This is a genomic window from Streptomyces sp. NPDC005784 (assembly GCF_042871525.1).
GTDB lineage: Bacteria > Actinomycetota > Actinomycetes > Streptomycetales > Streptomycetaceae > Streptomyces.
In genome coordinates this window covers 1-57,671 of record NZ_JBIAIQ010000020.1, presented here as the reverse complement: position 1 = coordinate 57,671, position 57,671 = coordinate 1, and the positions used below count along the sequence as shown (strand labels likewise).

The 57,671-nt window shown below is 71.4% G+C and carries 43 protein-coding genes (1 of these 43 running past the window's edge); 18 read left to right on the top strand and 25 right to left on the bottom strand.

From position 1 onward, the window contains the following. The 4 genes from iolD to iolC all read right to left on the bottom strand — a co-directional run. Positions 1 to 74, bottom strand: the 5' portion of a protein-coding gene (gene iolD / locus ACFYR3_RS27720) for a 3D-(3,5/4)-trihydroxycyclohexane-1,2-dione acylhydrolase (decyclizing) (RefSeq protein WP_355849681.1). 1,810 nt of this gene lie to the left of the window's left edge; the window shows 74 of its 1,884 coding nt (coding positions 1-74); its start codon is at positions 72 to 74; its stop codon lies beyond the left edge, outside the window. Next, positions 71 to 913 (bottom strand): 5-deoxy-glucuronate isomerase, encoded by an 843-nt coding sequence (gene iolB, locus ACFYR3_RS27715; protein ID WP_355849678.1) that lies wholly within the window; start codon positions 911 to 913, stop codon positions 71 to 73. The genes iolD and iolB overlap by 4 nt, the downstream gene beginning before the upstream one ends. 7 nt (positions 914 to 920) lie before the next feature. Continuing rightward, positions 921 to 1,817: a deoxyribose-phosphate aldolase gene (locus ACFYR3_RS27710; protein ID WP_355849814.1), complete on the bottom strand. Its 897-nt coding sequence runs from the start codon at positions 1,815 to 1,817 to the stop codon at positions 921 to 923. A gap of 248 nt (positions 1,818 to 2,065) precedes the next feature. Then, positions 2,066 to 3,073 (bottom strand): 5-dehydro-2-deoxygluconokinase, encoded by a 1,008-nt coding sequence (gene iolC, locus ACFYR3_RS27705; RefSeq protein WP_355849675.1) that lies wholly within the window; start codon positions 3,071 to 3,073, stop codon positions 2,066 to 2,068. Between the two features lie 129 nt (positions 3,074 to 3,202). Between iolC and ACFYR3_RS27700 the strand changes: the two genes are divergently transcribed. Together ACFYR3_RS27700 and ACFYR3_RS27695 are read left to right on the top strand one after the other, a co-directional pair. Beyond that, positions 3,203 to 4,180 (top strand): sugar phosphate isomerase/epimerase, encoded by a 978-nt coding sequence (locus ACFYR3_RS27700; RefSeq protein WP_355849672.1) that lies wholly within the window; start codon positions 3,203 to 3,205, stop codon positions 4,178 to 4,180. 460 nt (positions 4,181 to 4,640) lie between these two features. Continuing rightward, positions 4,641 to 4,841 (top strand): MerR family DNA-binding transcriptional regulator, encoded by a 201-nt coding sequence (locus ACFYR3_RS27695; protein ID WP_355849669.1) that lies wholly within the window; start codon positions 4,641 to 4,643, stop codon positions 4,839 to 4,841. Positions 4,842 to 4,989: 148 nt separating this feature from the next. Here ACFYR3_RS27695 and ACFYR3_RS27690 read toward each other — a convergent pair whose 3' ends face one another. After that, entirely contained in the window at positions 4,990 to 6,033 is a 1,044-nt protein-coding gene (locus tag ACFYR3_RS27690; RefSeq protein ID WP_389284937.1) for a zinc-dependent alcohol dehydrogenase family protein, read from the bottom strand. A 43-nt stretch (positions 6,034 to 6,076) separates the two neighbouring features. Further along, entirely contained in the window at positions 6,077 to 8,494 is a 2,418-nt protein-coding gene (locus ACFYR3_RS27685) for an MMPL family transporter (protein WP_389284936.1), read from the bottom strand. A 165-nt stretch (positions 8,495 to 8,659) separates the two neighbouring features. Between ACFYR3_RS27685 and ACFYR3_RS27680 the strand changes: the two genes are divergently transcribed. From ACFYR3_RS27680 to ACFYR3_RS27665, 4 genes are all read left to right on the top strand, one after another. Then, the gene (locus ACFYR3_RS27680; RefSeq protein WP_355849661.1) at positions 8,660 to 9,334 is read left to right on the top strand and encodes a TetR family transcriptional regulator; all 675 of its coding nucleotides are present in this window, start codon (positions 8,660 to 8,662) and stop codon (positions 9,332 to 9,334) included. A gap of 204 nt (positions 9,335 to 9,538) precedes the next feature. Further along, positions 9,539 to 10,489 (top strand): PrsW family intramembrane metalloprotease, encoded by a 951-nt coding sequence (locus ACFYR3_RS27675; RefSeq protein ID WP_389284935.1) that lies wholly within the window; start codon positions 9,539 to 9,541, stop codon positions 10,487 to 10,489. Between the two features lie 94 nt (positions 10,490 to 10,583). Beyond that, the gene (locus ACFYR3_RS27670) at positions 10,584 to 10,823 is read left to right on the top strand and encodes a heavy-metal-associated domain-containing protein (protein ID WP_355849655.1); all 240 of its coding nucleotides are present in this window, start codon (positions 10,584 to 10,586) and stop codon (positions 10,821 to 10,823) included. A gap of 93 nt (positions 10,824 to 10,916) precedes the next feature. After that, positions 10,917 to 13,160 carry a heavy metal translocating P-type ATPase gene (locus tag ACFYR3_RS27665; protein WP_355849652.1) on the top strand — a complete coding sequence of 748 codons (2,244 nt, stop codon included), beginning with the start codon at positions 10,917 to 10,919 and terminating at the stop codon, positions 13,158 to 13,160. Positions 13,161 to 13,745: 585 nt separating this feature from the next. On the opposite strand, the gene ACFYR3_RS27660 is transcribed toward ACFYR3_RS27665, so the two are convergent. The 5 genes from ACFYR3_RS27660 to ACFYR3_RS27640 form a co-directional block, all read right to left on the bottom strand. After that, the gene (locus tag ACFYR3_RS27660) at positions 13,746 to 15,035 is read right to left on the bottom strand and encodes a citrate synthase (RefSeq protein WP_266758971.1); all 1,290 of its coding nucleotides are present in this window, start codon (positions 15,033 to 15,035) and stop codon (positions 13,746 to 13,748) included. A 285-nt stretch (positions 15,036 to 15,320) separates the two neighbouring features. Further along, positions 15,321 to 17,576 (bottom strand): ATP-dependent RecD-like DNA helicase, encoded by a 2,256-nt coding sequence (locus ACFYR3_RS27655; protein ID WP_355849647.1) that lies wholly within the window; start codon positions 17,574 to 17,576, stop codon positions 15,321 to 15,323. Positions 17,577 to 17,825: 249 nt separating this feature from the next. Then, a complete protein-coding gene (locus ACFYR3_RS27650; protein WP_355849644.1) occupies positions 17,826 to 18,686 on the bottom strand; it encodes a sugar phosphate isomerase/epimerase family protein in 861 nt (286 codons plus the stop codon). After that, positions 18,683 to 19,840, bottom strand: coding sequence for a dihydrodipicolinate synthase family protein (locus tag ACFYR3_RS27645; protein WP_389284934.1), 1,158 nt, complete (start codon positions 19,838 to 19,840; stop codon positions 18,683 to 18,685). Before ACFYR3_RS27645 ends, ACFYR3_RS27650 begins: the two co-directional genes overlap by 4 nt. Then, positions 19,837 to 20,988, bottom strand: coding sequence for a Gfo/Idh/MocA family oxidoreductase (locus ACFYR3_RS27640; protein WP_355849638.1), 1,152 nt, complete (start codon positions 20,986 to 20,988; stop codon positions 19,837 to 19,839). Before ACFYR3_RS27640 ends, ACFYR3_RS27645 begins: the two co-directional genes overlap by 4 nt. A gap of 308 nt (positions 20,989 to 21,296) precedes the next feature. Here ACFYR3_RS27640 and ACFYR3_RS27635 point away from each other — a divergent pair, with 308 nt between their 5' ends. From ACFYR3_RS27635 to ACFYR3_RS27625, 3 genes are all read left to right on the top strand, one after another. Further along, entirely contained in the window at positions 21,297 to 22,346 is a 1,050-nt protein-coding gene (locus ACFYR3_RS27635) for a LacI family DNA-binding transcriptional regulator (RefSeq protein WP_356783499.1), read from the top strand. Between the two features lie 559 nt (positions 22,347 to 22,905). After that, positions 22,906 to 23,841 carry a GNAT family N-acetyltransferase gene (locus tag ACFYR3_RS27630; protein WP_389284933.1) on the top strand — a complete coding sequence of 312 codons (936 nt, stop codon included), beginning with the start codon at positions 22,906 to 22,908 and terminating at the stop codon, positions 23,839 to 23,841. Positions 23,842 to 24,054: 213 nt separating this feature from the next. Continuing rightward, positions 24,055 to 24,948: an MHYT domain-containing protein gene (locus tag ACFYR3_RS27625; RefSeq protein ID WP_355849629.1), complete on the top strand. Its 894-nt coding sequence runs from the start codon at positions 24,055 to 24,057 to the stop codon at positions 24,946 to 24,948. A gap of 123 nt (positions 24,949 to 25,071) precedes the next feature. Here the strand turns inward: ACFYR3_RS27625 and ACFYR3_RS27620 are convergent, their stop codons facing one another. Both ACFYR3_RS27620 and ACFYR3_RS27615 read right to left on the bottom strand, forming a co-directional pair. Then, the gene (locus tag ACFYR3_RS27620; protein ID WP_389284987.1) at positions 25,072 to 25,704 is read right to left on the bottom strand and encodes a GNAT family N-acetyltransferase; all 633 of its coding nucleotides are present in this window, start codon (positions 25,702 to 25,704) and stop codon (positions 25,072 to 25,074) included. Positions 25,705 to 25,790: 86 nt separating this feature from the next. Beyond that, entirely contained in the window at positions 25,791 to 27,050 is a 1,260-nt protein-coding gene (locus ACFYR3_RS27615; protein WP_389284932.1) for a Gfo/Idh/MocA family protein, read from the bottom strand. A gap of 522 nt (positions 27,051 to 27,572) precedes the next feature. Between ACFYR3_RS27615 and ACFYR3_RS27610 the strand changes: the two genes are divergently transcribed. Both ACFYR3_RS27610 and ACFYR3_RS27605 read left to right on the top strand, forming a co-directional pair. Next, positions 27,573 to 29,441, top strand: a complete 1,869-nt coding sequence (locus tag ACFYR3_RS27610) for a glycoside hydrolase family 3 protein (protein ID WP_389284931.1) — start codon at positions 27,573 to 27,575, stop codon at positions 29,439 to 29,441. A 110-nt stretch (positions 29,442 to 29,551) separates the two neighbouring features. Further along, positions 29,552 to 30,184, top strand: a complete 633-nt coding sequence (locus ACFYR3_RS27605) for a hypothetical protein (protein WP_355849620.1) — start codon at positions 29,552 to 29,554, stop codon at positions 30,182 to 30,184. Between the two features lie 28 nt (positions 30,185 to 30,212). On the opposite strand, the gene ACFYR3_RS27600 is transcribed toward ACFYR3_RS27605, so the two are convergent. Then, positions 30,213 to 31,730: a S28 family serine protease gene (locus tag ACFYR3_RS27600; RefSeq protein ID WP_356783506.1), complete on the bottom strand. Its 1,518-nt coding sequence runs from the start codon at positions 31,728 to 31,730 to the stop codon at positions 30,213 to 30,215. Positions 31,731 to 31,817: 87 nt separating this feature from the next. Further along, positions 31,818 to 32,207: a hypothetical protein gene (locus tag ACFYR3_RS27595; protein ID WP_355849614.1), complete on the bottom strand. Its 390-nt coding sequence runs from the start codon at positions 32,205 to 32,207 to the stop codon at positions 31,818 to 31,820. Between the two features lie 184 nt (positions 32,208 to 32,391). On the opposite strand from ACFYR3_RS27595, the gene ACFYR3_RS27590 reads away from it, so the two are divergent. Next, positions 32,392 to 32,868 carry a hypothetical protein gene (locus ACFYR3_RS27590; protein ID WP_355849611.1) on the top strand — a complete coding sequence of 159 codons (477 nt, stop codon included), beginning with the start codon at positions 32,392 to 32,394 and terminating at the stop codon, positions 32,866 to 32,868. 21 nt (positions 32,869 to 32,889) lie between these two features. Here the strand turns inward: ACFYR3_RS27590 and ACFYR3_RS27585 are convergent, their stop codons facing one another. Together ACFYR3_RS27585 and ACFYR3_RS27580 are read right to left on the bottom strand one after the other, a co-directional pair. Next, positions 32,890 to 36,618: an ABC transporter ATP-binding protein gene (locus ACFYR3_RS27585; RefSeq protein ID WP_355849608.1), complete on the bottom strand. Its 3,729-nt coding sequence runs from the start codon at positions 36,616 to 36,618 to the stop codon at positions 32,890 to 32,892. Positions 36,619 to 36,795: 177 nt separating this feature from the next. Further along, on the bottom strand, positions 36,796 to 37,719 hold the full coding sequence (locus ACFYR3_RS27580) for a serine hydrolase (RefSeq protein WP_355849605.1): 924 nt from the start codon (positions 37,717 to 37,719) through the stop codon (positions 36,796 to 36,798). A gap of 656 nt (positions 37,720 to 38,375) precedes the next feature. Between ACFYR3_RS27580 and ACFYR3_RS27575 the strand changes: the two genes are divergently transcribed. Next, positions 38,376 to 40,610, top strand: a complete 2,235-nt coding sequence (locus ACFYR3_RS27575; protein ID WP_389284930.1) for a glycosyltransferase family 39 protein — start codon at positions 38,376 to 38,378, stop codon at positions 40,608 to 40,610. A gap of 224 nt (positions 40,611 to 40,834) precedes the next feature. Then, on the top strand, positions 40,835 to 41,638 hold the full coding sequence (locus ACFYR3_RS27570; protein ID WP_355849599.1) for an endonuclease: 804 nt from the start codon (positions 40,835 to 40,837) through the stop codon (positions 41,636 to 41,638). Between the two features lie 74 nt (positions 41,639 to 41,712). Here the strand turns inward: ACFYR3_RS27570 and ACFYR3_RS27565 are convergent, their stop codons facing one another. From ACFYR3_RS27565 to ACFYR3_RS27555, 3 genes are all read right to left on the bottom strand, one after another. Continuing rightward, positions 41,713 to 43,398, bottom strand: a complete 1,686-nt coding sequence (locus ACFYR3_RS27565) for a thiamine pyrophosphate-binding protein (RefSeq protein ID WP_355849596.1) — start codon at positions 43,396 to 43,398, stop codon at positions 41,713 to 41,715. After that, positions 43,395 to 44,363 (bottom strand): agmatinase, encoded by a 969-nt coding sequence (gene speB, locus ACFYR3_RS27560; protein ID WP_355849593.1) that lies wholly within the window; start codon positions 44,361 to 44,363, stop codon positions 43,395 to 43,397. Before speB ends, ACFYR3_RS27565 begins: the two co-directional genes overlap by 4 nt. A gap of 63 nt (positions 44,364 to 44,426) precedes the next feature. Then, positions 44,427 to 45,902, bottom strand: coding sequence for a sodium:solute symporter (locus ACFYR3_RS27555; RefSeq protein ID WP_355849590.1), 1,476 nt, complete (start codon positions 45,900 to 45,902; stop codon positions 44,427 to 44,429). Between the two features lie 167 nt (positions 45,903 to 46,069). Here ACFYR3_RS27555 and ACFYR3_RS27550 point away from each other — a divergent pair, with 167 nt between their 5' ends. Together ACFYR3_RS27550 and ACFYR3_RS27545 are read left to right on the top strand one after the other, a co-directional pair. Continuing rightward, positions 46,070 to 48,310: a helix-turn-helix domain-containing protein gene (locus tag ACFYR3_RS27550; RefSeq protein WP_389284929.1), complete on the top strand. Its 2,241-nt coding sequence runs from the start codon at positions 46,070 to 46,072 to the stop codon at positions 48,308 to 48,310. 108 nt (positions 48,311 to 48,418) lie between these two features. Continuing rightward, positions 48,419 to 49,207, top strand: coding sequence for a phosphatase (locus tag ACFYR3_RS27545; RefSeq protein WP_355849585.1), 789 nt, complete (start codon positions 48,419 to 48,421; stop codon positions 49,205 to 49,207). Positions 49,208 to 49,326: 119 nt separating this feature from the next. Here the strand turns inward: ACFYR3_RS27545 and ACFYR3_RS27540 are convergent, their stop codons facing one another. The 5 genes from ACFYR3_RS27540 to ACFYR3_RS27520 form a co-directional block, all read right to left on the bottom strand. After that, positions 49,327 to 50,004, bottom strand: coding sequence for a maleylpyruvate isomerase N-terminal domain-containing protein (locus tag ACFYR3_RS27540; RefSeq protein WP_355849582.1), 678 nt, complete (start codon positions 50,002 to 50,004; stop codon positions 49,327 to 49,329). A gap of 44 nt (positions 50,005 to 50,048) precedes the next feature. Next, positions 50,049 to 51,047 (bottom strand): cation diffusion facilitator family transporter, encoded by a 999-nt coding sequence (locus ACFYR3_RS27535; RefSeq protein WP_389284928.1) that lies wholly within the window; start codon positions 51,045 to 51,047, stop codon positions 50,049 to 50,051. 45 nt (positions 51,048 to 51,092) lie between these two features. Beyond that, a complete protein-coding gene (gene tesB / locus ACFYR3_RS27530) occupies positions 51,093 to 51,965 on the bottom strand; it encodes an acyl-CoA thioesterase II (RefSeq protein WP_355849576.1) in 873 nt (290 codons plus the stop codon). Positions 51,966 to 51,999: 34 nt separating this feature from the next. After that, positions 52,000 to 53,157: an acyl-CoA dehydrogenase family protein gene (locus tag ACFYR3_RS27525; protein ID WP_261703562.1), complete on the bottom strand. Its 1,158-nt coding sequence runs from the start codon at positions 53,155 to 53,157 to the stop codon at positions 52,000 to 52,002. A gap of 108 nt (positions 53,158 to 53,265) precedes the next feature. Next, entirely contained in the window at positions 53,266 to 53,925 is a 660-nt protein-coding gene (locus tag ACFYR3_RS27520; protein WP_355849573.1) for a TetR/AcrR family transcriptional regulator, read from the bottom strand. Positions 53,926 to 54,022: 97 nt separating this feature from the next. Here ACFYR3_RS27520 and ACFYR3_RS27515 point away from each other — a divergent pair, with 97 nt between their 5' ends. Both ACFYR3_RS27515 and ACFYR3_RS27510 read left to right on the top strand, forming a co-directional pair. Next, positions 54,023 to 55,639 carry a carboxyl transferase domain-containing protein gene (locus tag ACFYR3_RS27515; protein ID WP_389284927.1) on the top strand — a complete coding sequence of 539 codons (1,617 nt, stop codon included), beginning with the start codon at positions 54,023 to 54,025 and terminating at the stop codon, positions 55,637 to 55,639. 8 nt (positions 55,640 to 55,647) lie between these two features. Then, complete coding sequence (locus ACFYR3_RS27510) at positions 55,648 to 57,582, top strand: acetyl-CoA carboxylase biotin carboxylase subunit (RefSeq protein ID WP_355849567.1); 1,935 nt, start codon at positions 55,648 to 55,650, stop codon at positions 57,580 to 57,582. Positions 57,583 to 57,671 lie beyond the last annotated feature (89 nt).

Here is a 57,671-nt window from a genome sequence, read left to right as displayed (position 1 = left end):
TCCCGTTCCGTGTACTGCGCGGCCAGGAACCGCACCAGTGCCTGTGCGACCGTCAGCCTCGTCGTCGAGGTCATCGGTATCCCCCTGTGCTCTCTGCGTGTCCCGGGTGGAAGCGGATCCGCCACTCCCTGTCCCCGCCCGGCCCCGCCATGACGTTCAGGTAGTACATGGCGTGACCGGGCTGGGCGATCGACGGGCCGTGCCATCCGTCGGGGACGAGGACGGCATCGCCGGTGCGGACCTCGGCGAGGACGTCCGAACCGCCCTCACGGGAAGGGAATACGCGCTGATAGCCGAAACCGTTCGGGCCGTCGATCTCGAAGTAGTAGATCTCCTCCAGCCGGGACTCGACGCCGGGCAGGTGTTCGTCGTGCTTGTGGGGCGGATACGAGGACCAGTTGCCGCCGGGGGTGATCACCTCGACGGCGATGAGCCGGTCGCAGTCGAAGACGTCCGCGGCGGCGAAATTGCGCACCTGGCGCGCGCAGTTGCCGCTGCCGCGGTCTTCGACGGGAACCTCCGGCGCGGGGCCGTAGCGGGCGGGGAGTCGGCGCTCGCACTTCGCTCCTGCCAGGGCGAAGCGGCCTCCCGCGCCGGAGGCGATCTGGGCCCGGGCCTCACGGGGAACGTACGCGAAGTCGGAGACTCCGTCGAACACACTCCGTCTGCCCAGGAGTTGGAACTCTTCCTCGTCCATGCCGTCTTTGGTGCGCACCGTGCAGCCGCCGCCGAGCGGGAGCACGATCCACTCACTGTCCCCGGTGGTGAAGGTGTGGGTGCCACCGGGTGCCAGTTCCACGATCCGCAGGCTGCTGTGGGTCCAGCCGGCCCGTACGGGGTCGATGTCGAGGGCGTAGTGGGCGTCGGCGGTGCTGCCCTTGGGCACGTACAGCTCGTTGCTCGGACGACTCATGCGGCCCTCACAGAAGTCCTACGGCGGTGTCCACGGCCGCGGCGACATCGCCGTCCGCCGGGTACAGCAGCGAACGGCCCACCACCAGGCCCTGCACGGTGGGGAGTTGGAGCGCCCCGCGCCATTTCTCGTACGCACCCTCCTGGTCCTCGCCGACATCGCCGCCGAGCAGCACGGCGGGCAGCGTGGAGGTCTCCATGACGCGGGCCATGTCGTCGGGGTTCTCGGTGACGGGGACCTTCAGCCAGGTGTACGCCGAACTGCCGCCCAGGCCGCCGGCGATGGCGATGGACTTGGTGACGGCCTCGGCGCTCAGATCGTTGCGCAGGGTGCCGTCGTCCCGGCGACGGCAGAGGAACGGTTCGACGAAGACCGGGAGTTGCCGTTCGGCCATGTCGTCGATCACCCGGGCGGTGGACTCCAGGGTGCGCAGCGAGCCCGGGTCGTCGTAGTCGATGCGCAGCAGCAGTTTGCCCGCGTCGAAGCCGAGCCGCTCGATGTCCTTGGGGCGGTACCCGGTGAAGCGGTCGTCCAGTTCGAAGGCGGCGCCCGCGAGTCCGCCGCGGTTCATCGACCCGATGACCACCTTGCCGTCGAGCGCGCCGAGCAGCAGCAGGTCGTCGAGTATGTCGGCGGTGGCGAGCACGCCGTCGACCCCGGGGCGGGAGAGCGCGAGACACAGCCGCTCCAGCAGATCGGCGCGCCCCGCCATGGCCAGCCTCCGGTCGCCGACGGCCAGCATGCCGCGCGCCGGGTGGTCCGCGGCGACGATCATCAGCCGCCCCGAGCCGTCGACGAGCGGCCGCCGCACCCGCCGCGCGGCTGCCTCCGCGATCGCCTCGGGGTGCCGGGCCCGGACCTGGACGAGGGCGAGGACGTCGACGCGGGGGGACGGGGGGCGCAGACGGTCGTAGGTGGCGGGGGTGACGGGGGTGGCGGTGAGCGGTTCGGTGGGCACTTCGGTGGGCACTTCGGTGGGCGGGGTGCCGGCGGCGACCCGCCGCACGGGGGTGGCGGGTGAAGGGCTGTGCGCGGGGGTGCTGGAAGGCTCTTCGTCCGCAGGAGTCGTCGTGCGGGCCGAATCGGCCGTCTCGGCGGACGGAGGTGTGTCGCCGCCCTGTTCGTGGCGGGCTCCCCCGACGTGGCCCGCCCTCATCGCACCGCTCCGGCGGTGAGGGCCTGTTCGACCTCGTGCGGGGTGGGCATCGCGGAGGAGCACTCCAGGCGGGAGGCGACGATGGCGCCCGCCGCGTTCGCGTGGCGCATGATCCGTTCCAGGTCCCAGCCGGCGAGCAGTCCGTGGCAGAGGGAGCCGCCGAACGCGTCGCCCGCACCGAGGCCGTTGAGGACCTCGACCGGGAGGGGCGGGACCTCGGCGGTGGTGCCGTCGCGATGGACGGCGAGGACGCCCTTGGGTCCCTGTTTCACCACGGCGAGTTCGACACCGGCTTCGAGGAGGGCGGCGGCAGCGGCGTGCGGTTCACGCTCTCCGGTGGCGATCTCGACCTCGTCGACATTGCCGACGGCGACGGTGGCGTGGCGCAGGGCCTCGGCGTAGAAGGGCCGCGCGACCTCGGGATCGCCCCAGGCCGCGCCCGGGGCCGGATCGTTCGAGGTCGTGCGATCCCCGGCCGCGTCGTTCCAGAACATGGGGCGCCAGTCGAGGTCGAAGACTGTCGTACCGGACCGCGCCCGGTGAGCCAGGGCGGCGAGCGTGGCCGTGCGGCTGGGCTCCGCGCAGAGTCCCGTGCCTGTCATCCAGAAGACGCGGGCGTCACGCACGGCGTCGAGGTCGAGTTCGTGGGCCTCGATCTCCAGGTCGGGGGCCTTGGGCTGCCGGTAGAAGTAGAGCGGGAAGTCGTCCGGCGGGAAGATCTCGCAGAAGGTGACGGGGGTCGGCAGCCCGGGGACCGCGGTGACCCAGCGGTCGTCGACGCCGAAGTCGCGCAGCGCCTCGTGCAGATAGGTTCCGAAGGGATCCGCACCCGTTCGGGTGATGACGGCCGTACGGCGTCCGAGCCGCGCGGCGGCCACCGCGACATTGGTCGCCGAGCCGCCGAGGAACTTGCCGAAGGAGGTCACCCGGGACAGCGGGACCCCCGTCTGCAACGGGTAGAGGTCCACACCGATCCGCCCCATGGTGATCAGCTCGTACGCCATCGAGTTCCCTTCCCTGCGGTCTCTACGGCTGCCCCCAGGTCTAGTGCCGCACGCGAAGCCTGTCAACGTTTTGTCCAGACATTCGGACGACGCTTGACACCTCTCCGGAGCCGCCCGAAGCTGACGCCCATGACGTCGTCGCCACCTCAGTCATCGCCGCGGTCACAGCCCGAGCCCTCGTCGGAGTCGTCACCGAGGTCGTCGCCTCCGTCCTCACTGTCGCGCATCCGGATCGGTTCGGCTCCCGACTCCTGGGGCGTCTGGTTCCCCGACGATCCGCGGCAGGTCCCCTGGCAGCGTTTCCTCGACGAGGTCTCCGGATCGGGCTACGAGTGGATCGAGCTCGGCCCGTACGGCTATCTGCCGACCGATCCGGACGTCCTCAGGGAGGAGACCGCCCGGCGCGGGCTCAGCGTCTCGGCGGGCACGGTCTTCACCGGGCTGCACCGGGGTCCCGACGTGTGGGAGTCCACCTGGGCGCACGTCTCGGACATCGCGGCGCTCGCCCAGGCGACGGGCGCGGGGCATCTCGTCGTCATCCCGGCCTTCTGGCGGGACGACAAGACCGGCGCGGTGCTGGAGGACAGCAGGCTGACGCCGACCCAGTGGCGCCATCTGACCGCCCAGACCGAGCGGCTCGCCCATGAGGTGCGCGAGCGCTACGGGCTGAGGATCGTCGTCCACCCGCACGCCGACACGCACATCGACAGCGAGGAGAACGTCACGCGCTTCCTCGACGCGACCGACTCCTCGCTGGTGTCGCTGTGCCTGGACACGGGCCACTACGCCTACTGCGGCGGCGACAGCGTCAAGCTCATCGAGACGTACGGCGAACGCATCGGCTACCTCCACCTCAAGCAGGTGGACCCGCTGGTCCTGGCCGGCGTACGGGCCGAGGAGCTGCCGTTCGGGCCCGCCGTCGCGCGCGGTGTGATGTGCGAACCGCCGTCCGGCGTACCGGCACTGGAGCCCGTCCTCGCCGCCGCGCAGCAGCTCGGTGTCGAGCTCTTCGCGATCGTCGAGCAGGACATGTACCCGTGCCCGCCGGACAAGCCACTCCCGATCGCCCGGCGCACCCGGGCGTTCCTGAGGTCCTGCGGGGCGTGAGAGCCGCACCCCGACGACCCGCCGAGCACTCGGGCCCCGGCGGGTCGCCCGCTCCTCCCGCGCGCCTCTGCCGCACCCCCCTGGCGGCCGCCTCCGCCGCGCGCCGGCCGGAGAGGCGAACAACGTCGGACATCGCCCCGCGACGAGCGCCGGAAACCTCCTCGCGGGCGAGTACGGAGACCGTTGCGCGGACAGCAGCAGAAACCGTCCTGCGGAGAACCGCACCGGCAACTCTCCGCCCCTCAGGGGCCAATGCGTCACTCGTGTCACAAAAAACACCCCCGTGTCACACATGTCCCGTATACGCGGGTCTTACGTCACACCCGGTCAACAGCCACAGCCCAGCCCTCACGCCGCGTCGTTCACGGGGCACACGCTTTGTGATCACCAGCGCAGCGCCCGGCTCCCCCGACGACCGCCCCCAGGCCGCCGCCGCGACGCGCGCAGGGAGGTGCCACTCATGACCGACCGCAGGCTCTGGTCGTACAAGGAGATCGCCGCACACATCAAGGTGCAGCCGGACACCGTCCGGTCCTATCGCAAGCACGGACTTCTGCCACCACCCGACCGTGTCGAGTCCGGAAAGCCCTACTGGTACGCCGACACCGTCCGCTCCTGGGCCGCCTCCCGCCCAGGAAACCGGGGCCGCAGAGGCGCCTGACCGGATACCGACGAACCGGTGCCCCACCCAGGGTGGGGCACCGCCCAACTGGATTGCCCTCACGCCGACTTGATTCCCGGCACCCTCACGGCTCGACGACCGTCACCTCCACGGCTCGACGACCGTCACCTCCACGGCTCGACGACCGTCACGCCCACGGCTCGATGACGGTCACCCCCGCACCCGGGGCCGATCCCATGGCGGCCAGGGCGGAGGGGGTCGCGTCCAGGGTGATGGTGGACGTCACGAGGAGGTCGGGGCGCAGTACGCCGGCCCGGACCAGCTCCAGCATCGCCGGGTAGGCGTGGGCCGCCATTCCGTGGCTGCCGAGGAGTTCGAGTTCGAGGGCGATCACCCGGGCCATCGGGACCGGGGTGGCGCCGGTCGGTGAGGGCAGCAGGCCGACCTGGACGTGCCGGCCGCGACGGCGCAGACCGTTGACCGAGGCCGCGCAGGTGGCGGGCGACCCGAGGGCGTCCAGCGACACATGCGCGCCACCGCCGGTCAGTTCGCGGACCGCCTGTGCCGGGTCCGCGACGGCCGAGGCGTCCACACACTCCGCTGCCCCGAATTTCCGTGCCAGGTCGAGCGCCGCGGGTGACACGTCGACTGCCACCACCCGCGCACCGGACGCCGCCGCGATCATCACCGCCGAGAGGCCGACGCCGCCGCAGCCGTGGACCGCGACCCACTCCCCCGCCGTCACCCTCCCCTGCGCGACCACCGCGCGGAACGCCGTGGCGAACCGGCAGCCCAGCGAGGCCGCCGTCGCGAAGGACAACTCCGGCGGCACCGCGATCAGGTTCACCTCGGCGTGGTCGAGCGCGACGTACTGGGCGAAGGAGCCCCAGTGCGTGAATCCCGGCTGGGTCTGCCGCTCGCACACCTGCTGGTCGCCCGCCGCGCACGCGGGACAGCTTCCGCAGGCGCAGACGAACGGGACGGTGACCCGGTCGCCGGGGTGCCGGCCCGTCACCCGGGCGCCCACCGCCTCGATCACCCCGGCGAGTTCGTGGCCCGGCACATGCGGCAGCGCGATGTCCGGGTCGTGGCCCATCCAGCCGTGCCAGTCGCTCCGGCACAGCCCGGTGGCCTCGACCCGCACCACGACCCCGTGCTCCGCGGGCGCCGGGTCCGGCACGTCCCGTACCTCGGCCGGCTCCCCGTACCGCTCGAACACCACTGCCCGCATCGGCTCCCGCCCTCTGCTCGGAGATCAGCTTCCGCGGGGAACGCTATCCGCGCGCCTCGGCCTTGTCCCGGCCCGGCGCCGACTCCGCGTCCGGGTCGGCGTTCGGGTCGGCGTTCGGGTCCGTCGCCGATACCGCGTCCGGGTCGGCGTTCGGGTCGGCGTTCGGGTCCGTCGCCGATACCGCGTCCGGGGCCGGTTCCTGTGCCGACCCCTCGCTGAGTCCGAAACGGTCGTGGAAGCGCCGGAGCGGTCCGGGCGCCCACCAGGTGGCCCTGCCGGTCAGACGCATGACCGCCGGGACCAGCAGGCTGCGGACGACCATCGCGTCCATCAGCACGGCGAGCGCGACGCCCAGTCCGAGCATCTTGGTGTTGGCCACCCGGGAGGTGCCGATGGCGACCATCACCACCGCGAGGATGACCGCGGCGGCGGTGATCAGGCCGCCGGTGCGCTGGAGCCCGAAACGGACCGCCTCCCGGTGATCACCGGTGTGGTCGTACTCCTCCTTGATGCGGGAGAGAAGGAAGACGCCGTAGTCCATGGAGAGGCCGAAGGCGACGCAGAACATCAGGACCGGGAGGGTCGTCTCGATCGAACCGGAACCGGTGAAGTCGAGGAGGCCGGAGAGGTGGCCGTCCTGGAAGACCCAGACCACCGCACCGAACATCGCGGTCAGGCTGAGCGCGTTCAACAGGACCGCCTGGACCGGGATCAGCAAGCTGCCGGTCAGCAGGAACACCAGGAACAGCGTGACGATCGCAATGAACGCGGCCGCCCACGGGAGCCGGTCGGCTATCGCGTGCTTGGAGTCGACCAGGACGGCCGCCGTGCCGGTCACGGAGGTGTCGAACGGAGCGTCCGTCGCCCGGAGTTCGCCCACCAGCCGCTGGGCCCCCTCGTCCACGGCCTCCCCCTTCGGCAGTACCGAGAAGTACGCGGCGTCGCCCTTCACCAGGGGCCCGTCCACGCGCAGCACCTCGGGCAGCGCGGCGATCCGCTCCCTGTACCGGGCGTACTGGGTGCCGGTGGCCGGGCCCTCGGCCAGGACCTCCAGAGCGCCGCCGGGGCTTCCCGGGAAGCCGTCGCGGATGTGCTGCTGGACGATGTGCGACTCCGCGCCCGAGGGCAGCTGCCGGTCGTCGGCGGTGCCGAACTTCACGCCCAGGAAGGGCAGTCCGAGGACGATGAGGCCGGCCGTGGTGGCCACCGCGAAGAGCGGTGCCCTGCGCATCACGAGGGAGGCCATGCGTCCCCAGAGGGCCCCGGCGCCGGCCGGATCCGGCCTTCCGCGCCGGAACAGGCGCCGCAGGTCCAGGGAGTTCACCCGGTCGCCGAGGAGCATCAGCGCGGCGGGGAGCAGGATCAGGGCGGCGGCCGCGGCCAGCAGCACGACGGCGATGCCCGCATAGGCGAACGAGCGCAAGAAGTACTGCGGGAAGACCAGCATCGCTGCCAGCGACACGGCGACCGTGAGGGAGGAGAAGAGCACCGTGCGGCCCGCGGTGCGCAGGGTGGTGCCGACCGCGGTGCGCGGTGGGGCGCCGGTGGCCAGCTCCTCGCGGAACCTGCGGACGATGAACAGGGCGTAGTCGATGGCGAGACCGAGGCCGAGGGCCGTCGTGAGGTTCATCGCGAAGACCGAGACGTCCGTGACCTCGGTGAGTCCGCGCAGCACGGCGTTGGTGCCGAGGATCGCGATGATCCCGACCCCCAGCGGGAGCAGGGCCGCGACGGCGCTGCCGAAAACCATGACCAGCAGCAGGAGGGTCACCGGAAGGGCGATCATCTCGGCCCGGGTCAGGTCCTCCTTGATGGTCGTCTGCATCTCGTGCCGTACGGCGACCGGTCCGCCGATCTTGACCTCGACAGGGCCGCTCCTCCCCCGGTAGGAGGGTGCGAGACGGTCCAGGGTGTCGGCCGCGGCCGTCTCGTCGCCGGTGATCCGGGCGGCGATCAGCGCCTCGTGGCCGTCGCGTGCCTTCAGCGCGGGTGAACCGGACTGCCAGTAGGAGCCGACGCCGGTGACGCCGTGCTCGGCGGCCAGGCGCGCAGCGATCCGCTTGGCCTCGGCGGCGACCGAGGGGTCGTCGACCGAGGCTCCGCCCGCGTCGAGCAGGAGCAGCAGATTGGGCTGCGAGGCGGGGAACTCCCGCTCCAGCGCCTTGGTCGCGTAGGTCGACTCCGCGGTCGGGTCCTCCCAGCCGCCGCTGCCGAGCCGGTCCGCGACCCCGCTGCCGGCGACCACCGCGAGCGCGGTCAGCAGGAGGGCGACGAGCAGGGAGAGCCGTGGCCGCGCGGTCACGAACCGGGTCCATCCGCCGAGCCGCGCACCCTCGCCCGTACCTCCACCCGAGCCCCCGCCCGAGCCTCCACCCGAGCCCCCGCCCGTACCCCCGCCTGGGCCCTCGCCCTCGTCGGGCCTCGCCCCGGGCCCGTCATCCGCGCCGTTGACTTCGGACATGATGCGGTGTCCCCTTCACCGTGATCCGATGACCCGCATCCTTGCAGGCGTCACGGATCGCCCATTGCCATAGAATGGCAAACACGAGTCGTCGCTCGCGTTTTTCAAGAATGCGAGCGACCACTCGCGTTTGTCAATCGCGTCCCGAGAAGCTGGGGATAACCCGTGCCCGAGAAGCAGCAGACCGAGGAGTCGCCGACACGGCAGCAGCGCGCCGAGGAAAAGCCGCGCCGCCGTCAGGCCCGCGGCGAGCGCCGCATCGCCCAGCTGCTGGAAGCGGCGGCCTCGGTGTTCTGCCAGTCCGGCTACACGGCGGCGAGCACCAACGCCATCGCCCGCGAGGCAGGCGTCTCACCCGGCACGCTCTACCAGTTCTTCCCGAACAAGGAAGCCATCGCGGTCGGCCTCAGCGACCAGTTGCTGGAGCACTGGACACAGTCGCACGGACAGGCGCTCGCCCCGGAGAACATCGGCCTCCCACTGGACCGGATGCTCGACGCGATCCTCGACCCGCTGATCGCCTTCAACGTCGAGAACCCGGCCTTCGCCGTCCTGATGCACGGCCCCGACGTCCCGGGAGCGATCATCGAGGAGATCGGCACCGTGCACTGCACCCTCCTCGCCCGCGTCGAGGAGATGATCGCGACCCGGCTGCCGGACATGCCGTCCGACCGGCGCACCCGCACGGCGAACATGGCGCTCCACCTCTTCAAGGCCGGCCTCACCCTGATCATGTCCCACGAGGGCACCGAACGGGACGCCTACATCGCGGAGCTGAAGACGGTCATGCACCGCTATCTGGAGCCGCTCCTCGAAGGCGGCCCGCCCGCCGGCCGCTGAGCCCCGCCGGACGGGCCCGCGCCGACATTCCGGCCTGCGACATCAGGGATATGTGCCATAAGGTTCGGACAAATCGATCAGTGATCCGCGATCGATCCGTCCACGCGCCCCTGTGTCACGCATCCATGGGGTACCCCGACGCGTCGGAACGCGGGTCCCCCGTCCGAGCCCGCGGGTCCGCCCCCGAGGGACAAAGGGATGGCCGTGACCCAGAATCAGCCACCGGGCGCACCACGGGCCCGCATTCCCGGACCGCAGCAGCCCCCGCCGTCGTACCCCCGGATCCGCGTCGGCCTCTGGAAGCACTTCCTGGGCATCGGGCTGACCCTCTGGACGCTGACCGCGATCATCACGTACGCCACGAAGAGCGCCACGCCGGTACCGACCCTGATCCTGCTCGGCAGCTTTCTGGTGCCCGTCGTCTTCGCGCTCTGGGCGTACGAGCGGCACGGCCGCGACCTGGGCGTGAACCTGATCCTCGGCTGCTTCCTGACCGGCGGCACCCTGGGGGTGGTCGGCGCGTCCGTGATGGAGTACCAACTGCCGCGCCCCTCACTGTGGATGTACGCCGGTACCGGACTGATCGAGGAGGCGGTGAAGCTCGGCGCGCTGATGTACGTGCTGCGCCGGCACACCCGGATCCGCGGGCCGCGGGCCGGCCTGGTGCTCGGCGCGACGCTCGGGTTCGGCTTCGCGGCCCTGGAGAGCGCGGGCAACGCCTTCGACGCGGCCGTGTCCCTGCAGGGCGTCGATCTGCGCACGCTCCTGGAGACCGAGATCCTGCGCGGGGTGCTCACCCCCTTCGGGCACGGCCTGTGGACCGCGGTCACGGGTGCGGCGCTGCTGGCGTACCGCCGCCCGGACGGGCACTTCCGGTTCACCGCTCCGGTGCTCGGCACCTGTCTCGGCGTGTCCCTGCTGCACGCGCTGCGGGACTCCACGCACGGGATCGCGCTGTGGCTGGTGGCCCGGCTTGGCCGTGCGGGACTCGACCGGACGGCGTTCGGTCCCGGCCGGCCGGGACACCCCAGCGGCGGACAGGACCACCTCTTCGCGCTGTTCTGGGTGGGCGGCCTGTTCCTCGTCGCGCTCGCGGGGGTGGCCTGGGCGCGCTCGCTGGCCCGCCGCGACCCCACTTGGAGAAATACCCCCTAGGGGTATAGTGTGGTGAACATCGAGGGAAACCCTGGGTTCCCAGGGATCCCTCCCGCACACGCACGCACCGGACGCCTCGACGAGGAGTAACGCCATGACCGCCCAGACCGGCACCCCGGGTTCCGTCACCACCGTCTACCAGGTGAGCGGCATGAGCTGCGGACACTGCGAAGGCTCCATCAGCGGCGAGATCTCCGGGATCCCCGGCGTGAGCTCGGTGAAGGCCGTCGCCTCGACCGGCGAGGTCACCGTCGTCTCCGAGACCGCGCTCGACGAGAGCGCCGTCCGCGCCGCGGTGGACGAGGCGGGCTTCGAGCTCGTCGGCCCGGCCTGAGCGGGCCCCAGCAGCTCTCTCTCCTCCGCACCGGGCCGTGCCGACCGGCTGATACCGGCTCCGCGCGGTCCGGCTCATTCCTGGAGCCGGACCATGACCACCGCAGCACCCGAGACGCCCATAGGCACGACCTCGGACATCGAACTCTCCATCGGCGGGATGACCTGCGCCTCCTGCGCGGCCCGCGTCGAGAAGAAGCTCAACCGGATGGACGGCGTCACCGCCACCGTCAACTTCGCGACGGAGAAGGCCAAGGTCTCCTACCCCGAGGGGGTACGGGTCGCCGATCTGATCGCCACGGTCGTGAAGACGGGCTACACCGCCGAGGAGCCCCCGCCGCCCGCGGCGCCCCAGGAGGCGGAACCGCCCGCCGACGACGACCCCGAAACGGCCGCCCTGCGCCAACGGCTGACCGTCTCCGCGCTGCTCGCCCTGCCCGTCGTCCTCATGTCGATGATCCCGGCCCTCCAGTTCGACAACTGGCAGTGGCTCTCGCTGACGCTCGCCGCGCCCGTCGTGGTCTGGGGCGGGCTGCCCTTCCACCGGGCCGCCCTGACGAACGCGCGGCACGGCGCGGCCACCATGGACACCCTGGTCTCGGTCGGCACCCTCGCCGCGTTCGGCTGGTCCCTGTGGGCGCTGTTCTTCGGCGACGCGGGTATGCCGGGCATGCGGCACGGCTTCGAGTTCACCGTCTCCCGTACGGACGGGGCGTCCACGCTCTACCTCGAGGTCGCCGCGGGCGTCATCGCGTTCATCCTGCTCGGCCGCTTCCTGGAGGCCCGCTCCAAGCGGCGCGCGGGGGCGGCGCTGCGGGCGCTGATGGAGCTCGGCGCCAAGGACGTCCGGGTCCTGCGGGACGGCCGTGAGGTCCGCCTCCCCGTGGCACAGCTGACGGTCGGCGACCGCTTCGTCGTACGGCCCGGCGAGAAGATCGCCACCGACGGGACCGTCGTCGAGGGCGCGTCGGCCGTGGACGCGTCCATGCTGACCGGCGAGTCGGTACCGGTGGACGTGAGCGTCGGCGACACGGTCACGGGTGCGACCGTGAACGCCGGGGGCCGGCTCGTCGTCGAGGCCACCCGGATCGGCGCGGACACCCAGCTCGCGCGGATGGCCCGGCTCGTCGAGGACGCGCAGAACGGCAAGGCCGAGGTGCAGCGTCTCGCCGACCGGATCTCCGGGGTCTTCGTACCCGTCGTGCTGATCGTCGCGCTCGGCACCTTCGCGGCCTGGATCGCGGTCACCGGCGACACGGTCGCGGCCTTCACCGCCGCCGTCGCGGTGCTGATCATCGCCTGCCCGTGCGCGCTCGGCCTGGCCACCCCGACCGCCCTGATGGTCGGCACGGGCCGCGGCGCCCAGCTCGGCATCCTCATCAAGGGACCCGAGGTCCTGGAGTCCACGCGCCGCGTCGACACCGTCCTGCTGGACAAGACCGGCACGGTGACGACGGGACGCATGAGCCTGCACGAGGTGTACGTCGTCGACGGCACCGCCGAGAAGGACGTCCTGCGGGTCGCCGGAGCCCTGGAACACGCCTCCGAGCATCCGATTGCCCGAGCGATCGCGGCAGGCGCTCAGGAGCGCGCAGGCGGCCTTCCCGCGCCGGAACACTTCGAGAACGTGCCGGGCCGCGGCGTACGCGGGCGGGTGGAGGGCCACGACGTCACCGTCGGCCGGTTCCCGGGCGTGCTCCCCGAAGCGCTTGCGGACGCGAAGAGCGCAGCCGAGGCGGCGGGCCGCACGGCCGTCGTCGTCGCCCTTGACGACGCGCCGGTGGGTGTCGTGACCGTCGCCGACACGGTCAAGGAGACCAGCGCCGAGGCCGTCCGCGAACTGCGCGCCCTCGGGCTCACACCGATGCTGCTGACCGGGGACAACCGGGCGGTCGCCGAGGCCGTGGCACGGGCGGTCGGCATCGGCTCCGCCGACGTGATCGCCGAGGTGCTGCCCGAGGACAAGGTCGCCGTGGTCCAGCGGCTGCAGCGCGAGGGGCGGACCGTCGCGATGGTCGGCGACGGGGTGAACGACGCGGCGGCGCTCGCGACCGCGGATCTGGGCCTAGCGATGGGCACGGGAACGGACGCGGCGATCGAAGCGAGCGATCTGACACTCGTCCGCGGGGACCTTCGGGTCGCCGCGGACGCGATCCGGCTGGCGCGCAGCACTCTGTCGACGATCAAGGGAAACCTGGTCTGGGCCTTCGGCTACAACGTGGCGGCGCTTCCGCTGGCCGCCGCAGGCCTGCTGAACCCCATGATCGCGGGAGCGGCGATGGCCTTCTCGTCGGTCTTCGTGGTCACGAACAGCCTTCGACTGAGAGCATTCGCGTGACGACGGACCATGAGTCCCCCTAGAGTCCAACGCGAGCCTCACATAAGCTCTTCACAAGGCTCGCGCATCTTCCTTACGCTTGGTCCTCGATTCCCATACCGGGTCTCTTGCCTATCTTCAGGACATACGCAAGAGACTCAGATCACAGTGATGTGAACGTAACCACCGAAGGGGTTCGTCAGTCTAAGTTGGCGATGTCAGAAGCGTCTTGGGGGGCGTGACTGGCATCTGGGGATGTCTTGGGGGACGTTCCCGGAAATTGCGTCGCCGGGGCACGTACAGCGGGGAGCTTTGAGCGGCCCTCCCGATCCGTACGCGTCCCGGCAGATCGCACCGCACCACCGCAGTACGGCGAGTTCCGCTCGCTCGGCTACACCGCCGGCCCCGTGCCGGCACACAGCGATTCAGGCGCTGTCCCACAGACGCCCGGCCGGATCCCGTGGGGGGAATCCGCACCGGGACAAGGAAAGCGCCCTGACTGCCGGCCCGTGGGGGGACCAGTAGCAGGGCGCTTTCCGTTTTTTTGCCTTGATACGAGGCTTCACCGGGCCCCTCGCACGGAGCCCGGTGGTCGTGTACGAGCCTCTAGCGGGCCTCGACCGGCACGAAGTCGCGCTCGACGACACCCGTGTAGATCTGCCGCGGGCGGCCGATGCGGGAGCCGGGCTCCTTGATCATCTCGTGCCACTGGGCGATCCAGCCCGGCAGCCGGCCGAGAGCGAACAGGACCGTGAACATCTCGGTCGGGAAGCCCATGGCGCGGTAGATCAGGCCGGTGTAGAAGTCGACGTTCGGGTAGAGGTTGCGCGAGACGAAGTAGTCGTCGGAGAGCGCGTGCTCCTCCAGCTTGAGGGCGATGTCCAGCAGCTCGTCGGACTTGCCGAGAGCGGACAGGACGTCGTGCGCGGCGGCCTTGATGATCTTCGCGCGCGGGTCGAAGGACTTGTACACCCGGTGGCCGAAGCCCATCAGGCGGACGCCGTCCTCCTTGTTCTTCACCTTGCGGATGAAGGAGTCGACGTCGCCGCCGTTGGCCTTGATGCCCTCGAGCATCTCCAGGACGGACTGGTTGGCGCCACCGTGCAGCGGGCCCCACAGCGCGGAGATGCCGGCGGAGATCGAGGCGAACATGTTCGCCTGCGAGGAGCCGACCAGACGCACGGTGGAGGTCGAACAGTTCTGCTCGTGGTCCGCGTGCAGGATCAGCAGCTTGTCCAGCGCGGAGACGACCACCGGGTCGAGCTCGTACTCCTGCGCGGGGACCGAGAAGGTCATGCGCAGGAAGTTCTCGACGTACCCGAGGTCGTTGCGCGGGTAGACGAAGGGGTGGCCGATCGACTTCTTGTACGCGTACGCCGCGATCGTCGGAAGCTTGGCGAGCAGCCGGATCGTGGAGAGGTTGCGCTGCTTCTCGTCGAACGGGTTGTGACTGTCCTGGTAGAAGGTCGACAGCGCCGAGACGACCGACGACAGCATCGCCATCGGGTGGGCGTCGCGCGGGAAGCCCCTGTAGAAGTTCTTGACGTCCTCGTGCAGCAGGGTGTGCTGCGTGATTTCGTTCTTGAAGGTGGAGAGCTCGTCGACGTTCGGGAGCTCGCCGTTGATCAGCAGGTAGGCCACCTCCAGGAAGGTGGACCGCTCGGCCAGCTGCTCGATCGGGTAACCGCGGTAGCGGAGGATGCCCTGCTCACCGTCGAGATAGGTGATCGCGGATTTGTAGGCGGCCGTATTGCCGTACCCACTGTCCAGCGTCACCAGACCGGTCTGGGCGCGGAGCTTACCGATGTCGAAGCCCTTGTCGCCGACGGTGCTGTCGATCACCGGGTAGGTGTACTCGCCATCGCCGTACCGCAGTACTACAGAGTTGTCGCTCACGTCATCCCTCACCGACGTTGTGCCTCTTCTTCGAGGTGCCCTGACTGTCTCTACCATCCCCCATTTGGCCCTGGAGAGTGCACTCGGGGTCGACCATTGGGCCTATCGGCGGCACTCAGTGCCGCCAACCTGCTCATCCTGCCCCGTTCGTGGCGCGACTGGAAGTGCTCTGTGACCTTCATGACTCGTTTGATCGATCATTTTTTGTGATGGACCGCTTCTCGCGCCCGAAAGGCCCCGTTCAGTGCTCGAACGGGCCGGTTCGCCTCGCGAGGAGTCGGTGGTTCACGAGCCGGACAGCCGGAAGTCCAGGGCCGTGCACCGGCGTCCCGCTGACACCGTACGCACCGCCTGGCCTATCGCCTTGCGCGAACCGACGAGGACGACCAGCTTCTTGGCCCGGGTGACCGCGGTGTAGAGCAGATTGCGCTGAAGCATCATCCAGGCGCCCGTGGTCACCGGGATCACCACCGCCGGGTACTCGCTGCCCTGGGAGCGGTGGATGGTCACCGCGTAGGCGTGGGCCAGCTCGTCGAGTTCGTCGAACTCGTACGGCACCTCCTCGTCCTCGTCCGTGCGCACCGTCAGGCGCTGTTCGACCGGATCGAGGGAGGTGACGACGCCCACGGTGCCGTTGAAGACGCCGTTCTCGCCCTTGTCGTAGTTGTTGCGGATCTGGGTGACCTTGTCGCCGACCCGGAAGACACGGCCGCCGAGCCGCTTCTCGGCGAGGTCCGGACGGCCGGGGGTGATGGCCTGCTGGAGCAGTCCGTTCAGATGACCCGCGCCGGCCGGGCCCCGGTGCATGGGCGCGAGGACCTGGATGTCCCGGCGGGGGTCGAGGCCGAATTTGGCCGGAATGCGCCGGGCCGCCACGTCGACGGTGAGCCGCCCGGCCTCCTCGGTGTCGTCCTCGACGAACAGGAAGAAGTCCTTCATGCCGTCGGTGAGCGGGTGCTGCCCGGAGTTGATCCGGTGCGCGTTGGTCACCACCCCGGACTGCTGGGCCTGGCGGAAGACCTTGGTGAGGCGCACCGCGGGGACCGGACCGCGGTCGGCGAGCAGATCGCGCAGCACCTCGCCCGCGCCGACGCTCGGCAGTTGGTCGACGTCGCCGACGAAGAGCAGGTGGGCGCCCGGGGGCACCGCCTTGACCAGCTTGTTGGCGAGCAGCAGGTCGAGCATGGAGGCCTCGTCCACGACGACCAGGTCGGCGTCCAGCGGCCGGTCCCTGTCGTAGGCCGCGTCGCCGCCCGGCTTGAGCTCCAGGAGCCGGTGCACGGTGGAGGCCTCGGCTCCGGTGAGTTCGGCGAGACGCTTGGCGGCCCGGCCGGTGGGCGCGGCGAGGACCACCTTGGCCCCCTTGGCGCGGGCCAGCTCCACGATCGAGCGGACCGTGAACGACTTGCCGCAGCCCGGGCCTCCGGTGAGCACGGCGACCTTCTCGGTGAGCGCGAGCCGGACCGCCGCCGCCTGCTCGGGGGCCAGCTCCGCGCCCGTACGCCCCTGCAGCCAGGCCAGTGCCTTGTCCCAGACCACGTCGTGGAAGCCGGGCATCCGGTCCCGGTCGGTGCGCAGCAGGCGCAGCAGCTGTGCGGAGAGCGAGAGTTCGGCGCGGTGGAAGGGCACCAGGTAGACGGCCGTCACCGGGTCGCCGCCTTCCGGGCCCGGAACCCTCTCCCGTACGACACCGGGGTCCTCGCCCTCCTCCGCGGGCGCCGCCAGCTCCGCCAGGCACTCGATGACCAGGCCCGTGTCGACCTGGAGCAGCTTCACGGCGTCCGCGATCAGCCGCTCCTCCGGGAGGTAGCAGTGACCCTGGTCGGTGGACTGCGACAGGGCGTACTGAAGGCCGGCCTTGACGCGCTCCGGGCTGTCGTGCGGGATGCCGACGGACTGGGCGATCTTGTCGGCGGTGAGGAAGCCGATGCCCCAGACGTCGGACGCCAGACGGTAGGGCTGGTTCTTCACGACCGAGATCGACGCGTCGCCGTACTTCTTGTAGATACGGACCGCGATGGAGGTGGACACCTCGACGGTCTGGAGGAAGAGCATGACCTCCTTGATCGCCTTCTGTTCCTCCCAGGCGTCGGCGATCCTCCCCGTGCGCTTGGGGCCGAGTCCCGGGACCTCGATGAGCCGCTTGGGCTCCTCCTCGATGATCCGCAGGGTGTCCAGTCCGAAGTGCTGGGTGATGCGGTCGGCGAAGACCGGGCCGATGCCCTTGACCAGGCCGGATCCGAGATAGCGGCGGATGCCCTGGACGGTCGCAGGGAGCAGCGTCGTGTAGTTCTCCACGGTGAACTGCTTGCCGAACTGCGGGTGGGAGCCCCAGCGGCCCTCCATGCGCAGGGACTCGCCGACCTGGGCGCCGAGAAGCGAGCCGACGACGGTGAGCAGATCGCCGGCGCCGCGGCCGGTGTCGACCCGGGCGACCGTGTATCCGTTCTCCTCGTTGGCGTACGTGATGCGTTCGAGCACGCCTTCCAGCGTGGCCAGTCGCCGCTCGCTCGCCTGGGCGGCCCCCGCCTGATCGGTCATGATCCGAAGGTACCGCCCGCCTCCGACAGTGCTCCGGCGCTGTGGACAACTCGTCCGAACGGGGCCCGCGAAAACTTCGAGGGGCCCGGTCCGTCGACCGGGCCCCTCGGCTTTCCCCTCCGTATCAGAACCCCCGCGATCCCCCCGGATCCCCCTCCAAAGGTCCTGATGCCACATACGACCCGCGAGGTCGGGGAAGGGTTGCACGGACTTCGGAAGATTTTTTCGGCCGACCGCGGCGGTACGGAATCACTGCTGGTCCGACGGCATTTCGGGGCACTGCCCGGCGTGCTCCAGGAACCGTGCCGCCGTCTCGGCCAGCACCTCGCGCCCGTCCCGGGCCCACAGCGCGTCGTTGAAGAGTTCGACCTCGATGGGTCCGGTGTAGCCCGCCGCCTCGACGAGCCCCCGCCACGCGCGAAGGTCGATCGAGCCGTCGCCGAGCTGGCCGCGGCCGTTGAGGACGCCCTCGGGAAGCGGGGTGGTCCAGTCGGCGAGCTGGAAGGTGTGGATGCGGCCCCCGGCCCCCGCGCGGGCGATCTGGGCGGGGGCCGTGTCGTCCCACCAGAGGTGGTACGTGTCGACGGTGACGCCCACCTGGTCCGCGGGAAAGCGTTCCGCGAGGTCCAGTGCCTGGGCGAGCGTGGAGACCACACAGCGGTCGGCCGCGTACATCGGGTGGAGTGGTTCGACGGCCAGCCGTACGCCGTGGGAAGCGGCGTACGGACCCAGTTCGCCGAGCGCGTCGGCGATGCGCTCACGGGCGCCGTGCAGGTCCTTCGAGCCGGGCGGCAGGCCGCCGGAGACCAGGACGAGGGTGTCGGTGCCGAGGGTCGCGGCCTCGTCGACGGCCGCGCGGTTGTCGTCCAGGGCTCGCTGCCGCTCCCCCGGTTCGATCGCGGTGAGGAAGCCGCCCCGGCAGAGGGTGGTGACGGCCAGGCCCGCGTCGTGGACGAGTTTCGCGGTGGCGCCGAGGCCGTACGACCGCACGGGCTCGCGCCAGAGGCCGACGCCGGGGATGCCCATCTCCAGGCAGGCTTCGACGAGTTCGGGTATCGACAGCTGTTTGACCGTCATCTGGTTGACGGAGAAGCGGGCGAGGCTGCTCATGGGGTCACTCCGTACAGGGCGAGCAGGGTCTTCATCCGGGTTTCGGCGCGTTCGGGGTCCGGGAACAGGCCCAGTCCGTCGGCCAGTTCGTAGGCGCGCGCGAGGTGCGGCAGCGAGCGCGCCGACTGGAGGCCGCCCACCATCGCGAAGTGCTCCTGGTGGCCGGCGAGCCAGGCCAGCAGGACGACGCCGGTCTTGTAGAAGCGGGTCGGGCGCTGGAAGAGGTGGCGGGACAACTCGACGGTGGGGTCGAGGAGTTCGCGGAAGCCCTTGACGTCCCCGGTGTCCAGGACGCGTACGGCCCGCGCGGCGAGGGGGCCGAGCGGATCGAAGATGCCGAGCAGCGCGTGGCTGAAGCCCCGTTCGTCGCCCGCGATCAGCTCGGGGTAGTTGAAGTCGTCGCCGGTGTAGCAGCGGACGCCGTCCGGGAGGCGGCGGCGCAGTTCGATCTCGCGGCGGGCGTCCAGCAGGGAGACCTTGACGCCGTCCACCTTGTCCGGGTGGGCGGCGATCACCTCCAGGAACACCTCCGTCGCCGCGTCCAGGTCACCGGAGCCCCAATAGCCCTCCAGGGCCGGGTCGAACATCGGGCCCAGCCAGTGCAGGATCACCGGGTCGGCGGCCTGGCGCAGGAGTTGGCCGTAGACGTCGAGGTAGTCCTCGGGTCCTGCGGCGGTCGCGGCGAGCCCGCGGGAGGCCATCAGGATCGCCTGCGCGCCCGACTCCTCGACGAAGGCGAGCTGTTCCTCGTACGCGGCCCGCACCTCGTGGAGTGTGGCGGGGGCCGTGAGCTGGTCGGTGCCGACGCCGCAGGCGATCATGCCGCCGACGGCCCTGGCCTCGGCGGAGGACCGGCGCACGAGTTCGGCCGCCCCGGGCCAGTCCAGGCCCATCCCACGCTGGGCGGTGTCCATCGCCTCGGCGACGCCGAGGCCGTGCGACCACAGATGGCGCCGGAAGGCGAGCGTGGCGTCCCAGTCGACGGCGGCGGGCGAGTCGGGCGAGACGTCCGCGTACGGGTCGGCGACGACATGCGCGGCCGAGAAGACCGTGCGGGAGGCCAGGGGCTCGCCGTCGGGGAGGACGGCGAGGGGGTCGGTGCGCGGCTCGTAGATCCGCAACCGGCCGTCGGCGCCCGGGAGTCGGATGGTCACAGGGCGATCTCCGGTACGTCGAGGCGGCGGCCCTCGGCCGAGGATTTCAGGCCCAGCTCGGCGAGTTGGACGCCGCGGGCGCCGGCGAGGAGGTCCCAGCGGTAGGGGGCGTCGGCGTAGACGTGCCGCAGGAACAGCTCCCACTGGGCCTTGAACCCGTTGTCGAACTCGGCGTTGTCGGGAACCTCCTGCCACTGGTCGCGGAAGGAGTAGGTGGCCGGGATGTCCGGGTTCCAGACCGGCTTGGGGGTGGAACTGCGGTGCTGGACACGGCAGTTGCGCAGTCCGGCGACCGCCGAACCCTCCGTGCCGTCGACCTGGAACTCGACCAGTTCGTCGCGGTTGACGCGCACGGCCCAGGAGGAGTTGATCTGGGCGACCGCGCCGCCCTCCAGCTCGAAGATGCCGTAGGCGGCGTCGTCGGCCGTGGCGTCGTAGGGCTTGTCCCGCTCGTCCCAGCGCTGCGGGATGTGGGTGGCGGTGAGCGCCTGCACGGAGGTGACGCGACCGAACAGCTCGTGCAGGACGTACTCCCAGTGCGGGAACATGTCGACGACGATGCCGCCGCCGTCCTCGGCGCGGTAGTTCCAGGAGGGCCGCTGGGCCTGCTGCCAGTCGCCCTCGAAGACCCAGTAGCCGAACTCTCCGCGGACGGACAGGATCCGCCCGAAGAATCCGCCGTCGACGAGCCGCTTCAGCTTGAGCAGGCCGGGGAGGAAGAGCTTGTCCTGCACGACGCCGTGCTTGATGCCGGCGGCGTGCGCGAGGCGGGCCAGTTCGAGTGCCCCGTCGAGGCCCGTGGCGGTGGGCTTCTCGGTGTAGATGTGCTTGCCCGCGGCGACGGCCTTCCGGAGTGCCTCCTCGCGGGCGGAGGTCACCTGGGCGTCGAAGTAGAGGTCGACGGACGGATCGGCGAGCACCGCGTCCAGGTCCGTCGACCAGTGGTCGAGGCCGTGCCGCTCGGCGAGCGCCTTCACGGCTTGCTCACGGCGGCCGACGAGGACGGGTTCGGGCCACAGCACGGTGCCGTCGCCGAGGTCGAGACCGCCCTGGTCGCGCAGGGCGAGGATCGAGCGGACCAGGTGCTGGCGGTAGCCCATGCGTCCCGTCACGCCGTTCATGGCGATCCGCACCGTCTTGCGTGTCACGTCATTCCCTTCGTACGCGTCAGGCGCCGAGCACGCTCACAGGTGAGCGCGGCAGCAAGCGCTTTCTATCCCTGAGAAGCTAGCCTCTGTGCAGCGGTCCGGACAAGACCACCGCGAAGTCGAGTTGTTCGAGGGGGCGAACAACGGGGGCCGTTGGCCGTATGGTCTGCACGGACCCTGCCCACAGGAAGCGGCGCACTCGGCCTTCGACTCCGTGTTCGACGCCGTACGACGAGGTATGACCAGGCACGACGACGTACGAGACGTACGAAGTGGTACGACGAGACGCGCGACCGGAGGACGACGAGATGACGGTGACCCTGGCGGACGTGGCGGCCCGCGCGCAGGTCTCTCCCGCGACGGTGTCGCGCGTACTGAACGGGAACTATCCCGTGGCCTCCTCCACACGTGAGCGGGTGCTGCGCGCGGTGGACGAGCTGGACTACGTGCTGAACGGGCCCGCGAGCTCGCTGGCCGCGGCGACCTCCGACCTCGTCGGGATCCTGGTCAACGACATCGCCGACCCCTTCTTCGGGATCATGGCGGCCGCGATCCAGTCGGAGATCGGCGGTCCCGGGGGGCGCGCGGGCGGGGAGCGGCTCGGCGTCGTGTGCAACACCGGCGGCTCCCCGGAGCGCGAGCTCACCTATCTCACGCTCCTTCAGCGCCAACGCGCCGCCGCGGTCGTGCTCACCGGCGGCGCCATAGAGGACACCGCCCACGCCGGCGCCGTGGCCGCGAAGCTGCGCAGGCTGGCGGAGGCGGGCACCCGGGTCGTGCTGTGCGGACGGCCGCCCGCGCCGGACGCGCCCGAGGCGATCGCGCTGACCTTCGACAACCGCGGCGGCGGCAAACAGCTCACCGAGCATCTGATCGGCCTCGGCCACCGGCGGCTCGGCTACATCGCGGGCCCCGAGGAACGCACGACGACCCGCCACCGCCTGGAGGGCCACCGCGCCGCGCTCGACGCACACGGCATCGAGGACGACCCGCGGCGCACCGTGCACGGCCGCTACGACCGCCGGTCCGGTTACGAGGCGACGCTCGAACTCCTGCGCCGTGAACCGTCGTTGACGGCCGTCGTCGCCGCGAACGACACCGTGGCACTGGGCGCCTGCGCGGCCCTGCGCGACTCCGGGCTGCGCATCCCGGACGACGTGTCCGTCGTGGGCTTCGACGATCTGCCGTTCAGCATCGACGCCGTGCCCGCGCTCACGACCGTACGGCTGCCGCTCTCCGAGGCGGGCGCCCGCGCCGGGCGGATCGCCATGGGCCGCGAGGAGCCGCCGCCGGGCGGGATCGCTACGGTGCGGGGGGAACTGATGGTTCGGGGTTCCACCGGGGCACCCCGGGACTGACCTCTCCTTCCCGGACTCCCCTGGGCCTGGACCCACTGCCGCGAGGGGTCTCCCGGGGGGCCGGGTTCTCGGGGTTCCCAGGGGATCAGCCTTTTCTTCGCCCTCCGCCCCTACCCTCCCCCAAGGTCTCGGCTTCGCTCGACCAGGGGGGGACCCCCATCGCACCTGGGGCTCCGCCCCGGACCCCGCTCGTCAAACGCCGGAGGGGCTGAATTTCCCCGGCCCGGGAAAATGGTGGGCCACCACGACGCACCCGCAGCCGGGGACGCGCGGGAGGGGACGTGCCGGTACATCGAATGCCCGCAGGCCGGACGGATCACGACCCGCCCGCATCTCGAAACGCCGCTGGGATCCGTTCGGATGCGGGCGGATGTACCGGCGCGGCCCCGACCCACCCACCGGCCGGACCGGAACCCGAAAACCGCCGAGGCCACCGCACCGCAGGGTAGGCCCCAGAGGCCCGGCGGTTCTATGCTCGGGTTGGCGATTATCTCTGACTGGGTCAGGTACCCAGGAGGACAGCAGGCCGACCGTGTACAGCCAACACTCGGGGCCGATCATGACCATCCAGGACATCCGCTCCTTCAACCGCTTCTACACGAACGTCATCGGCGCGCTCGACTACGGCCGTCATCTCTACGCGCCGTACACGCTGACCGAGTCCCGCGTCCTCTACGAACTGGCGCACACGTCCCAGGTGGACGCCGCCGATCTCCGGGCCGAACTCTCCCTGGACTCCGGTTACTTGAGCAGGATTCTGAACAAGTTCGAGCAGGACGGGCTGGTCGAGCGCGCCGCGTCCGAGAAGGACCCGCGGCGTCGGAGGATCACGCTCACCGCGCGCGGCCGGGAGGCCGCCGGTCTGCTCGACGAGCGGGCGCGCCAGACCGTGGGTTCCCTGCTGGAGACCGTGGCCCCCGCCGACCGGCTGCGGCTCGCGGAGGCGATGCGCACGGTGCGGACGCTCCTGGGCGACGGGCGGGCCGCGCCCCGCCGCGAGGATGTCGTCCTGCGCGAACCGGGCCCCGGCGACCTCGGCTGGATCGTGCAGCGCAACGCGGCGCTGTACGCGGCCGAGTACGGCTGGAACACCGACTACGAGGGCCTGGTCGCGAGGATCGTCGCCGACTTCGCCGAGGATCACGACCCCCACCTGGAGCGGGTGTGGATCGCCGAGCTCGACGGGCGGCCCGTCGGATGCGTGATGTGCGTACGGGACGACGCTCCCGGCACGGCCCGTCTGCGTCTGCTGCTGGTCGAGCCGGAGACGCGGGGTCTCGGCATCGGCGACCGTCTCGTCGGAGCCGTCACCGAGTTCGCGCGCGACGTCGGCTATCACGAGCTCGTCCTGTGGACCAACGACGTCCTGGCCGCCGCCCGCCGCATCTACCGGCGCCACGGCTTCGTTCTGGTCGCCGAGAAACCGCACCGGTCCTTCGGCGCGGATCTGGTGGGCCAGGACTGGCGGCTGGACCTGCGCGTCGACCCGGAGTGACCCGGCCCGGACGCCGCCAAGGGGCGCGGGCAGGCGTCCGGTACGGCGCGGGGAGACGTCCGTCGATCCCAAGATGTGAACAACTCGTCCGCCCGCTGAGCGAAGCCGCATCACAGAGTTAACTCAAAGACCTACCGTACGTGACCGCTCACGCAACCTGAGTGCGAGACCGTACTCCCCCAAGTAACCCGTTCTCAGGGGGAGTTGGCATATATGCAAGGCACCGTGGACGGCTTCGGATACGGGCTGGTGACTCCGGTGGTCTCCTACCTCGTCGCCTGTCTGGGCAGCGCTCTGGGGCTGCGCTGCGTCGTCCGTTCTCTGTACAACCGGCAGTCGTGGAAGCCGGGTTGGCTGGTGCTCGGGGCGGCGACCATCGGCTGCGGCATCTGGACCATGCACTTCGTCGCGATGGTCGGCTTCCGGATCCAGGGGATCCAGATCGACTACGACGCCCGTCTGACGGGGCTCAGTCTCGTCGTGGCGATCACGGTGGTCGGCGTCGGTGTCTTCGCCGTGGGATATCGCGGAGCCACCACCGCCACCCTGACCGCCGCCGGGATCTTCACCGGGCTCGGCGTGGCCGCCATGCACTACCTGGGCATGGCGGCGCTCCAGTTGAACGGGTCCCTCGAGTACGACTCGCTCACGGTCGGGGCCTCCGTGCTGATCGCGGTCGCCGCCGCGACCGCCGCCCTGTGGGCCGCCGCCTCCTACCGGGGCTTCCCGGCCGCCCTCGGCGCGAGTCTCCTCATGGGCATCGCCCTGACCGGCATGCACTACACCGGCATGGCCGCCCTCGGAGTGCACCTGCGCGGCGCGACCGACGCGTCGTACATCACCGGGATGAACGGCAACGCGTCGCCCACCTCGATCCTGCTGCCCATGCTCATCGGACCGGTCGTCTTCCTGATCCTGGCCGGAGTGGTGGTCATGTTCGACCCCCAGCTCGTCCTCGGCGACGGGGACTGGAGCCGGGCCACCCCGCGTCGGCGCCGCGGCACGGCCGCCGTTCCCGAGCGCCCCGCGCACCCGCCGCGCACCGAGTCCCTCTTCGACCCCCGGGACCAGCGGGCGGGCCGGCGCGCCGCCCAGCGCGGGCGGTGAGCTCCGCCGTCCCGTCGGGACACCGGTCGGTCTTTCGTGGTGGAGCGGGTGAGCGGGACCGCGCGCCACGGCAGCCCACTTGGCCCGGTGAGCGCTGCGGCGGTGTGTGCCCCTGACGGACCCCTAGCGGACGGTATCCGTGGCCGCGAGGGTCGCTCTGCGTACCCTCGCGGCCAGCCGGTCCCGGCACTCGGGCCATTCCGCGGCCGTCACCGAATAGATCGCGGAGTCGCGCAGCAGACCGTCCTCGCCCGGCGCCCAGGAGCGGGACCAGTTGCGCAGGACGCCTTCGAGGCGGGCGCCGGTGCGCTCGATCGCGGCGCGGGAGCGGGAGTTGCGGGCATCGGTCTTCAGGTCCACGCGGGAGACGCCCCACTCCTCGAAGGCGTGCCGGAAGAGCAGGAACTTCGACTCCGCGTTCAGGCCCGTGCCCTGCGCGGAGGAGGCGAGCCAGGTGAACCCGACCTCGACGGCGTCGAGCCGGTCGTCCGTGCGCCAGGAACGCGGCTCCCAGTAGGACGTGGCGCCGACCGCCCGTCCGGAGGCCAGGGACACCTGGGCGTAGGGGGCGAGCATGCCCGTCGCGGCGCGGGCGAGCTGCGCGTCGACGTAGTCCCCGACCTCGTCGGCCCGGGGCACCCAGGTGAACGCGTAGGAGTCCCGGTGTTCCTCGGCGGCTTCGGCGAGGTCGGTCGTGTGCCGGTGGCCGAGCGGCTCCAGCCGTACCAGCCCGCCTTCGAGAACCGGCCCCTTCATCTGGAAAGCCAACGCCCCGCACCCTTCGCCGCCCGGTATCTGTCCGCTGCGATTCCTATGCGGTCGGGGCGACGCGTGTCCAGTGGTTATACGGCCTCGACGGTACCGGCGTGCCGGGCGCGTTCGGCGGCCAGGACGGTGAGATGGCTGGTGAGGGACTCCCGCGGGCCCGACTTCACCAGGCCGGGGTTCCCGGTGGCGACGGCGGCGACGAACGCGTCCATGAGACCGGCGTCGCCACCGCCGTGGCCGCCCGCCGCGTCCATACCGCCCGCGGCGGCGAGGTCGACGGCCTCCTCGGTCCGGGTCAGGAAGTCGTAGACGCTCAGACTCTCGCCGTCGCCGCGCAGTTCGCCGCGGGTCCCGAAGATCCGGGTCCGGCGGTCGGCCTGTTCGGTGAAGGCGGTCATGGTGAAGGTGGCGGTGGCCCCGGAGGCGAACTCCATCGACACCACCTGGTGGTCGACCACGTCGTTGTCGCAGGCGTACACGCATCGCCCGTACGGGCCCTCGCGCAGGGCGGTGTCCAGCGCCTCGGGGGTGAAGTCGTCGACCAGCACGCTCAGCGGCCAGTGGTGTTCGCCCCGGGCGAGCCGGTCGCCGTACTCGCGCCGGGCGGAGTACGGGCAGGTGTTCTCCACCGCGCAGTCCAGGCAGCGGTCGGCGGCGCCCTCGGGCCTGTTCTCGGGCCGGAAGTGCGAGAGGCGTCCGAAACTGGATACGCGGACCGGGGGTTGCCCGAGGATGTGCTGCAACCAGTCGATGTCGTGGCAGGACTTGGCCATCAGCATGGACGTCGCCCGGTCCGTACGGCTCCAGTTGCCGCGGACGAAGGAGTGGGCCTGGTGCCAGAAGCCGACGGGTTCCAGGTGCTGGACATTGACGATCTCCCCGATCCGGCCGGAGTCCACGACCTCCTTCACGGCGCGGGTGTACCGGGTGTAGCGCAGGACGTGCCCGACCGCGAGGGTCACCCCGGCCTTCTCCACCGCGTCGACGATCCGCCGGCACTCGTCCTCGGTCAGGGCCATCGGCTTCTCCAGCAGGATGTGGTAGCCGAGGGCCGCGAACTCCAGTACCGGCTCCAGGTGTTCGCGGTCCATGGTGCAGATCAGCACGGCGTCCGCGATCCGGCCGCGGGCGGCCAGCACCCGCCAGTCGTCCACCGCGGCGTCCGGCTCCAGGGCGTGGGCGGCGGCGAACCGGCGCCGCCGGGTCTCCCGGGGTTCGGCCACGGCCACCACCTCGGCCCGGTCGGGATGGTCCAGGGCCCAGCGTGCGTGGCCGGTCCCCCGGTCCCCGGCACCGACGACGGCGAGTGTGACAACGGAGGCGACGGAGTGCATCTGTGGACCGCTTTCCCAGTCGGGTCGCAGGCGCGGTTGGCGCCGTCCGTCGGGAAGCTAGCCGCCCGGGATCTCCGCGACAAGACGCCCGCGGCACTCACCGGTCCGGCTCGGCCGTCCTCCCCGGCGGCTCCGGCGGCAGCCCACGTCACGAACACCTCGTGGAAGGCCGGGAACGTCCTGCGCACGCGCGGTTGAGATGGCCCGGCCGACTCATCCACCCCACCTGCACCGACTTCCGGCGTTCCCTCGGATCCCGGGAACCCGGGCCCCTCGCGCTTCGTCACATCCGCATGCTGCCGGACGAGTCTCCGCAGTGCGGTGTCGGCTTCGCTGCTGGCTGCGATCGCTGACCAACCCTCTCCGCCGCCTGCGGCCGGCAGCACGCCGTCACCGGCGCGCCCCCCTCCAACTGCGCCGGTGGCGGCCCCTTCCCCGATACTGTGCACACCCTTGACTGGAAGAAACTTCCCGGATATTCGTGATTCCTCGGAAGTTTCCTTCACGAGGGAAGGAGCGCTCGTGCGCGACTCCAGCACGGGAAGCACCGCAAGACCGTCCGGGCGGACCGAGCCGGACAGACCGTCAAGGCCCTCCCGGCGTACGGTTCTCGCCGCCACGGCGGGCATGACCGCCGCGCTGGCCGCCGGACCCCGCGCCCACGCGGCCGACGCCCGCCCCCACGGGGACAAGGCACTGCGCGCCCTGATCTCCCGCATGACCCTGGAGGAGAAGGTCGGCCAGCTCTTCGTCATGCGGGTGTACGGCCATTCGGCCACCGCGCCCGACCAGGCCGACATCGACGCCAACCTCAAGGAGATCGGCGTCCGGACGGCCGCCGAGCTGATCGCCAAGTACCGCGTCGGCGGCATCATCTACTTCGCCTGGGCGCACAACACCCGGGATCCGCATCAGATCGCCGACCTGTCGAACGGGATCCAGCGGGCCTCGCTGGAGCAGCCGCGCGGGCTGCCGCTGCTGATCTCCACCGACCAGGAACACGGGATAGTGGCTCGGGTGGGCAAGCCCGCGACACTGTTCCCGGGCGCCATGGCGCTGGGAGCGGGCGGCTCGCGGGCGGACGCCCGGACGGTGGGCCGCATCGGCGGCGCCGAACTGCGCGCGATCGGCATCAGCCAGGACTACTCCCCCGACGCCGACGTGAACGTCAACCCGGCCAACCCGGTGATCGGCGTCCGCTCCTTCGGCGCCGACCCCGACGCGGTGGCGGGCATGGTGGCAGCCGAGGTGAAGGGGTACCAGAGCTCCGGCGTCGCGGCCACGGCCAAGCACTTCCCCGGCCACGGCGACACCGCCGTGGACAGCCACTTCGGCTTCCCCGTCATCACCCACAGCCGCGAACTGTGGTCGGCCCTCGACGCGGTGCCCTTCCGGGCGGCGATCCGCGCCGGCATCGACTCGATCATGACCGCGCACATCATGGTCCCGGCGCTCGACCCGGCCGGCGATCCCGCCACCCTCTCCCACCCGATCCTCACCGGCATCCTGCGCGGCGAACTGGGCTACGACGGCGTCGTGGTGACGGACTCGCTGGGCATGGAGGGCGTCCGGACGAAGTACGGCGACGACCGCGTCCCCGTCCTCGCCCTCAAGGCCGGTGTCGACCAGCTCCTCAACCCGCCCGACCTGAGTGTCGCGTGGAACGCGGTGCTGAACGCCGTACGCGGCGGCGAGCTGACCGAGGCCCGCCTCGACGAATCGATCCTGCGCATCCTGCGGCTCAAGTCGAAGCACGGAGTTCTGAGCGACCCGTACGTGCGTGAAGGGGGCGTCGACCGGGTGGTCGGCATCCCGGCACATCTCAGGGCGGCCGACCGGATCGCCGAGCGCACCACCACGCTGCTGGTCAACAAGGAGGGGCTGCTCCCGCTGTCCCGGCGGTGTACCCCGAGGGTGCTGGTGGTGGGCGCCGATCCCGCCTCGCCGTCACTGTCCGACGGGCCGCCCACCACTGTCCTCGCCGGCGCGCTGACCGAGCTGGGCTTCACGGCCACGGCCCTGTCCACGGGTACGGCACCGTCGGCGACGACGATCGCCAAGGCCGTCGCCGCGGCGGCCGACGCGGACGCGGTGGTCGTCGGGACGTACAACGTGACGGCGACCGGGTCCCAGAAGACCCTGGTCGAGCGTCTGCTCGCCACGGGTGTCCCGGTGATCGCCGTCGCCATCCGCAACCCGTACGACATCGCCCTGCTCCCAGGGGTCGGCGCCTGCCTGGCCTCGTACTCCTGGACCGATGTCGAAGTGCGCGCCGCCGCCCGGGTGATCGCCGGCCGGGTGGATCCCCGGGGCAAGCTGCCGGTGGCGGTGCAGCGGGCGGACGACCCGGCACAGGTGCTGTATCCGATCGGGTACGGGTTGACGTACTAGCCCTACGCAGCCCACCCGGCGCGCCACCCCCAAGTGGGCCAAAGGGCCCCGCACGTCTGGCGTGTGCCCGCTTCCGCGGGTCACGCTGGGCGGGGGTCGGGGGGTAAGCCATGCGAGCCAGCGCGGTGTGTCGGCGTTCCGCGGGAACGGTGTGCGCCCTGCTGCTGGCCGGGGCCGCCCTCTCGGGCTGCGACCGCTGGTCCGGCTCCGGAGCCGCCGCCCCCGACCCGGCAGCGGCCTCGACGCGCCCCTCCGGCTACGGATCGGTCTTCCTCGGCCGTGGCGAGTGCAGTTCCTTCGGCACGACCAGTTTCACCGAGGTGCCCTGCGGCAGCGAACGGGCCGCCGCCCGGGTGATCGCCCGCTACGACGGAAACGTCGAGGACGGCCCGTCCTGCCCGGCGACCACGGACTTCGTCCTGCACATCAGCGAGACCGAGCCCTCCTCCGATAGGAGCGGCGACGCCGCCGTCCCCCAGGGCTACGCCTGCATGCGCAAACTCGAACCCCCGCACCCCGGCGACCCGGGCGGCGGCGGAGGCCCCCGGACCGTCGTCGGCGACTGCGTCTACGGATCGGGCCGCGGGCAGGTCCGCGAGACGGCGTGCGACGGCACGGGCGGAAAGCGCCCGGAGTACAGGGTGACGTCGGCGGTGACGGCCCGCTCCAAGTGCCCGTCCGGCACGGAGCTCTACGTCGATCTCGGCGGCACCAGGCCGGTGGGCTGCGCCCGCCCGGTGTGAACCGGGGGCGGGCACAGCCGGGATCCGGTTACGGGCGGAGCGTCATCTCGCGTTCGACGTCACGCCGGTCCAGCCTCGCGTCGAACCTCGCGAGCGGCCGGGCCGCCGACGGGTTCGCCCGGACCGTCGCGGAGGCGACGCCCGCCCAGTCGAGGATGCGGGCGGTGGCGAGCGCCTTCTGGTCGGCGACGAGTCCCGCGACATTGGCGCCGTGGTTCAGGCCCGGCGCCGTGAAGACGTAGGCGTCGCGTGCCCCGGAACCGAGGCGGAACCGCTCGGCGCCCCAGGGGTCGTTCTCGCCGTAGACGAACAGCATGTGGTGCGCGTGGTGGCGGACCCAGCCGTCCACGTCACGCATCGCCGACGGCTGGAACCTCATCGGGATGGCGCGCGGCACGTAGTTGCGCGGGGGCTGGTAGCCGTAGCGGATGTACTTCTTCTCGATGTACGGGAAGTGGATGGTGGGCGCGCCCAGTTGGGTGCCCGCCTGGTAGTAGTACGGCGTGTACGGCTCCAGGCCCTGGTCGGTGTAGAACGAGAAGCCGGAGATGGTGTCGACGGAGTTCCAGATGTCGTCGTCGCTCGCGTGCGCGGAGTCCGCCGGGATCGTGTCGCAGTCCTTCAGCAGGCTGTACTGCCAGAAGCCCCACACGTAGTCGAGCACGACCGCCTCGTACGCCTTGTCCAGGCTGCCGACGGTGGTGAAGGTGTAGCCGTTGTCGGCGGCGTAGGCCGCGTACTTCTTCTCCAGCGGCTCGCGGCGCACGAGGGCCTCGCGCTGCACGGCGTCCAGCTTGTCGCGGCACTCCTTGGTGCCGACCGACGTGAAGAAACGGTCGTACGCCGAGTCCTCGTCGTTCACGGCGTCGTTGGGCGCGACGTAGGCGACGACGCCGTCCATGTCGTGCGGGTAGAAGCGCTCGTAGTACGTGGCGGTCATGCCGCCCTTCGAGCCGCCGGTGGAGATCCACTTCTGGCCGTAGACCGACTTGAGGGCCTCGAAGACGCGGTGCTGGTCGCTGGCCGCCTGCCAGATGTCGAGCTTGGACCAGTCGGCGGGGTCGGGCCGGGACGGCGTGAAGAAGCGGTACTCCATCGAGACCTGGTTGCCGTCCACGATCTGGGTCGGCTCGCGGCGGCTCGGGGTGGTCGAGACGTTGTAGCCGCCGGTGTAGAAGACCGTCGGGCGCGCGGTGTCCTTGTGCAGCACGGTGATGCGCTGCTGGAACGTGCCCCTGGACGGGTGCCGGTGGTCGACCGGCTGGGTGTAATTCAGGACGAAGAACCGGTAGCCGGTGTAGGGCTTCTCCTGGATCAGGCTCATGCCCGGGATCGCGAGAAGCCGGTCGAGGATGTCTCCGTCCACAGCACTGTCAGCCGTACTGGTGGTGCCGGTGGTTCGTGTCGTGCCGTGGGCCTCCGGCGATGGGGGTCCCCCCTGCTCGAGCGAAGCCGAGAGCTTGGGGGCCGCGGTGGCCGCCCCCGCCGTGCTCAGCGTGCCTATGAGCACCGTGAGCGCGAGCAGCCATCTGAGCGCCTTGCGCATGCACTCTCCCCTGGGAATAGGCAGATGTCCGCCGGAACCTAACGGAGCAACTCCCGTGACACCAGGGGTTCTTGGGCCATGTACGACTCAGCAGAGGATCCAGCCGGAACTCACCGATCCCGAACCGACCGAGCCCTTGACCCGGACACAGCGATGGCCCGCGTACAGGGTGACCGGACCCGCGTGATGCGCGAAGTGCCCGGAGTCCATCACCGGCCGGCCACCGCGCGCCTGCACGCTGACGGACATCCGCTTGCGCGAGCCCCGCGCCCCGGGGAAGGTCACGGCGCAGACGTAACCGCTGCGTTTGTACACCTGTACGGAGCCGGTCGTGAAGGGCAACGTGCGGACCTTGCGGCCCGAACAGGAGGACGGGGCGGCCAGGGCACTGCCCGGACTCATGAACGCGAGCAGTCCGGCCGCGGTCAGCACGGCCAGCCCCAGCGCCAGCCGTCGGCGTATCGCACCACTGTCCACTGTCGTCCCTCCCGCAGCAATCAGCGTACTGGTGTACGGACGCAGGACGTACGGCGGATGGTTGCGTACCGCTACGACATCGCTGTCGGTCCCGCCTCACTCGCGAGAGGTTTTTCCCTTTTTCAGGGCAACCGTGCCCGTTTACCCGGGGTCCAACTGATCAGAAAACGAAAGGTGGTAGTTCATGTCCGGCATCAAGTCATCCCGCACGACCAACCGCGCACTCGTGGCCGCGGCCCTTCTGATCACCGCCGGCGCCTCGGTGCCGGCCGTCGCGAGTTCCACCGCTCCGCCGCCCGCCCGCAGCGGGAGCAACGGTCCCGTCTACGACCGCGTGGCCGACTTCTACGGCGCCTACATCGACGCCGTGACCGACACGGGCTCCGGCCGTCTCAGCACCCAACTGCGGTCCTTCTACCTGACCCCGGGGTTCCGCACCCGGCTGGCCGGGTGGGAGAACCGCCAGCACGCCGACGGCGTGCTGCGCGCCCAGGACGTGCCCAGCGCGTGGAAGGTGACGCCGGGCGACAGCGGCGCCGGGCACACCTGGTCGACGGTCCGGCTGACCTGGGGCTCCGTCCAGCACCCGACGTACACGTACCTGACGGTGCAGTCGGATCTGGCGACGAAGAGGATCTCCGACATCAAGCCGAGGAGCTGACATCGGGCCCGGGAACTGACATCAAGCCGAGGAGCTGACGGGCTCCTCGGGCTCCGGGGAACCCACGAAGGTCCGCCACAGCGCGGCGTAACGGCCGTCGAGGCGGAGCAGTTCGTCGTGGGTGCCGTCCTCGGTGACGCGGCCGTGGTCCATCACCACGACCCGGTCCGCGCGGGCGGCCGTCGTCAGCCGGTGGGCGACCACCAGAGTCGTGCGGCGGCCCGCCAGCCGGTCGGTGGCCTGGTTGACCAGGGCCTCCGTCCCCAGGTCCAGCGAGGCCGTCGCCTCGTCGAGGAGCAGCACGTCCGGATCGACCAGCTCCGCGCGGGCCAGCGCGATCAACTGGCGCTGTCCCGCGGAGAGGTTGCGGCCGCGCTCGGCGACCTCGTGGAGATAGCCGCGGTCCAGCGTGGCGATCATGTCGTGCGCGCCGACCGCGCGGGCGGCGGCCTCCACCTCGGCGTCGGTGGCGCCGGGACGGCCGTAGGCGATGGCGTCGCGGACGGTGCCCTGGAAGAGGTAGGCCTCCTGGGGGACGACGCCGAGCCGGTGCCGGTAGGCGGTGATGTCGAGGTCGCGCAGATCCCTGCCGTCGACCGTCACCCGCCCGCCCGTCGGGTCGTAGAACCGCGCGACCAGCTTCACGAGCGTCGACTTGCCCGCGCCGGTCTCGCCGACGAAGGCGACGGTCTGCCCGGCGGGGATGCGCAACGACACCGCGCTGAGCGCCTCTTCGGCCTCGCCCGTGGGGCCGTACGCGAAGTCGACGTCCTCGAACGCGATCTCGCCCCGCAGTGACGGCACCTCCAGCGGTTCGGCGGCGGCCTTGGTCGAGGTCGGCTCGCGGAGCAGTTCCTGGATGCGGCCCAGCGAGACGGTGGCCTGCTGATAGCCGTCGAAGACCTGCGAGAGCTGCTGCACGGGTGCGAAGAACAGGTCGATGTACAGGAGGTAGGCGACCAGCGCGCCGGTCGTGAGCGTGCCGGAGTCGATCCGCTGGGCGCCGACGATCAGCACGGCCGCCGCGGCTCCCGAGGCCAGCAGCTGGACGAACGGGAAGTAGACGGAGATCAGCCACTGGCCGCGGATCCGGGCCCTGCGGTAGCTGTCGCTGCCCTCGGCGAACCGCCGCGCGCTCGCGTCCTCGCGCCGGAAGGCCTGGAGGATCCGCAGCCCGGACACCGACTCCTGGAGATCGGCGTTGACCACCGACACGCGCTCGCGGGCCAGTTCGTACGCCTTGACGCTCGCCCGGCGGAAGAAGAACGTGCCGATGACCAGCGGCGGCAGCGTCACGAAGACGACCAGCGCCAGCTGTACGTCGATCACCAGCAGGGCGACCATGATGCCGAAGAAGGTGACGACGGAGACGAAGGCGGTGACGAGCCCGGTCTGCAGGAACGTGGACAGGGCGTCGACGTCGGTCGTCATCCGGGTCATGATCCGGCCCGTGAGCTCCCGCTCGTAGTAGTCGAGCCCGAGGCGCTGGAGCTGCGCGAAGATCTTCAGACGCAGCGCGTACAGGACCCGCTCGCCGGTACGGCCCGTCATCCGGGTCTCGCCGATCTGCGCCGCCCACTGGACGAGCACGGTGACCAGCGCGAGCGCGGCCGCCGCCCACACCGCGCCGAGCGCGAGCCGGTTGACGCCCTGGTCGATGCCGTGCCGGATCAGGATGGGCAGCAGCAGTGTCATCACCGCGTCGACCGCGACCAGGGCGAGGCTGATGAGCAGCGGGGCCCCGAAGCCGCGCAGCAGTCTGCGCAGTCCGTAGGAGTCCTCGGCCCCGACCGCGCGGGCCTCGTCGACGTCCGGGACGTCGGTGGCCGGGGGCAGCGCCTCGACCTGGGCGAGGAGTCCGGGGGTGGCGGGCATCCCTTCGAGCGCGTTGTCCCTGGGTTCGCGGTCACCGGTCCACAGGTGCGGTGTCACCCCGCGCTCGGCGTCGAACTCGGCGTCCAGCTCGTCCCGTACGGAGGTGTCCTCCTGCGGCGCCGCGGGCAGGGCGTGGCCCGGGGAGACGCCGCCCAGCTCGTCGGGGTCGGTGAGCAGCCGCCGGAAGAGGGCGGAGCGGGCCTGGAGCTGCTCGTGGGTGCCGATGTCGGCGAGCCGGCCGCCGTCGAGGACGGCGATGCGGTCGGCGAGGTTGAGGGTGGAGCGGCGGTGGGCGATCAGCAGGGTCGTACGGCCCTGCATGACGTGCCCCAGTGCCTCGTGGATCTCGTGCTCGACCTGGGCGTCCACGGCGGAGGTGGCGTCGTCGAGGACGAGCAGCCGCGGGTCGGTGAGGATGGCGCGGGCCAGCGCGACACGCTGGCGCTGGCCTCCGGAGAGGGTGAGGCCGTGCTCGCCGACCTTCGTGTCGTAGCCGCCGGGCAGCTCCGCGATGAAACGGTCCGCCTGGGCGGCGCGGGCAGCGGCTTCGATCTCGTCCTGGGTGGCGTCGGGGCGGCCGTAGGCGATGTTGGCGCGCACGGTGTCGGAGAAGAGGAACGAGTCCTCGGGGACGAGCCCGATCGCGGCGCGCAGCGACTGGGTGGTCAGCTCGCGGACGTCGTGCCCGCCGATGAGGACGGCGCCGTGCGTCACGTCGTAGAAGCGGGGCATCAGCAGCGAGACCGTCGACTTGCCGGAGCCGGACGAGCCGACGACGGCGAGGGTCTCGCCGGGCCGGATCTCGAAGCTCAGGCCGTCCAGGACCGGCCGGCCCTCCGCGTAGCCGAACGACACGTCGTCGAACTCGACGGTGGCGGGCGCGTCGGCCGGCAGGGTCTTGGTGCCGTCCTTGATCGACGGCTCGGTGTCGATCAGTTCGAGGACCCGCTCGGCGCCGGCGCGGGCCTGCTGTCCGACGGTGAGGACGACGGCCAGCATCCGCACCGGTCCGACGAGCTGGGCGAGGTACGCGGAGAAGGCGACGAAGGTGCCCAGCGTGATCTGGCCGCGCACGGCCAGCCAGCCGCCGAGCGCGAGCATCGCGACCTGGCCGAGGGCGGGCACGGCCTGGAGGGCTGGGGTGTACTTGGCGTTGAGCCGGATGGTCCGCAGCCGGCCCGCGAAGAGCCGCCGCCCGACCTCGCGCAGCTTGCCGGTCTCCTGGTCCTCCTGGCCGAAGCCCTTCACCACGCGGACGCCGCTGACGGCGCCGTCGACGACACCCGCCACGGCGGCGGCCTGCGCCTGCGCGTACCAGGTGGCGGGGTGCAGCTTGGAGCGGCTGCGCTTGGCGACGACCCACAGGGCCGGGGCGACGGCCAGCGCGACCAGGGTGAGCGGGAGGGACAGCGCGGCCATGATCCCGAGGGAGATCAGGAACAGCAGGACGTTCCCGATGGTCATCGGGAGCATGAAGAGCAGGCCCTGGATGAGCTGGAGGTCACTGGTCGCGCGGCCCACGACCTGCCCGGTGGACAGTTCGTCCTGGCGCCGCCCGTCCAGCCGGGTGATCGTCTCGTACATGTCGGTACGGAGATCGTGCTGGACGTCGAGGGCGAGCCGGCCGCCGTAGTAGCGGCGGATGAAGGTGAGGACGTAGACGAGGACGGCGGCGCCGAGGAGCACGCCCGCCCAGGGGGCCATGCCGCGGCTGTGGTCGCCGATGACGTCGTCGATGATCACCTTGGTGACCAGCGGGACCACCGCCATCAGGGCCATGCCGCCCAGCGAGGAGCCGAGCGCGAGCACCACGTCCTTCGGGTACCGCCACGCGTACCCGGCGAGCCGCCGCGCCCAACCCTGCTCCGTTGCCACTCCAGTGCCTTCCGTAGATCTCACTCCGCCGGAAGGCACCAACGCCGGACGGAGCGGATTTCATCCCTCCGCAACAATCATCCGCCCGCCGGGCAGGTTGGCCGGGCGGGCGGAAGAAGACGTACAGGCGTGCGAATGCGGGAATACGGGCGTACGGATGCCCGGGGCGCGGCGTCGTCAGCCGGCCGGGACGGCCGGGAAGGCCTCCGTCGGCTGCGAGGTCGGCGTGAACCGCTGAGCGGCGACGGTGACCGGCACGAGGTCCTTGTGGATGACCTTGGCGACGGCCTGAATGGTGGCGACGCCGTAGTCCATGGTGCTGCTGCCGACGGTGAGCACCGACATCATGTAGTCGTGGCCGCCGCCGTTGAAGGTGCCGAGGCTGTGCACCCGCCACGCGTTCGTGGAGCGCGAGAGCCAGCCGTTCTTGACGTGCACGGCGACCGTCGAGGGCGCCCCGGCCGGTGTCCCCCAGCGCTGCGAGGAGATGACCTGGCCCATGAGCTTCAGGATGTAGGCGCGGGAGCTGTCGCTCAGCACCGTGTTCTTCGCCGTGATGAGCTTGAGCAGCTTCTGCTCGTCGGTGACGTTGATCTGCGTCAGACCCCAGTAGCCGCCGGTGCCGGGCGTGGTCTTCGTCATTCCCGCGGCCGTCAGGAAGCCCTTGATCTTCGTCAGACCGAGCTGGTTCCACAGCTTGGTGGTCGAGGCGTTGTCCGACTGGGTGATCATCTTGGTGGCGAGCGACGTCTCGGTGCTCGTCAGATAGCGGTTGTGCTTCTTCGCGTCCCAGAGCAGCGTGGCGAGGACGGTGACCTTCACCGTGCTGGCCGAGTCGAAGGCGGTGGTGGCGCGGAGCGTGCAGGTGGTGTTCGTGGTGCGGTCGTAGAGGCCGACCGCGACGGTGCCCTTGCGGTTCGCGAGCGCCGCGGTGATGTCCGTCTGCAGTTTGGCGGCCAGACCGGCCTTGCCCGACGTACAGCTGACCGTCGGCGCCGGCGCGGCGGCGGCCGGGGCCGCGGCGACCGCGAGCGGCACGATGACCCCGGCGCCGAGGCTCACTGCGAGCACACGGGCACGCCGGGATATCCGGTGAATCATGGAGGCTTCCCATCCCCTTGAAGCGATACGAACGCGCCCGAGGGCGCGCGCTCTCTGATGACTCGCAAGGGCGACCGATGGTTGTACGGGTGTTCTGCAGACGAGAGTTCGAGCCCAAAGCCTCGGAGCACAGCCCCGGAACGCAGAAACCCGGGGCACGGGACGCAAAGACCCCGAGGCGAAGGCCCACGGGCGCGGAGACCTGGGGGCGGAGACCCGCGGGCGCGAAGCGCGGAGACGTCGGGGGGGGGAGACCTCGGGCCCGGGACGCGGACGATCGAGGCAGACCCGGGATGCAGGAGCCCGGGGCGCAGAGGCCCAGGGCAGAGGAGCCCGGGGCACGGAGACCCGGACCAGGGAACCCGGCGTACGGAAACCCGCCGTACGGGAACCCGGTGCGCAGGCTCGCAATGCGGAGGCCCGGGTGCTGAGGCCCGGACCAGGAAACCCGGCATACGGGAACCCGGCGCGCAGGCTCACAATGCGGAGGCCGGGGCACGGAGGCCCGGGTGCTGAGGCCCGGATCAGGAAACCCGGCGTACGGGAACCCGGTGCGTAGGCTCGCGATGCGGATGCCGGGGTGCGGAGGACGGATGCACAGCTCACCCCCAGGTGGAGCACAGTGCGCACCCATCACCTCGCGTCAGGGTGCGACGGTGACGTCTGCCACTGACCCATCGCCCGACGCCCCCACGACTCCCGCCGCCCCGCCGCCGGTTCCCGCGCCGGCCGGGCCCGCGGAGACGGCGCCGGCCGCACCCCGCTGGTCGCTGCCCGCGCTGCTGGCGATCCTCGTACTGGCCGTGGTCCTGTACTCCTGGAACCTGTCGGCCTCCGGCCTGAACAGCTTCTACAGCTCCGCCGTGTTCAGCGGCACACAGAGCTGGAAGGCGTGGTTCTTCGGCTCGCTGGACGCGGGCAACTTCATGACCGTCGACAAGCCACCGTTCGCGCTGATGGTCATGGGCCTGTCCTGCCGGATCCTCGGTTTCGGCACCTGGCAGATGATGCTGCCGATGATCCTCGTCGCACTGGCGACGATCTGGATCCTGCACACCTCCGTGAAACGGGTGTGGGGCCACGGCGCGGCGACCGTCGCCGCGCTGGTGCTCGCGCTGACCCCGATCACGGTCGCCATCAACCGGGACAACAACCCCGACACCCTGCTGGTGTTCCTGATGGTGTCGGGTGCGGCGCTCGCCCTGCGGGCGACCACGAACGGCAGGCTGCTGCCACTGCTCGGCTCGGCCGCCTGTTTCGGCCTCGCGTTCAACACGAAGATGCTCCAGGGCTACATCGCGCTGCCCGCCGTCTTCGCGGTCTACCTCTACGCGGCCACGCCGAAGCTCAGGAAGCGGATCGTGAACCTGCTGCTCGCGGGCGTGGTCCTGGCCGTCTCCAGTTTCTGGTGGGCGACGGCCGTCTCCCTCGTGCCCGCCGACGACCGGCCCTACATCGGCGGTTCGACGGACGGCACTGCCTGGGACCTGATCATGGGCTACAACGGCCTCGGCCGGGTCCTCGGCGGCGAGGGCAACGGCGGGGGCGGAGGCGGCGGGGGCGGCGGCTTCTCCGGTACCGCTGGTCTCGGCCGGCTGTTCAACGACATCCTGGGCGGCCAGATCTCCTGGCTGATCCCCTTCGCGGCCATCGCCCTCGTCGGCGGTCTGGTGCTGTGCGGCCGCGCCCCGCGCACCGATCTCACGCGCGCCGCGCTGGTGCTGTGGGGCGGCTGGCTGCTCCTGCACTACCTGACGTTCGCCATGGCCGAGGGCACCATGCACCCGTACTACACGACCGCGGTCGCCCCGGGCATCGCGGTGCTGTGCGGGGGCGGCGGCACCATGCTGCTGCGCGCCTTCCGGGGCGGCGACGTGCGCTGGTCGTGGGTACTGCCCGCCGGGTTCGCGGTCACCGGCGTCTGGGCGGTCGTGCTGCTGCGCCGGGCCACCGACTGGAACGCCTGGCTGTGGCCCACCGTCGCGGTGGTCATGGCACTGGCGATCGTGGGCCTGGTCCTCTTCCGTACCGGCCGACGCGCCCGACTGCTGGCCGCGTCCGTGACCGCCGCGATCGTCGCGGCCCTCGCGGGTCCGACGGCTTACGCGGTCGCCGTTCCGGCGAGTACGGGCGGCGGCGGCATGGGCGGCACCAACCCGACCGCCGGTCCGTCGACCGGCAACGGCTTCGGTGGTCGCGGTGGCGGCCCTGGCGGCAACGGCGGCGGACCGGGCGGCGGCACCCGACAGGGCGGCCAGGCGGCCGGCCAGGAGGGTGGCCAGACGGCGCCCGGCGGTGGCGCGAACGGCGAGCTGCCCGGCGGTGCCCCGCAGGGCGGCGCGGGCGACGGCCAGGGTGGCGGTTTCCCCGGCGGCGAGAACGGCACGGCTCCCGGTGGTACGGCCCCGAACGGCTCGGGCGGTCAGCCCGGCGGCGGGGGCGGCTTCGGCGGCGGTGGCGGCATGGGCGGCGGCACCAGCAGCGAGCTGATCTCGTACCTGGAGAAGCACGCGGACGGCGCCAAGTGGCTGCTCGCGGTGTCCAATTCGCAGAGCGCCGGACAGCTGATCCTGAGCACCCACAAGCCCGTCATCTCCATGTTCGGCTTCACCGGCAGCGACAACGGCATGACGGTCGCCAAGCTCAAGGAGCTGGTGAAGAAGGGCGAGCTGCACTACATCCAGGTCGGCGGCGGAGGCATGGGCGGCGGTATGGGCGGCGGCAACAGCGCCAGCTCCGCGGTCACCGCCTGGGTGCAGAAGAACGCTACCGCTGTGAAGGAGAGCGAGTACAGCAAGACCACGACGTCGGAGTCGGGTTCGAGCTCCGAGGCCCAGAACGGCCAGTCGACATCGACGCTCTACCGACTGGACCCCTCCGACCTCGGCTGACCGCACTCCCGACACCCGGCGGCCCCTGACCACACCCGGTCAGGGGCCGCTCGACACTCGGCGATCCCGGCCGGGGGTCCGGTATGTCATGTCTCGCACGCAGCGGCCGAGTTGTTGAATCCCGACACGGAACCGACACCTCTCCTTAACCCCAGGAACCTCATGTCCATGTCACGCTCCCGGTTATCCGCTCCATTCAACCCGCGTAGAACGGACACCCCACGATGCCCGCCACGCACATTGGCCGCTGGAAGACCCTGGCGCTGAGTACGTCCGCGGTTCTCGTCGGCCTCACCCTCCCGACGATGACCGCGACCCCCGCGAGCGCAACGACGACCGCGTACGACAGCACGTACTACAAGAACGCGATCGGCAAGACCGGCACGAGCCTGAAGTCCTCGCTGCACACCATCATCAGCAGCCAGACCAAGATCTCGTACGCCGCGGTCTGGAACGCGCTGAAGGTCACCGACCAGGACCCGAACAACAGCAGCAACGTGATCCTGCTGTACAGCGGCGTCTCGCGCGCCAAGTCCCTCAACGGCGGTGACGTCGGCGACTGGAACCGCGAGCACACCTGGGCCAAGTCGCACGGCGACTTCGGCGAGGTGACCGGTCCCGGCACCGACCTGCACCATCTGCGCCCGGCGGACGTCCAGGTCAACAGCATCCGGGGCAACCTGGACTTCGACAACGGCGGCAGCACGGTCACCAACGGGGGTGGCAGCCTCGTCGACTCCGACTCCTTCGAGCCGCGCGACGCCGACAAGGGTGACGTGGCCCGCATGATCCTCTACATGGCGGTCCGCTACGAGGGCGACGACGGCTTCGCCGACCTGGAGCCCGACGAGAAGGTCAACAACGGCAGCAACCCGTTCATCGGCAAGCTGTCAGTGCTCAAGGCGTGGAACGACGAGGACCCGCCGAGCGCCTTCGAGGAGAAGCGCAACCAGGTCATCTACGACACCTACCAGCACAACCGCAACCCGTTCATCGACCACCCGGAGTGGGTCGAGGCGATCTGGTAGACGGGCCGGCCCGGGACCTCTCCCCTGCGGGAGGGGTCCCGGGGTGGGCGCTCAGCCCAGGTGGGCGTGGGCGCTCAGCCCAGGTGGGTCGGCGCGAACATCCGCAGGACCGCCGGGAGGACGACCACCGAGGGGCCGGGGGCGGCCAGGGCCTTGGCCAGCTCCTCCTCCAGCGTCTCGGGGCTCGTGAGGACGCCCGGCACGCCGAACGACTCGGCGAGGGCCACATAGTCCGGGCGGGACAGCTCCGTGGCGGTCGCCCGGCCGAAGGCGCCGGTCATGTACTCGCGCAGGATGCCGTATCCGCCGTCGTCGACGATGAGCCAGGTGACCGGGAGATCGCACTGCTTCGCCGTGGCCAGCTCGGCGATGGAGTACAGCGCGCCGCCGTCGCCGGAGACCGCGAGGACCGGGCGGGAGGGATCGGCCGCCGCCGCGCCCAGCGCAGCCGGGAAGCCGTAGCCGAGGCCGCCGGCGCCCTGGGCGGAGTGCATGGTGTTGGCGCCGCGCGGGTCGAAGGCCGACCACGCCCAGTACGCCAGGATCGTCATGTCCCAGAAGGACGGCGACGTGGACGGCAGGGCCCGGCGGACGGACGCCAGCACGTCCTGCTCCAGGGTGAGTTCCTGGGCGGCGATGCGCTCCGCGACCCGGGCGAGGACCGTGCTCACGCGGTCCGGCGCCGCCGGGTCGGGGCGTTCCTCCACCGTCTCCAGGAGCGCGGACAGCGCGAGGCGCGCGTCCGCGTGGATGCCCAGCGCCGGGTGGTTGGACTCCAGCTTGCCGAGGTCGGCCTCGATCTGGATCACCCGGCCGCGGGGCCTGAACGTGTGGTAGTTCGAGGAGAGTTCGCCGAGGCCCGAGCCCACCACCAGCAGGACGTCCGCGTCCTCCAGGAAGTCGGTCGTGTACCGGTCCTCCAGCCAGGACTGGAGGGACAGCGGGTGCTCCCAGGGGAAGGCGCCCTTGCCGCCGAAGGTGGTGACGACCGGCGCGTTCAGCTTCTCGGCGAGCGCGCGCAGCTTGCCGGACGCGTCCGCCCGTACGACACCGCCGCCCGCGATGATCGCGGGGCGGGCCGCCGAGGACAGCAAGTGGGCTGCCAGCGCGGTCAGTTCGGGGCGCGGGACCACGTCCTCGGGGGTCGCGTCCATCGCCGTCACCATCGGCAGGCTCGTCTCGTCGAGGAGGACGTCCTGCGGGATCTCCACCCAGACCGGGCCGTGCGGGGCGGTCAGCGCCGACTCCCAGGCCGCCGCGATGGCGGAGGGGATCTGGGACTGCGTACGCACGGTGTGGACCGACTTCACCACGCCCCGGAACGACGCCTGCTGGTCGGGGAGTTCGTGCAGATAGCCGTGCCGGCCGCCGCCGAGGCCGGCGGTCGGGATCTGGCTGCTGATGGCGAGGACGGGCGCCGAGGCGGCGCGCGCCTCCTGGAGCGCGGCGAGCGAGGTCAGCGCCCCGGGACCGGTGGAGAGCAGCAGCGGCGCGGCCTCGCCGGTGATCCGGCCGTAGGCGTCCGCCGCGAACCCGGCGTTGTTCTCGACGCGCAGCCCGACGTACTGGAGCGAGGAGCGGCGCAGCGCGTCGAACATGCCGAGCGCGTGCTGACCCGGCAGTCCGAACACGATCGTGGCGCCGAGACCGGAGAGGGTCTCCACGACCAGGTCTCCGCCGTTGCGGCCGGGGGGAGGGTTGAGCGCGGCCTCCGTCTGTGCAGCCGACGGGCGGAGAACCAGGTCGTGGTCGTGGGTCACTTGCTTCGGGCCTCCGCGATCTGGCGGGACATGATGGTGGTCAGTTCGTACGCGGTGTGGGACGCCGCCACCGCGGTGATCTCGGCGTGGTCGTACGCCGGGGCGACCTCGACCACGTCGGCCGAGACCAGGTTGCAGGACGAGAGGCCGCGCAGGATCTCCAGGAGCTCGCGGGAGGTCATGCCGCCCGCCTCCGGGGTGCCGGTGCCGGGCGCGTGCGCCGGGTCGAGGCAGTCGATGTCGATGGAGATGTAGAGCGGGCGGTTGCCGATGCGCTGGCGGAGCTGGTCGGCGACCTCGTCGGCGCCGCGGCGGTAGACGTCCGCCGAGGTGACGATGCCGAAGCCCATCTTCTCGTCGTCGGTGAGGTCCTGCTTGCCGTAGAGCGGCCCGCGGATGCCGACGTGGGAGAGCGCCGAGGTGTCGAGGATGCCCTCCTCGACGGCGCGGCGGAACGGGGTGCCGTGCGTGTACTCGGCGCCGAAGTACGTGTCCCAGGTGTCGAGGTGGGCGTCGAAGTGGAGGAGCGCGACCGGGCCGTGCTTCTTGGCGACCGAGCGCAGCAGGGGCAGTGCGATGGTGTGGTCGCCGCCCAGGGTCATCAGGCGGGCGCCGGTGCCGAGCAGCTCGTCGGCGGCGGCCTCCACCGTCTCCACGGCCTCGTTGATGTTGAACGGGTTCGCCGCGATGTCACCGGCGTCCGCGACCTGCGCGAGGGCGAACGGGGAGGCGTCCTGCGCGGGGTTGTAGGGGCGCAGCAGCCGGGACGCCTCGCGGATCGCGTTGCCGCCGAAGCGGGCGCCCGGCCGGTACGAGACGCCGGAGTCGAACGGCACACCGACGACGGCGACGTCGGTGGTGCCGACCTCGTCGAGGCGGGGCAGCCGGGCGAAGGTCGCGGGGCCCGCGTACCGCGGGATGCGGGACGAGTCGACGGGGCCGCGGGGCGTCTCGTTGCTGCTCATGGGGTATTGCCTTCTTTCCTACGCTTAGTCGCGTATGTACAACTAAGTACAAGTAATACGACTCTACTGGTGAACCGGGACCGGTTCGGACAGGGGTTCGGCGTCACGGCCCGCGAGCCGCTCCCGCCAGGTGGCCAGCACCGCGGCGTCGGTCGCCGGCGTGGCCAGCGAGACGATCACGTACGCGGCCAGGGAGAGGAGCAGCCCGTAGTAGACGGGCTCGTTGGCGAGGATGCCGTAGGCGGCCATCAGGCCGATGACGGCGACTCCTCCGACGACGACGGAGGCGAGCGCGCCGTGCACCGTGCCGCGCTTCCACAGCAGACCGCCGAGGATCGGGACGAGCAGGCCGCCGACGAGCAGGTTGTACGCGACGGTCAGCGCCTCGACGACGTTGTTGAGCGCGATGGCCGTGCAGATCACGGCTATGCCCATGACCAGGATGAAGGCACGGTTGCCCTTGACCTCGTCGCGGTCCTCGGTGTCACGGTCCTCGGTGTCGCGCTTCACGGCGCCGCGCAGCTTCGACCAGATGTCGTTGTTGGCGACGGTGGCGCAGGCGATCAGGGCACCGGAGGAGGTGGACATCACAGCGGCGAGGGCCGCGGCGAGCACCAGTCCGCGCACCCCGACCGGGAGTTCGTCCTTGACGATGGTCGCGAAGGCGGTGTCGGCGCTGGGCAGCTTCGGGTAGAGGACCTTGGCCGCCGTGCCGATGACGGCACCGGCGAGGGCGTACACCAGGCAGTAGGTACCGGCGACGGTGCCGCCCCACTTGGCGGTCCTGTCACCGCGCGCCGTGAAGACGCGCTGCCAGATGTCCTGCCCGATCAGCATGCCGAACGTGTAGATCAGTACATAGGTGAAGATCGTCTCGCCGCCGATGCCCAGCGGGTCGAAGTACTCGGTGGGCAGCTTGGCCTTCATCGCACTGAACCCGCCGGCCTTGACGACCGCGATGGGCAGGAGCAGGAGCAGCACGCCGACGGTTTTGACCACGAACTGCACCATGTCGGTGAGGGTGATCGACCACATGCCGCCGAGCGTCGAGTACGCGACGACGATCGAGCCGCCGAGGATGATCGCGAGCGTCCGGTTCATGTCGAAGAGGACGTCGAAGATCGTGGCGTACGCGATGGTCGAGGTGACCGCGAGCATCAGGGTGTACGCCCACATGACGACACCGGAGATGACACCGGCCCGGCCGCCGTAGCGCAGGTCGAGCATCTCGGAGACGGTGTAGACCTTCAGGCGGGCGATGCGGGCGGAGAAGAAGACGCTGAGCGCCAGCAGGCCGAGGCCGATGGTGAAGACCATCCAGGCTCCGGAGAGCCCGTACTGGTAGCCGAGGCCCACACCGCCGATGGTGGACGCGCCGCCCAACACGATGGCGGCCATGGTGCCGGAATACATGACGGGCCCGAGTCGCCGCCCCGCGACGAGGAAGTCGCTCTTGGACTTGGCGCGGCGCATGCCCCACCAGCCCATGGCCAGCATGCCGGCCAGATAGACGACGATGACTGCGTAATCGACGGCCATGGGTCTCCTCGGGGTGCTCTGTGGCGTGTCGTGCGGGGATGTGGGGGACGAGCCGGCAACTGATCGCGGGGACATCCGCCCGTACCCGTGGCTGCCGGTCGGGACCGACATTAGGTGGCCGGAAAGCGGCTGCGAAGTGTACGTTTCATCCATTCGATCCGAACGGGATGGAGGAACTGTCCACCGTGCCGGAACCGCAGTCACCGTCCGCCCCGGCCGTACCGCCGACCCCTCCGGTGCCGCTGTCGGCGCTGCTCGCCCGCGAGGACCTGGCCCTGCGCCTGATCGCCGGGCCGGCGGAGCCCGACACGGTGATCCACTGGGCGCACACCTCGGAGATGGCCGACCCCTACCCCTACCTGTTGGGCGGCGAGCTGCTGCTGACGGCCGGGGTCCACGTGCCCGCGGCGGCCGGTCCCGACGCGGGCACCCCCGGCGCGGACGAGGCCGACAGCTCGGGGGACTACTTCGAGGGCTATGTCTCCCGCATCGTCGCGGCGGGCGGCGCGGCGCTCGGCTTCGGCCTGGCGCCGGTCCACGACACGGTCCCGCGCGCCCTGGTCGCGGCCTGCGACACCCACGGGCTGCCCCTGCTGGAGGTTCCGCCCCGGACGACGTTCTCCGGGGTCGCCCGCGCGGTGTGGCAGCTCATGGCCCAGGCCCGGCTGGCCGAACTCCGCCGGGTGACCGAGGCCCAGCAGAGCCTGGCGGCCGCGGCTGCCCGCCCCGATCCGGTACCGGCGGTACTCCGGCAGCTGGCCCAGCGGCTGGGCGGCTGGGCCGCGTTGTACGGGCCGGAGGGCACGGAACTGGCCCACGCGGGGAGACTCCCGCCGTCCGGCCCCCAGGAAGCGGCGCGGTCGGCGAACCGGGCCGGCCCGGCGGACCCGGCCCACGCCAGGACCCCCTCAGCGACTGAGGCCCGCCCGGCAGACACCGCGAGGCCGGCCGACGCGGCTCCCCGGCCGGACCCGGCCCCGGCCGGGCCGGCCCGGCCGACGGACACGACCCGGCCGGCCGACGCCGCGGAGCCAACCCGGCCGGCCAACCGAGTCGGCCCGACGGACACGACCCACCCCGCACCTCCGACCCACCCGACCACCGCGACCCACCCGACGGACACGAACCACCCTGCCGACGCCGCAGAGGCAACCCGGCCGGCCAACCGAGCCGGCCCGACGGACACCCCCCACCCCGCACCTCCGACCCACCCGACCACCGCGACCCACCCGACGGACACGAACCGCCCGGCCGACGCCGCGGAGGCGACCCGGCCGGCCAACCGAGTCGGCCCGACGGACACGACCCGGCCGGCCGACGCGGCGCGGCTCCCGCAGGCCGCGTCCGAGGCCGGGGGACACGCCGGCCCGACCGGCGTTTCCGGGACGAGCACGAGCACGGGCAGGACAGCCCGGTCCGGGGCACCCACGGACCCGGCACACGCGGACCCGGCACCCCCGCCCGGGGCGCACGCGGCCGGGACGCCGACGACCGGACCCGACTCCGCCGACGCACTCCCCGTCGTGCCGGCTCCCGAGGTGGTGCTCGCCGAGCTTGCCGGTGTCGTGCGGCCCCGCGGGGCTCAGGGGCCCGCCCCGTCGTCCGCCACCGACACCGTGGGCGGCGTCCATCTCGCGGCCTACGCCCTCGGCAGTGGCCAGGGCTTCGTCCTCGGGGTCGCCACGCCGCGCCGCGACCCCGGCGACCACACGATCGCCTCCGTCGCGGCCGTGCTGCTCTCCCTCCTCACCGGGGAGCACCAGAGCGGGAGCGGGGCCGCGCGGTCGGCTGCGCTGGTGCGGTTGCTGCTCGGGGCCGCGCCGGAGACGGTGGCACCGCTTCTCGGCGGCGAACGGTGGGTGGTCGTGCACGCCCGCCCCGCCGGGGACGGCCCCGCCCCGGACGCCGTCTCCGCGTCCGCGCTGGCGGCCGCGCTGGGCTCCGCGCTGGTGGACGTCGGCGGCGACGTCGTCCGCGTCCTCGTCCCCGGCGACCGCGAGCCCACCGCGCAGCCGGGCTGGACCTGCGGGGTCAGCGCACCCGCGGGCCCGCACGCGTGGGCGGCCGCCGACACCCAGGCGGCCCGCGCGCTGGCCCGCGCCCGCGCCACCCGGGCTCCTCTGGTCCGCCACGGCGACCGTCCCGCGCTCGCCGACCTCGTCCCCCCGGCCGACGCCGAGGCCCACGCCCACGCCCTGCTCGCTCCGGTCGCCGGGACCCCCGCCCTGACCGAGACCCTGCGCACCTGGCTCTCCCTGCACGGCAGTTGGGACCGCACCGCGGTGGCCCTGTCCGTCCACCGCAACACCGTCCGCCAACGCATCGCCCGCTGCGCCGCGTTGCTGGGCGCGGACCTCGACGACCCGGACGTAAGGATGGAGTTGTGGTTCGCGCTCCGGGACGACTGAGCGCACGGCGCCGGGACCGGCCCCAGGTCCCCGTACACCTGAGTGACGCACATCCCAGCGACCGGGACGGCCGCACCCCCGGCCGGAGCGCACCGGCACAATGGGGGTATGCCGATACCCGGGACGCCCAGCCGCGCCGAACTTGTCGACCATCTCGTGAAGACCCGTATCGCGGGCGATGTCGCCACGCCCCGCGAGAACAACCTCTCCCATTACCGCAAGCTGGCGAACGGCGAGCGCAACTGGTGGCTCGGTCTGGAACTCGGCGACCGCTGGAGCGACGAGCAGGACGTGCTCGCGGTGATGGCGGAGCGGGTCGGCGTCAACGACGACCCGGAGTACCGGTACGGCCAGGACACCATCGACCCCGAGCTGACCCTGGACGCGCTGGACCGTCTCGCGGCCCGGCTGCGCAAGGCGGCCGAGGGCCGGCAGCGGGTGCTGTTCGCGACCGGCCACCCGGGCGGGCTGCTGGACGTGCACCGTGCCACGGCCGCCGCCCTGCGCGCCGCCGGCTGCGAGATCGTGGTGATCCCGGACGGCCTGCAGACGGACGAGGGGTACGTCATGCAGTTCGCGGACGTGGCGGTCCTGGAGCACGGCGCCTCGCTGTGGCACACCCACTCGGGCGAGCCGATGCGCGCGATCCTCACCGGTCTGGGGCGGGCGGGCCGCCCGCTGCCCGACCTGGTCGTGGCCGACCACGGCTGGGCCGGTTTCGCGGGCCAACAGGGCCTGGACTCCGTCGGATACGCCGACAGCAACGACCCGGCGCTCTTCCTCGCCGAGTCGGAGGGCACGCTCCAGGTCGTGGTCCCGCTCGACGACCACGTCCTCAGCCCGCGCCACTACGACCCGATGACGGCGTATCTGCTCAAGGAAGCGGGCCTGGCCTGAGCCGTATCTGCTCAAGCAAGCCGGCCTGGCCTGAGCGGTATCTGCTCAAGCAAGCCGGCCTGAGCTGAGCCGTATCCGCTCAAGCGGGCCTCGCCCGAGCCCGGCGCCCCCTGATCCCGTCAGATCCCGGCGATCGACCCGGGGGCGCGCTCGGCACGTGCGAGCCCCCGGACGACGTTCACCGGCCCGTGCCGCCGGACCGCGAGGCGGGCGAGCAGGTCGACCACCGGCGCGGTCACCCGCTCGGGGAAGTCCGGTGCCGGAAGGCCCACGCCGTACGCCAAGTCGTCGGCGTGGACGACGAGTTCCATCAGCCGGGTGAGCAGGAAGTCGTCGAGGCCGAGGGACCAGTCGCCCCAGGACGGCATCCGGACCGGTCGCACGGCGGGGGCCTCGGGCAGCGCGGTCCGCAGCCGTTCGACGGCCTCGCGGGCCCGTCCCACGAGCACCTCGTGCCCGTCCGCCGCCGTCGCCTCCCCGGCGCGCCGGATACGGATGTTGACCGCGCCGTCGACGCCCGCGTCGAGCCAGGTCACCCGCTCCACGTAGTACTCCCGCAGCGACACCACCGGCTCGACCGGCAACGGCTGTGCCAGCAGGTCCGGCAGGGCGAGTTCCGGCCAGACGGTGTGCGCCGCAAGGCCGCCGACGCCGAAGTCCCGCAGCGCGCCGGGCTTTTTCCAGGCGGCGGCGACGGCGGGTTCGGCGAGCAGCCCGACGACCGTGTCCGCGGCCTCCAGGAAGACTTCCCGGACGCGTGCCCCGCGCCAGTTCCACGACTCTTCCGCATAGGTCATGGCCGCCATCCAACCGCTCGCCGCCCGACCGCCTCAACCGCCTTTCACGGCCAGGGATTCAGCCCCTCGTCCCGTCGCTGGGCGTACCCCGGTGTCGGGTCCAGGTACACCCTGCTCACCGAGGGGAACACCGCCCGGAGCCGGTCCTCGGCCTGTTCGCAGGCCCACTCGATCTCGGCCGCGGTCGACGCGTCCCGGAAGTCGACCTTGGCGGCGACGAGCGCCTCACGCGGCCCCTGCACGAGCGTGATCAGGTCCAGTACGGCCTCCACGTGCTCCACCTCCAGCAGCTCGGCCCGGATCCGCTCCCGCATCGGGCGGGGCAGCGGCCGTCCGATCAGCAGCTCCGCGTTGGAACGGCCGAGCACCCAGGCGACGTAGAGCAGCAGCAGTCCGATGAGCAGCGAGGCGATGCCGTCCCAGACGCCCGATCCGGTCAGCTGACCGCCGAGCAGGCCGCCCGCGGCGAACACCAGTCCGACCAGCGCGGCCGAGTCCTCCATGACGACGGCCTTGACGGCGGTGTCGGGCGTACGCCGGAGGTAGGTCGTGAAGGGGGCGTCGACCCGGGCGGCCTCACCGCGCGCCTGCCGCAGTCCCGTCCGCAGGGAGAAGCCCTCCAGGAGGAAGGCGACGGCCAGCACGATGTACGACACGAGCGGGTCGCCGAGCTTCTCCCCCGCGACCAGGGTGTGGATGCCGTCGTAGATCGAGAAGACGGCGCCGCCGACGAAGGTGGCGACGGCGGCGAGCAGCGCCCAGATGTAGCGCTCGGGGCCGTAGCCCAGGGGATGGTCCTCGTCGGCGGGTTTCTCGCTGCGTTTGAGCGCCGTGAGCAGCAGCAGCTCCGTGACGGTGTCGGCGACGGAGTGGGCGGCCTCCGACAGCATCGCGCTGGAGCCGCTGATGACGCCGGCGACCGCCTTGGCGAGGGCGATCCCGAGATTGGCGGCGGCGGCGACGATCACCGTGAAGACGCTCTCGCCGCCTCCGTCGCCGCTCTCGCCGCCACTGTCCTCGTCGCGTGCTACTGCTTCGGTCATGCCTCAGTCTTACCGAGGAACGGGTCCGCACCGGGGAACGCGTCGCTATCGCGGGACGCGGACCACGCCTTCCTGGATCACCGAGATGGCCAGCCGGCCGTCCTGGGTGTAGATCCGGGCCTGGCCCAGACCCCGGCCGCCCGACGCGGACGGCGACTCCTGGTCGTACAGCAGCCATTCGTCGGCGCGGAACGGGCGGTGGAACCACATCGCGTGGTCGAGGGAGGCGCCGACGACGTCGCCGGTCACCCAGCCGCCACGCCCGTGGGCGAGCAGGATGGAGTCGAGGAGCGTCATGTCCGAGACGTAGGTCGCGAGGACGACGTGCAGCAGCGGGTCGTCCGCGAGCTTGCCGTTGGTGCGGAACCACACCTGGGAGCGCGGCTCGCGGGCCTCGCCGACGGTGCCGTACGGGGGCGCGTCGACATAGCGCAGGTCGACGGACTCGCGGGCCTCCAGGATGCGTTCCACGACGTCGGCGTCGGTGAAGACGTCGGCGTACAGCGGAAGCAGTTCGGCGGCCGTGGGCAGCGTCTCCGGGTCGGGCGCGGGGGGCATCGGGGCCTGGTGCTCCATGCCCTCCTCGTACGTCTGGAAGGACGCGGAGAGGTGGAAGATCGGCTGTCCGTGCTGGACCGCGACCACCCGGCGGGTGGTGAAGGAGCGGCCGTCGCGGATGCGGTCCACCGAGTACACGATGGGTGCTCCGGGGTCCCCGATCCGCAGGAAGTACGCGTGCAGGGAGTGGGCGAGCCGGTCCTCGGGGACCGTGCGCCCGGCGGCGACCAGGGCCTGCGCCGCCACCTGTCCGCCGAAGACCCGTGGGACGACGGCGGACCGGGACCGGCCGCGGAAGATGTTCTCCTCGATCCGCTCGAGATCGAGCAGATCGAGGAGACTCTGAAGTGCCTCACTCATGGGGCAGTTGTACCGCGCAGTCTTTTCGCGGACCTTACAGGCCCATGTCCTTGGCGATGATCGTCTTCATGATCTCGCTGGTCCCGCCGTAGATGCGGTTGACCCGGTTGTCCGCGTACAGACGGGCGATCGGGTACTCGTTCATGAAGCCGTAGCCGCCGTGGAGCTGGAGGCAGCGGTCGATGACGCGGTGCGCGACCTCGGTGCAGAACAGCTTGGCGCTGGCGGCCTCGGCCGGGGTCAGCTCACCGGCGTCGAGGGCCTCCAGGGCGCGGTCGGCGACGGCCTCGGCCGCGTCCACCTCGGCCTGGCAGGCGGCCAGCTCGAACTTGGTGTTCTGGAAGGAGGCGACGGTCTTGCCGAAGACGGTCCGCTCCTGGACGTACTCCTTGGCGAACCGGACGGCGGCCTTGGCCTGCGCGTAGGCGCCGAAGGCGATGCCCCAGCGCTCGGAGGCGAGGTTGTGGCCGAGGTAGTAGAAGCCCTTGTTCTCCTCGCCGAGCAGGTCCTCGACGGGCACCTTCACGTCGACGAACGCCAGCTCGGCGGTGTCGGAGGTCTTCAGGCCGAGCTTGTCGAGCTTGCGGCCGATGGAGTAGCCCTCGGACTTGGTGTCCACGGCGAAGAGGGAGATGCCGTGGCGGCGGTCCTCGGCGGTGGGCGCGGAGGTGCGGGCGCAGACGATCACGCGATCGGCGTGGACGCCGCCGGTGATGAAGGTCTTGGAGCCGTTGAGGACGTAGTGCGTGCCGTCCTCGGAGAGCTTGGCGGTGGTCTTCATGCCCGCGAGGTCGGAGCCGGTGCCCGGCTCGGTCATCGCGAGGGCCCACATCTCCTCGGCGCTGACGAACTTCGGCAGGAAGCGCTTCTTCTGCTCGTCGGTGGCGAGCGACTTGATGTAGGGCAGGCCGAGCAGCACGTGCACACCGGAGCCGCCGAACTGGACACCGGCGCGCGAGGTCTCCTCGTACATCACGGCTTCGAACTTGTACGAGTCGATGCCGGCGCCGCCGAACTCCTCGTCCACGCGGATGCCGAAGACGCCGAGCTCGGCGAGCTTGTAGTAGAAGTCGCGCGGCGCCTGGCCGGCGGCGAACCACTCGTCGTAGACCGGGACGACCTCGGCCTCGATGAAGGCGCGCAGGGTCTCCCGGAACGCCTCGTGGTCCTCGTTGAACACAGTACGGCGCACCGCCGCCACCTCCGCCTGGATACCTGGGTCATTTCTAAGCGCTTGCTCAGACATGAGGTTACCCGTCGGTCACGAGCGCCGTCCAGGGGTCACCACCCGAGACGCTCGTCACGCCCCGGGAGCCACGGGGGCCCCAGGAGCCACTGTTGTCACCCCGGGAGCCACGGGACTCCCTGGAGCCACGGCCGCCGCCCCGAAGGCCCCCCGCGCCATCCGGTGCAGCAGTTCCGCGGTCCCCGTACGCCCCGGGAGCGCGCCCGGCCGCCCCAGGTGCGGGGTCGAGTTCAGCAGGCCGAAGACCGAGTGCACGGCCGAACGGGCGGCGGGTTCGGTCAGCTCCGGGTACACCTCGCGGACCACCTCCACCCACAGCTCGACGTACTGGCGCTGGAGCTGCCGCACGAGCTTGCGGTCGCTGTCCCGCAGGCGGTCCAGCTCGCGGTCGTGCAGGGTGATCAGGGGGCGGTCGTCGAGCGCGAAGTCGATGTGCCCCTCGATGAGCGAGTCGAGGAGTGTCTCCGCACCCCCTTCGGCCTCCGCCACCCGGCGCTTGCCGCCCGTGAGCAGCTGCCCGCTGATCCCCACCAGCAGCTCGGCGAGCATCGCGTCCTTGCCGGCGAAGTGCCGGTAGAGACCGGGGCCGCTGATGCCGACCGCCGCTCCTATCTCATCCACTCCCACGCCGTGGAAACCGCGCTCGGCGAACAGCCGGGCCGCTTCCCTGAGGATCTGCTCGCGCCGGGTGGGGGCGTCGGTTCTGGTGGCCATGAAAACAATTCTAGACAGGCGGGTTAGCGGTCGTTAACCTGAAGGGGTTGCGTTAACGCTCATTAACTGGTCGACCACCTGGTGAGGGGACCGCAGGATGCAAGAGGCACCGGAGCTGACGAGCGCGGCAGATCCCGCGTCGGAGGCCTGGAGGGCCAACGAGGCGGCACACCGCGCGCTGGGCGAGGAGCTGCGCCAGAAGCTGGCCGCGGCGGCGCTCGGCGGCGGCGAGAAGGCACGCGCCCGGCACGCCGCGCGCGGCAAGCTGCTGCCCCGCGACCGCGTGGACGCCCTTCTCGACCCCGGCTCACCGTTCCTGGAGCTGGCGCCGCTCGCCGCCGACGGGATGTACGACGGAGCGGCCCCGGCCGCCGGCGTCATCGCCGGGATCGGCCGGGTCAGCGGGCGAGAGTGCGTGATCGTCGCCAATGACGCCACCGTCAAGGGCGGCACGTACTACCCGATGACGGTGAAGAAGCACCTGCGCGCCCAGGAGGTCGCGCTGGAGAACCGCCTGCCCTGCGTCTATCTCGTCGACTCAGGGGGCGCCTTCCTGCCGATGCAGGACGAGGTGTTCCCGGACCGCGACCACTTCGGGCGGATCTTCTACAACCAGGCGCGGATGTCCGGCGCCGGCATCCCGCAGATCGCGGCCGTCCTCGGCTCCTGCACGGCGGGCGGCGCCTATGTGCCGGCGATGAGCGACGAGGCCGTGATCGTCCGCGGTCAGGGCACGATCTTCCTCGGCGGGCCACCGCTGGTGAAGGCCGCCACCGGCGAGGTCGTCACGGCCGAGGAGCTGGGCGGCGGCGAGGTCCACGCGCGCGTGTCGGGCGTGACCGACCACCTCGCGGAGGACGACGCGCACGCGCTGCGGATCGTCCGGAACATCGCGGCCACCCTCCCCGCGCGCGGACAGCTCCCCTGGTCCGTGGAGCCGTCGGCCGAGCCCAAGGTCGACCCGTACGGGCTGTACGGCGCGGTGCCGGTCGACTCCCGTACCCCCTACGACGTGCGCGAGGTCATCGCGCGTGTGGTCGACGGTTCGCGCTTCGCCGAGTTCAAGGCCGAGTTCGGGCAGACCCTGGTCACCGGCTTCGCGCGGATCCACGGCCACCCGGTCGGGATCGTCGCCAACAACGGCATCCTGTTCTCCGAGTCGGCCCAGAAGGGCGCCCACTTCATCGAGCTGTGCGACCAGCGCGGCATCCCGCTGGTGTTCCTGCAGAACATCTCCGGATTCATGGTGGGGCGCCAGTACGAGGCCGGCGGCATCGCCAAGCACGGCGCCAAGATGGTGACGGCCGTCGCCTGCACGCGCGTTCCGAAGCTGACCGTCGTGATCGGCGGCTCGTACGGGGCGGGCAACTACTCGATGTGCGGCCGGGCCTACTCGCCGCGCTTCCTGTGGATGTGGCCGGGAGCCAAGATCTCCGTGATGGGCGGCGAGCAGGCCGCCTCGGTCCTCGCGACCGTCAAGCGCGACCAGATCGAGGCGCGCGGCGAGTCCTGGCCCGCCTCGGACGAAGAGGACTTCAAGGACCCGATCCGCCGGCAGTACGAGCGGCAGGGCAACGCCTATTACGCGACCGCCCGGCTCTGGGACGACGGCGTGATCGACCCGATGGAGACCCGGCAGGTCCTCGGACTCGCCCTGACCGCCTGTGCCAACGCGCCCCTGGGTGACCCCCAGTTCGGCGTCTTCCGGATGTGAGGGGACCCATGTTCGACACGGTGCTTGTGGCCAACCGGGGTGAGATCGCCGTACGCGTCATCCGTACCCTGCGCGCGCTCGGCGTGCGCTCGGTCGCCGTCTTCTCGGACGCGGACGCCGACGCCCGGCACGTCCGGGAGGCCGACACGGCCGTACGGATCGGACCGGCGCCCGCGTCGGAGAGCTATCTGTCGGTGGAGCGGCTGCTGGAGGCGGCGGCCCGGACCGGCGCCCAGGCGGTGCACCCGGGCTACGGCTTCCTCGCCGAGAACGCCGCGTTCGCGCGGGCCTGCGCGGAGGCCGGGCTGGCCTTCATCGGGCCGTCCCCCGAGGCGATCTCCCTGATGGGCGACAAGATCCGCGCCAAGGAGACGGTGAAGGCGGCCGGGGTCCCGGTCGTCCCCGGCTCCTCGGGCAGCGGTCTGACGGACGCGGAGCTGATCGCGGCCGCCCGCGAGATCGGCGTTCCGGTGCTTCTGAAGCCGAGCGCGGGCGGTGGTGGCAAGGGCATGCGCCTGGTGCGGGACCTCACGGTCCTGGCCGACGAGATCGCCGCCGCCCGGCGCGAGGCGCGGGCCTCCTTCGGCGACGACACCCTGCTCGTCGAACGCTGGGTCGACCGGCCCCGGCACATCGAGATCCAGGTCCTGGCGGACGGGCACGGGCACGTCATACACCTGGGCGAGCGCGAGTGCTCCCTCCAGCGCCGCCACCAGAAGATCATCGAGGAGGCGCCCAGCGTGCTCCTCGACCCCGCCACCCGGGCCGCGATGGGCGAGGCGGCCGTCCAGGCGGCCCGCTCCTGCGGCTACCGGGGCGCGGGCACCGTCGAGTTCATCGTCCCCGGCGGCGACCCGTCCTCGTACTACTTCATGGAGATGAACACCCGCCTCCAGGTGGAGCACCCGGTCACCGAACTCGTCACGGGCCTCGACCTCGTCGAATGGCAGCTCCGGGTCGCCGCCGGCGAGCACCTGCCCTACGAGCAGCGGGACATCACCCTCACCGGGCACGCGGTGGAGGCCCGGATCTGCGCCGAGGACCCGGCGCGCGGCTTCCTCCCCTCCGGGGGCACCGTGCTCGCCCTGCACGAGCCGCAGGGCGACGGAGTGCGCACCGACTCGGGCCTCTCGGAGGGCACCGAGGTCGGCAGCCTCTACGACCCGATGCTCTCCAAGGTCATCGCGTACGGCCCCGACCGCCCGACGGCGCTGCGCAGGCTCCGCGCCGCCCTCGCCGAGACGGTCACGCTCGGGGTCCAGACGAACGCGGGCTTCCTGCGCCGTCTGCTGGCCCACCCGGACGTGGTGGCGGGCGACCTGGACACGGGTCTGGTCGAGCGGGAGGCGGCCGGGCTGGTCCCGGCGGAGGTGCCGGAGGAGGTGTACGAGGCGGCGGCGGCCGTCCGGCTCGCCGAGCTGGCTCCGTCGGACGAGGGCTGGACCGATCCGTTCTCCGTGCCGAGCGGCTGGCGGCTCGGCGGCACCCCGAGGCCGGTGGGCTTCTCCCTGCGGGTCCTCGACCCCGTGGAGTACAGCCCGCGTGGCAGCCACACGGTCACCGCGGACCGGGTCTCGGTGACCCTCGACGGGGTCCGCCACACCTTCCACCGCGCCGCCGACTGGATCGGCCGCGACGGCGACGCCTGGCATGTGCGCGACCACGACCCGGTGGCCGCGTCGCTCACCGGCGCCGCGCACGCCGGTGCCGACTCGCTGACCGCCCCCATGCCGGGCACGGTGACGGTCGTGAAGGTCGCCGTCGGCGACGAAGTGACCGCGGGGCAGAACCTGTTGGTGGTCGAGGCGATGAAGATGGAGCACGTCATCTCCGCGCCGCACGCCGGAACGGTCAGCGAGCTGGATGTCACGCCGGGCACGACGGTCGCCATGGACCAGATCCTGGCGGTCATCACCCCCGCGGAGGAGGCGGAGACGGCATGAGTTTCCTGAGTCAACCTCTATGCCGCCAAGGGTTCCTCAGCGGCTGCGCTGACCTTGCCGTTGGCTTGGTGGATGGCGGGGTCGTAGCA

Coding starts and splice junctions, on each gene's coding strand:
- iolB (WP_355849678.1), bottom strand. CDS start 913: ATGAGTCGTCCGAGCAACGAGCTGTACGTGCCCAAGGGCAGCACCGCC.
- iolC (WP_355849675.1), bottom strand. CDS start 3,073: ATGGCGTACGAGCTGATCACCATGGGGCGGATCGGTGTGGACCTCTAC.
- ACFYR3_RS27700 (WP_355849672.1), top strand. CDS start 3,203: ATGACGTCGTCGCCACCTCAGTCATCGCCGCGGTCACAGCCCGAGCCC.
- ACFYR3_RS27695 (WP_355849669.1), top strand. CDS start 4,641: ATGACCGACCGCAGGCTCTGGTCGTACAAGGAGATCGCCGCACACATC.
- ACFYR3_RS27690 (WP_389284937.1), bottom strand. CDS start 6,033: ATGCGGGCAGTGGTGTTCGAGCGGTACGGGGAGCCGGCCGAGGTACGG.
- ACFYR3_RS27685 (WP_389284936.1), bottom strand. CDS start 8,494: ATGTCCGAAGTCAACGGCGCGGATGACGGGCCCGGGGCGAGGCCCGAC.
- ACFYR3_RS27670 (WP_355849655.1), top strand. CDS start 10,584: ATGACCGCCCAGACCGGCACCCCGGGTTCCGTCACCACCGTCTACCAG.
- ACFYR3_RS27665 (WP_355849652.1), top strand. CDS start 10,917: ATGACCACCGCAGCACCCGAGACGCCCATAGGCACGACCTCGGACATC.
- ACFYR3_RS27655 (WP_355849647.1), bottom strand. CDS start 17,576: ATGACCGATCAGGCGGGGGCCGCCCAGGCGAGCGAGCGGCGACTGGCC.
- ACFYR3_RS27650 (WP_355849644.1), bottom strand. CDS start 18,686: ATGAGCAGCCTCGCCCGCTTCTCCGTCAACCAGATGACGGTCAAACAG.
- ACFYR3_RS27635 (WP_356783499.1), top strand. CDS start 21,297: ATGACGGTGACCCTGGCGGACGTGGCGGCCCGCGCGCAGGTCTCTCCC.
- ACFYR3_RS27630 (WP_389284933.1), top strand. CDS start 22,906: ATGACCATCCAGGACATCCGCTCCTTCAACCGCTTCTACACGAACGTC.
- ACFYR3_RS27625 (WP_355849629.1), top strand. CDS start 24,055: ATGCAAGGCACCGTGGACGGCTTCGGATACGGGCTGGTGACTCCGGTG.
- ACFYR3_RS27620 (WP_389284987.1), bottom strand. CDS start 25,704: ATGAAGGGGCCGGTTCTCGAAGGCGGGCTGGTACGGCTGGAGCCGCTC.
- ACFYR3_RS27615 (WP_389284932.1), bottom strand. CDS start 27,050: ATGCACTCCGTCGCCTCCGTTGTCACACTCGCCGTCGTCGGTGCCGGG.
- ACFYR3_RS27605 (WP_355849620.1), top strand. CDS start 29,552: ATGCGAGCCAGCGCGGTGTGTCGGCGTTCCGCGGGAACGGTGTGCGCC.
- ACFYR3_RS27600 (WP_356783506.1), bottom strand. CDS start 31,730: ATGCGCAAGGCGCTCAGATGGCTGCTCGCGCTCACGGTGCTCATAGGC.
- ACFYR3_RS27590 (WP_355849611.1), top strand. CDS start 32,392: ATGTCCGGCATCAAGTCATCCCGCACGACCAACCGCGCACTCGTGGCC.
- ACFYR3_RS27580 (WP_355849605.1), bottom strand. CDS start 37,719: ATGATTCACCGGATATCCCGGCGTGCCCGTGTGCTCGCAGTGAGCCTC.
- ACFYR3_RS27570 (WP_355849599.1), top strand. CDS start 40,835: ATGCCCGCCACGCACATTGGCCGCTGGAAGACCCTGGCGCTGAGTACG.
- speB (WP_355849593.1), bottom strand. CDS start 44,363: ATGAGCAGCAACGAGACGCCCCGCGGCCCCGTCGACTCGTCCCGCATC.
- ACFYR3_RS27555 (WP_355849590.1), bottom strand. CDS start 45,902: ATGGCCGTCGATTACGCAGTCATCGTCGTCTATCTGGCCGGCATGCTG.
- ACFYR3_RS27550 (WP_389284929.1), top strand. CDS start 46,070: ATGGAGGAACTGTCCACCGTGCCGGAACCGCAGTCACCGTCCGCCCCG.
- ACFYR3_RS27545 (WP_355849585.1), top strand. CDS start 48,419: ATGCCGATACCCGGGACGCCCAGCCGCGCCGAACTTGTCGACCATCTC.
- ACFYR3_RS27540 (WP_355849582.1), bottom strand. CDS start 50,004: ATGACCTATGCGGAAGAGTCGTGGAACTGGCGCGGGGCACGCGTCCGG.
- ACFYR3_RS27535 (WP_389284928.1), bottom strand. CDS start 51,047: ATGACCGAAGCAGTAGCACGCGACGAGGACAGTGGCGGCGAGAGCGGC.
- tesB (WP_355849576.1), bottom strand. CDS start 51,965: ATGAGTGAGGCACTTCAGAGTCTCCTCGATCTGCTCGATCTCGAGCGG.
- ACFYR3_RS27520 (WP_355849573.1), bottom strand. CDS start 53,925: ATGGCCACCAGAACCGACGCCCCCACCCGGCGCGAGCAGATCCTCAGG.
- ACFYR3_RS27515 (WP_389284927.1), top strand. CDS start 54,023: ATGCAAGAGGCACCGGAGCTGACGAGCGCGGCAGATCCCGCGTCGGAG.
- ACFYR3_RS27510 (WP_355849567.1), top strand. CDS start 55,648: ATGTTCGACACGGTGCTTGTGGCCAACCGGGGTGAGATCGCCGTACGC.